The sequence below is a fragment of the Streptomyces sp. NPDC102514 genome (genome assembly GCF_055584525.1).
In genome coordinates this window covers 227090-282033 of sequence record NZ_JBVJLW010000013.1, presented here as the reverse complement: position 1 = coordinate 282033, position 54944 = coordinate 227090, and the positions used below count along the sequence as shown (strand labels likewise).

Annotated in this window: 57 protein-coding genes (2 of these 57 running past the window's edge); 35 read left to right on the top strand and 22 right to left on the bottom strand. The window is 69.7% G+C overall.

Going from position 1 to position 54944, the window contains the following annotated elements; translation table 11 throughout:
* Positions 1–1104 carry the 3' portion of an aminofutalosine synthase MqnE gene (gene mqnE, locus ACZ60E_RS30410; protein ID WP_210881900.1) on the top strand. It extends 60 nt beyond the left edge of the window, so 1104 of the gene's 1164 nt are visible here — the last part of the coding sequence; the start codon falls outside the window, past its left edge; its stop codon occupies positions 1102–1104.
* 206 nt (positions 1105–1310) lie between these two features.
* On the opposite strand, the gene ACZ60E_RS30405 is transcribed toward mqnE, so the two are convergent.
* Positions 1311–1907, bottom strand: a complete 597-nt coding sequence (locus ACZ60E_RS30405) for a TetR/AcrR family transcriptional regulator (RefSeq protein ID WP_384806138.1) — start codon at positions 1905–1907, stop codon at positions 1311–1313.
* A 152-nt stretch (positions 1908–2059) separates the two neighbouring features.
* Here ACZ60E_RS30405 and ACZ60E_RS30400 point away from each other — a divergent pair, with 152 nt between their 5' ends.
* From ACZ60E_RS30400 to ACZ60E_RS30385, 4 genes are all read left to right on the top strand, one after another.
* Positions 2060–2644 (top strand): hypothetical protein, encoded by a 585-nt coding sequence (locus ACZ60E_RS30400; RefSeq protein WP_469444566.1) that lies wholly within the window; start codon positions 2060–2062, stop codon positions 2642–2644.
* Between the two features lie 111 nt (positions 2645–2755).
* On the top strand, positions 2756–3289 hold the full coding sequence (locus tag ACZ60E_RS30395; RefSeq protein ID WP_384806134.1) for a GNAT family N-acetyltransferase: 534 nt from the start codon (positions 2756–2758) through the stop codon (positions 3287–3289).
* A gap of 109 nt (positions 3290–3398) precedes the next feature.
* On the top strand, positions 3399–3761 hold the full coding sequence (locus ACZ60E_RS30390; protein ID WP_453791432.1) for a DUF4229 domain-containing protein: 363 nt from the start codon (positions 3399–3401) through the stop codon (positions 3759–3761).
* A 92-nt stretch (positions 3762–3853) separates the two neighbouring features.
* The gene (locus tag ACZ60E_RS30385) at positions 3854–4510 is read left to right on the top strand and encodes a TetR/AcrR family transcriptional regulator (RefSeq protein WP_385836092.1); all 657 of its coding nucleotides are present in this window, start codon (positions 3854–3856) and stop codon (positions 4508–4510) included.
* Between the two features lie 38 nt (positions 4511–4548).
* Here the strand turns inward: ACZ60E_RS30385 and ACZ60E_RS30380 are convergent, their stop codons facing one another.
* Positions 4549–5442: a MaoC/PaaZ C-terminal domain-containing protein gene (locus ACZ60E_RS30380; RefSeq protein WP_469444564.1), complete on the bottom strand. Its 894-nt coding sequence runs from the start codon at positions 5440–5442 to the stop codon at positions 4549–4551.
* A gap of 424 nt (positions 5443–5866) precedes the next feature.
* On the bottom strand, positions 5867–7207 hold the full coding sequence (locus ACZ60E_RS30375; RefSeq protein WP_469444562.1) for a 3-oxoacyl-ACP reductase: 1341 nt from the start codon (positions 7205–7207) through the stop codon (positions 5867–5869).
* Positions 7208–7444: 237 nt separating this feature from the next.
* Here ACZ60E_RS30375 and ACZ60E_RS30370 point away from each other — a divergent pair, with 237 nt between their 5' ends.
* Both ACZ60E_RS30370 and ACZ60E_RS30365 read left to right on the top strand, forming a co-directional pair.
* The gene (locus ACZ60E_RS30370) at positions 7445–8716 is read left to right on the top strand and encodes an acetyl-CoA C-acetyltransferase (RefSeq protein ID WP_469444651.1); all 1272 of its coding nucleotides are present in this window, start codon (positions 7445–7447) and stop codon (positions 8714–8716) included.
* A gap of 211 nt (positions 8717–8927) precedes the next feature.
* Positions 8928–10844: an AMP-dependent synthetase/ligase gene (locus ACZ60E_RS30365; RefSeq protein WP_453791429.1), complete on the top strand. Its 1917-nt coding sequence runs from the start codon at positions 8928–8930 to the stop codon at positions 10842–10844.
* Positions 10845–11006: 162 nt separating this feature from the next.
* On the opposite strand, the gene ACZ60E_RS30360 is transcribed toward ACZ60E_RS30365, so the two are convergent.
* Entirely contained in the window at positions 11007–11210 is a 204-nt protein-coding gene (locus tag ACZ60E_RS30360) for a cold-shock protein (protein WP_016645643.1), read from the bottom strand.
* 371 nt (positions 11211–11581) lie between these two features.
* Between ACZ60E_RS30360 and ACZ60E_RS30355 the strand changes: the two genes are divergently transcribed.
* Both ACZ60E_RS30355 and ACZ60E_RS30350 read left to right on the top strand, forming a co-directional pair.
* On the top strand, positions 11582–12463 hold the full coding sequence (locus tag ACZ60E_RS30355; protein WP_384806121.1) for a menaquinone biosynthetic enzyme MqnA/MqnD family protein: 882 nt from the start codon (positions 11582–11584) through the stop codon (positions 12461–12463).
* Between the two features lie 160 nt (positions 12464–12623).
* Complete coding sequence (locus tag ACZ60E_RS30350) at positions 12624–14459, top strand: serine/threonine-protein kinase (protein WP_469444559.1); 1836 nt, start codon at positions 12624–12626, stop codon at positions 14457–14459.
* A gap of 77 nt (positions 14460–14536) precedes the next feature.
* Here the strand turns inward: ACZ60E_RS30350 and ACZ60E_RS30345 are convergent, their stop codons facing one another.
* Positions 14537–19153, bottom strand: a complete 4617-nt coding sequence (locus ACZ60E_RS30345) for an FtsK/SpoIIIE domain-containing protein (RefSeq protein WP_469444557.1) — start codon at positions 19151–19153, stop codon at positions 14537–14539.
* A 272-nt stretch (positions 19154–19425) separates the two neighbouring features.
* Between ACZ60E_RS30345 and ACZ60E_RS30340 the strand changes: the two genes are divergently transcribed.
* From ACZ60E_RS30340 to ACZ60E_RS30315, 6 genes are all read left to right on the top strand, one after another.
* Positions 19426–19731: a WXG100 family type VII secretion target gene (locus ACZ60E_RS30340; protein ID WP_210881912.1), complete on the top strand. Its 306-nt coding sequence runs from the start codon at positions 19426–19428 to the stop codon at positions 19729–19731.
* 150 nt (positions 19732–19881) lie between these two features.
* Positions 19882–20199, top strand: coding sequence for a hypothetical protein (locus tag ACZ60E_RS30335; protein ID WP_469444554.1), 318 nt, complete (start codon positions 19882–19884; stop codon positions 20197–20199).
* 53 nt (positions 20200–20252) lie between these two features.
* Positions 20253–21569, top strand: a complete 1317-nt coding sequence (locus ACZ60E_RS30330) for a hypothetical protein (protein ID WP_469444552.1) — start codon at positions 20253–20255, stop codon at positions 21567–21569.
* Positions 21570–21585: 16 nt separating this feature from the next.
* On the top strand, positions 21586–22209 hold the full coding sequence (locus tag ACZ60E_RS30325) for a hypothetical protein (RefSeq protein WP_469444550.1): 624 nt from the start codon (positions 21586–21588) through the stop codon (positions 22207–22209).
* Entirely contained in the window at positions 22202–22801 is a 600-nt protein-coding gene (locus ACZ60E_RS30320; RefSeq protein ID WP_469444548.1) for a hypothetical protein, read from the top strand. The genes ACZ60E_RS30325 and ACZ60E_RS30320 overlap by 8 nt, the downstream gene beginning before the upstream one ends.
* A gap of 180 nt (positions 22802–22981) precedes the next feature.
* Entirely contained in the window at positions 22982–23560 is a 579-nt protein-coding gene (locus ACZ60E_RS30315) for a hypothetical protein (RefSeq protein ID WP_469444546.1), read from the top strand.
* Here the strand turns inward: ACZ60E_RS30315 and ACZ60E_RS30310 are convergent.
* The 13 genes from ACZ60E_RS30310 to ACZ60E_RS30250 form a co-directional block, all read right to left on the bottom strand.
* Positions 23543–24157, bottom strand: a complete 615-nt coding sequence (locus ACZ60E_RS30310) for a hypothetical protein (protein WP_469444544.1) — start codon at positions 24155–24157, stop codon at positions 23543–23545. The genes ACZ60E_RS30315 and ACZ60E_RS30310 overlap by 18 nt on opposite strands.
* Positions 24158–24163: 6 nt before the next feature.
* Positions 24164–25552, bottom strand: coding sequence for a hypothetical protein (locus ACZ60E_RS30305; protein ID WP_469444542.1), 1389 nt, complete (start codon positions 25550–25552; stop codon positions 24164–24166).
* The gene (locus ACZ60E_RS30300; protein WP_384806101.1) at positions 25549–25851 is read right to left on the bottom strand and encodes a hypothetical protein; all 303 of its coding nucleotides are present in this window, start codon (positions 25849–25851) and stop codon (positions 25549–25551) included. Before ACZ60E_RS30300 ends, ACZ60E_RS30305 begins: the two co-directional genes overlap by 4 nt.
* Positions 25852–25886: 35 nt before the next feature.
* Complete coding sequence (locus ACZ60E_RS30295; protein WP_469444541.1) at positions 25887–26582, bottom strand: hypothetical protein; 696 nt, start codon at positions 26580–26582, stop codon at positions 25887–25889.
* Between the two features lie 72 nt (positions 26583–26654).
* On the bottom strand, positions 26655–27263 hold the full coding sequence (locus ACZ60E_RS30290; RefSeq protein WP_469444539.1) for a hypothetical protein: 609 nt from the start codon (positions 27261–27263) through the stop codon (positions 26655–26657).
* A gap of 46 nt (positions 27264–27309) precedes the next feature.
* Positions 27310–28200, bottom strand: coding sequence for a hypothetical protein (locus ACZ60E_RS30285; RefSeq protein ID WP_469444537.1), 891 nt, complete (start codon positions 28198–28200; stop codon positions 27310–27312).
* Between the two features lie 124 nt (positions 28201–28324).
* On the bottom strand, positions 28325–29065 hold the full coding sequence (locus ACZ60E_RS30280; protein ID WP_469444535.1) for a hypothetical protein: 741 nt from the start codon (positions 29063–29065) through the stop codon (positions 28325–28327).
* A gap of 39 nt (positions 29066–29104) precedes the next feature.
* The gene (locus ACZ60E_RS30275) at positions 29105–30019 is read right to left on the bottom strand and encodes a hypothetical protein (protein WP_469444533.1); all 915 of its coding nucleotides are present in this window, start codon (positions 30017–30019) and stop codon (positions 29105–29107) included.
* Between the two features lie 84 nt (positions 30020–30103).
* Entirely contained in the window at positions 30104–31384 is a 1281-nt protein-coding gene (locus tag ACZ60E_RS30270; protein WP_469444531.1) for a WXG100 family type VII secretion target, read from the bottom strand.
* Positions 31385–31386: 2 nt separating this feature from the next.
* A complete protein-coding gene (locus ACZ60E_RS30265; protein ID WP_453791415.1) occupies positions 31387–31686 on the bottom strand; it encodes a hypothetical protein in 300 nt (99 codons plus the stop codon).
* Between the two features lie 55 nt (positions 31687–31741).
* On the bottom strand, positions 31742–32824 hold the full coding sequence (locus ACZ60E_RS30260; RefSeq protein ID WP_469444529.1) for a hypothetical protein: 1083 nt from the start codon (positions 32822–32824) through the stop codon (positions 31742–31744).
* Positions 32821–33489, bottom strand: coding sequence for a hypothetical protein (locus tag ACZ60E_RS30255; RefSeq protein WP_469444528.1), 669 nt, complete (start codon positions 33487–33489; stop codon positions 32821–32823). The genes ACZ60E_RS30260 and ACZ60E_RS30255 overlap by 4 nt, the downstream gene beginning before the upstream one ends.
* A gap of 241 nt (positions 33490–33730) precedes the next feature.
* The gene (locus ACZ60E_RS30250; RefSeq protein WP_469444526.1) at positions 33731–34108 is read right to left on the bottom strand and encodes a hypothetical protein; all 378 of its coding nucleotides are present in this window, start codon (positions 34106–34108) and stop codon (positions 33731–33733) included.
* Positions 34109–34456: 348 nt separating this feature from the next.
* Here ACZ60E_RS30250 and ACZ60E_RS30245 point away from each other — a divergent pair, with 348 nt between their 5' ends.
* Complete coding sequence (locus ACZ60E_RS30245) at positions 34457–34738, top strand: winged helix-turn-helix domain-containing protein (RefSeq protein ID WP_469444524.1); 282 nt, start codon at positions 34457–34459, stop codon at positions 34736–34738.
* A 47-nt stretch (positions 34739–34785) separates the two neighbouring features.
* Complete coding sequence (locus ACZ60E_RS30240) at positions 34786–36189, top strand: purple acid phosphatase family protein (RefSeq protein ID WP_469444522.1); 1404 nt, start codon at positions 34786–34788, stop codon at positions 36187–36189.
* Between the two features lie 23 nt (positions 36190–36212).
* Here the strand turns inward: ACZ60E_RS30240 and ACZ60E_RS30235 are convergent, their stop codons facing one another.
* Positions 36213–37199: a hypothetical protein gene (locus ACZ60E_RS30235; protein WP_469444520.1), complete on the bottom strand. Its 987-nt coding sequence runs from the start codon at positions 37197–37199 to the stop codon at positions 36213–36215.
* Positions 37200–37396: 197 nt separating this feature from the next.
* Here ACZ60E_RS30235 and ACZ60E_RS30230 point away from each other — a divergent pair, with 197 nt between their 5' ends.
* From ACZ60E_RS30230 to ACZ60E_RS30215, 4 genes are all read left to right on the top strand, one after another.
* On the top strand, positions 37397–38044 hold the full coding sequence (locus ACZ60E_RS30230) for a hypothetical protein (RefSeq protein WP_469444518.1): 648 nt from the start codon (positions 37397–37399) through the stop codon (positions 38042–38044).
* A gap of 64 nt (positions 38045–38108) precedes the next feature.
* Complete coding sequence (locus ACZ60E_RS30225) at positions 38109–38429, top strand: hypothetical protein (RefSeq protein ID WP_469444516.1); 321 nt, start codon at positions 38109–38111, stop codon at positions 38427–38429.
* 4 nt (positions 38430–38433) lie between these two features.
* Positions 38434–38955, top strand: coding sequence for a hypothetical protein (locus ACZ60E_RS30220; RefSeq protein WP_469444514.1), 522 nt, complete (start codon positions 38434–38436; stop codon positions 38953–38955).
* Between the two features lie 43 nt (positions 38956–38998).
* A complete protein-coding gene (locus tag ACZ60E_RS30215) occupies positions 38999–39499 on the top strand; it encodes a hypothetical protein (protein ID WP_469444512.1) in 501 nt (166 codons plus the stop codon).
* Here the strand turns inward: ACZ60E_RS30215 and ACZ60E_RS30210 are convergent.
* Complete coding sequence (locus ACZ60E_RS30210; RefSeq protein ID WP_469444510.1) at positions 39496–40464, bottom strand: hypothetical protein; 969 nt, start codon at positions 40462–40464, stop codon at positions 39496–39498. The two genes, ACZ60E_RS30215 and ACZ60E_RS30210, sit on opposite strands and share 4 nt — an antisense overlap.
* Before the next feature lie 485 nt (positions 40465–40949).
* Between ACZ60E_RS30210 and ACZ60E_RS30205 the strand changes: the two genes are divergently transcribed.
* The 9 genes from ACZ60E_RS30205 to ACZ60E_RS30165 all read left to right on the top strand — a co-directional run bounded on the left by ACZ60E_RS30205 (position 40950) and on the right by ACZ60E_RS30165 (position 47704).
* The gene (locus ACZ60E_RS30205; RefSeq protein ID WP_453791406.1) at positions 40950–41684 is read left to right on the top strand and encodes a hypothetical protein; all 735 of its coding nucleotides are present in this window, start codon (positions 40950–40952) and stop codon (positions 41682–41684) included.
* A gap of 21 nt (positions 41685–41705) precedes the next feature.
* Positions 41706–42587 carry a hypothetical protein gene (locus tag ACZ60E_RS30200; RefSeq protein ID WP_384806061.1) on the top strand — a complete coding sequence of 294 codons (882 nt, stop codon included), beginning with the start codon at positions 41706–41708 and terminating at the stop codon, positions 42585–42587.
* A gap of 37 nt (positions 42588–42624) precedes the next feature.
* A complete protein-coding gene (locus ACZ60E_RS30195) occupies positions 42625–43935 on the top strand; it encodes a CpaF family protein (RefSeq protein WP_107020899.1) in 1311 nt (436 codons plus the stop codon).
* An 88-nt stretch (positions 43936–44023) separates the two neighbouring features.
* On the top strand, positions 44024–45007 hold the full coding sequence (locus ACZ60E_RS30190) for a type II secretion system F family protein (RefSeq protein ID WP_384806242.1): 984 nt from the start codon (positions 44024–44026) through the stop codon (positions 45005–45007).
* Complete coding sequence (locus ACZ60E_RS30185; RefSeq protein WP_469444507.1) at positions 45004–45936, top strand: type II secretion system F family protein; 933 nt, start codon at positions 45004–45006, stop codon at positions 45934–45936. The genes ACZ60E_RS30190 and ACZ60E_RS30185 overlap by 4 nt, the downstream gene beginning before the upstream one ends.
* A gap of 80 nt (positions 45937–46016) precedes the next feature.
* On the top strand, positions 46017–46268 hold the full coding sequence (locus ACZ60E_RS30180; protein ID WP_055509289.1) for a hypothetical protein: 252 nt from the start codon (positions 46017–46019) through the stop codon (positions 46266–46268).
* 150 nt (positions 46269–46418) lie between these two features.
* Complete coding sequence (locus ACZ60E_RS30175; protein WP_385834719.1) at positions 46419–46799, top strand: TadE family protein; 381 nt, start codon at positions 46419–46421, stop codon at positions 46797–46799.
* Positions 46800–47234, top strand: a complete 435-nt coding sequence (locus ACZ60E_RS30170; protein WP_384806057.1) for a TadE/TadG family type IV pilus assembly protein — start codon at positions 46800–46802, stop codon at positions 47232–47234.
* Positions 47231–47704 carry a pilus assembly protein TadG-related protein gene (locus ACZ60E_RS30165; RefSeq protein ID WP_469444504.1) on the top strand — a complete coding sequence of 158 codons (474 nt, stop codon included), beginning with the start codon at positions 47231–47233 and terminating at the stop codon, positions 47702–47704. Before ACZ60E_RS30170 ends, ACZ60E_RS30165 begins: the two co-directional genes overlap by 4 nt.
* A gap of 64 nt (positions 47705–47768) precedes the next feature.
* Here the strand turns inward: ACZ60E_RS30165 and ACZ60E_RS30160 are convergent, their stop codons facing one another.
* Entirely contained in the window at positions 47769–48110 is a 342-nt protein-coding gene (locus ACZ60E_RS30160; protein WP_469444502.1) for a hypothetical protein, read from the bottom strand.
* A 398-nt stretch (positions 48111–48508) separates the two neighbouring features.
* Here ACZ60E_RS30160 and ACZ60E_RS30155 point away from each other — a divergent pair, with 398 nt between their 5' ends.
* The 4 genes from ACZ60E_RS30155 to ACZ60E_RS30140 all read left to right on the top strand — a co-directional run bounded on the left by ACZ60E_RS30155 (position 48509) and on the right by ACZ60E_RS30140 (position 54037).
* On the top strand, positions 48509–51520 hold the full coding sequence (locus ACZ60E_RS30155; protein ID WP_469444500.1) for a BTAD domain-containing putative transcriptional regulator: 3012 nt from the start codon (positions 48509–48511) through the stop codon (positions 51518–51520).
* The gene (locus tag ACZ60E_RS30150) at positions 51517–52275 is read left to right on the top strand and encodes a prepilin peptidase (RefSeq protein ID WP_469444498.1); all 759 of its coding nucleotides are present in this window, start codon (positions 51517–51519) and stop codon (positions 52273–52275) included. Before ACZ60E_RS30155 ends, ACZ60E_RS30150 begins: the two co-directional genes overlap by 4 nt.
* A gap of 71 nt (positions 52276–52346) precedes the next feature.
* Complete coding sequence (gene mqnC, locus ACZ60E_RS30145; protein WP_384806238.1) at positions 52347–53546, top strand: cyclic dehypoxanthinyl futalosine synthase; 1200 nt, start codon at positions 52347–52349, stop codon at positions 53544–53546.
* Between the two features lie 26 nt (positions 53547–53572).
* Positions 53573–54037: an imidazolonepropionase-like domain-containing protein gene (locus ACZ60E_RS30140; RefSeq protein WP_469444496.1), complete on the top strand. Its 465-nt coding sequence runs from the start codon at positions 53573–53575 to the stop codon at positions 54035–54037.
* A gap of 119 nt (positions 54038–54156) precedes the next feature.
* Here the strand turns inward: ACZ60E_RS30140 and ACZ60E_RS30135 are convergent, their stop codons facing one another.
* Positions 54157–54537, bottom strand: a complete 381-nt coding sequence (locus ACZ60E_RS30135) for a VOC family protein (protein WP_384806045.1) — start codon at positions 54535–54537, stop codon at positions 54157–54159.
* 109 nt (positions 54538–54646) lie between these two features.
* Between ACZ60E_RS30135 and ACZ60E_RS30130 the strand changes: the two genes are divergently transcribed.
* A protein-coding gene (locus ACZ60E_RS30130; protein ID WP_469444493.1) for a helix-turn-helix transcriptional regulator crosses the window boundary here: on the top strand, positions 54647–54944 show its start. The gene runs 665 nt beyond the window's last position; the window shows 298 of its 963 coding nt (coding positions 1–298); the start codon lies at positions 54647–54649; its stop codon lies off the right edge, out of view.

The following is a 54944-nucleotide window of genomic DNA, read 5'->3' as shown; positions in this document are numbered from 1 at the left end:
CGCGAGGACGGCATCGCGCTCTACGAGTCGGACGACCTGGCCTGGCTGGGCGGGCTCGCCCACGAGGTGCGCACCCGCAAGAACGGTGACGTCGTCCACTTCAACGTCAACCGCCACCTCAACATGACGAACGTGTGCACCGCGTCGTGCGCCTACTGCTCGTTCCAGCGCAAGCCGGGCGAGAAGGACGCGTACACGATGCGCATCGAGGAGGCGGTGAAGCTCGCCAAGGCGATGGAGGGCGAGAACCTCACCGAGCTGCACATCGTCAACGGGCTCCACCCGAACCTGCCGTGGCGCTACTACCCGCGCTCGCTCAGCGAGCTGAAGAAGGCCCTCCCGAATGTCTCCCTGAAGGCCTTCACCGCCACCGAGATCCACCACTTCGAGACGATCTCCGGGCTCAGCGCCTCCGAGATCCTCGACGAGCTGATCGACGCGGGCCTCGAATCCCTCACCGGCGGCGGCGCGGAGATCTTCGACTGGGAGGTCCGGCAGCACATCGTCGACCACCGCACCCACTGGGAGGACTGGTCGCGCATCCACCGCCTCGCGCACGAGAAGGGTCTCAAGACCCCGTGCACGATGCTGTACGGGCACATCGAGGAGCCCCGCCACCGGGTCGACCACGTCCTGCGCCTGCGTGAACTGCAGGACGAGACCGGCGGCTTCCAGGTCTTCATCCCGCTGCGCTACCAGCACGACTTCGTCGACATGAAGGACGGGAAGGTACGCAACCGGCTGCAGGCCCGTACGCAGATGGCGACCGGCGCGGAGGCCCTGAAGACCTTCGCGGTCTCCCGGCTGCTCTTCGACAACGTGCCGCACGTCAAGGTCTTCTGGGTCATGCACGGCGTCCAGACCGCGCAGCTCGCGCTGCAGCACGGCGCGGACGACATGGACGGGTCGGTCGTCGAGTACAAGATCACGCACGACGCGGACAACTACGGCACGCCGAACAAGCTGACGCGGGAGGATCTGCTCGATCTGATCCGCGACGCCGGGTTCCGGCCGGTGGAGCGGAACACTCGGTACGAGATCATCCGCGAGTACGAAGGCGCGGACGCGGGGCGGCGGGAGACTCCGCAGCCCATGCGGCTTTGAGCTGTTGTTGACCCTGGGGGCTGCCGCCCCCAGGCCCCTGCCCAGCCCTCGCTCCCGCGGTCTTCTGCGGGTGCGTGGGGGCTGGGCGCGCCGTTCCCCGCGCCCCTCAGGGGCGAAAAGATTGCGCCGTTCCCCGCGCCCCTGAAAGCGACAGGATTGCGCCGTTCCCCGCGCCCCTTTGGGGGCCGCCCCTGCCTGGGGTCGGGTCAGGTGGTGCGGACTCTGATGATTCCCTCCACGCCCTGCATGAAGGTTTCCGAGATCAGGTTCGGGTCGAAGAGGCAGCCTGCCGCCATCGCGCCGTCCCGGAGCATGACGAGATGCCGGGCGCCCGCCTCCGCGGGTTCGTCGCCGGTCTCGGCCAGCAGGTCCGTCACCGTGTTCAGGAACCACTGCCGATGAGCCAGTACGGCCTGGTGGATCGGCTGGGTCGCGTCGGGATACTCGGCCGCCGCGTTGAGGAAGGCGCAGCCGCGGAACCCGGGGGACCGGATGCCGTCCGTGATGGACCTGCCCACGGCCAGGACCCGTTCGACCGGTGACTCGCTGCTCGCCCGGGCCGCGTCGACCTGGGCCCGGATGCCCCGGTCCGCCAGGTCGAGATACGCGAGGACGAGTTCCTCCTTGCCCGCGAAGTGCCGGTACAGCGTGGCCCGGGTCACCTTGGCCTCCGAGGTGATCCGGTCGATGCCGACCGAGTGGATGCCTTCCGCGTAGAAGATCCTGGTCGCCGTGTTCAGCAGCCGCGTACGCGCCTCGGATGTGCCGGCGCCGGCGCCACCGCCCTCTGGGTTCCTGCTCATGCCTTCAGCGTACCAAGACGGCGGGGTAGAACGTTCGGTCTTGACAGCGGTGCCCGGTTGCCCTTTAGCTGTGATGGGACCGAACGTTCTCCCTCATGTTCGTGTCGCGCTCGCCATCGCCCTCGTCATCGACATCGCTGAAAGGCACTCCCATGGACACCTCCGTGAACTCCCCCGTGGACCCCTTCGTCGCGACCGCCCCCATCGGCGTCCCCGCGGCCCTGCGCAAGCTGTACTTCGTGCGCTTCGCCTTCGCCGCGGTCTGGGCCGCCCTGCTGTTCACGACCGCCGACACGCTGGGCCCGGTGAGCGTGACGCTGCTGGTGCTGTACCCCCTGTTCGACGTGGCGGCGGCGGTCGTCGACCTCCGGGCCGCCCGGGCCGACGGCGGCAAGGCCCCGGCACTGCTCGTGAACATCGCGATCAGCTCGCTGACGGTGATCGGGCTCGCCGTCGCCGCCACGTCCGGCATCCCGGCTGTCCTGCGGGTCTGGGGAGCCTGGGCCGTCCTCTCGGGAATCGTCCAGCTGGTCGCGGGCGCCCTGCGCCGGAAGCTGGGCGGTCAGTGGCCGATGATCATCAGCGGTGCCATCTCCACCCTCGCCGGCTCGTCCTTCGTCGCTTCGGCCGCCGGTGACGACGCCTCGCTGTCGAACCTCGCCGGTTACGCCTTCCTCGGCGGCGTCTTCTTCCTCGCCTCCGCGCTGCGCCTGGGCCGCGCCCGCGACGGAGTGTGACCTCGTCCGTCCGCATCGGCCGTGAGGGGTGCGGCGGGTTCGTGGGGCTCGCGAGGGCTGTGCGGCACGAGCCACTTGAGTCACAGGCCGGGTAATAAGTAATCTGCCCGCATGGCCCTTACGTTCGAGCTCGACCCCTCTGTCGGCACCGCCCTGCGGGACGGCATCACCGACCTGTGGGCCGACGTGTCCAACGCGGGCGGCTCCGTCGGCTTCGTACCCCCGGTCTCGCGCGAGACCGTACGGCCGGAGCTCGTGAAGCACTTCGTCGCGATGGCCGAGGGCCGCACCCGGCTCCTGGTCGGCCGCGACGAGGACGGAACCGTCGCCGCGACCGCCTTCCTCACCCACAACACCCACCGCCTGATGAAGCACTGGCTGTGGCTGTACACGGTGATGGTGCACCCCAGGCACCAGGGCAGGGGCTACGGCCGCGACCTGCTCACGGCCGCCGCCGACGCCGCCCGCGGTCTCGACGGCATAGAGGCGATACGGCTCACCTGCCGGGGCGGCGAGGGCCTGGAGCGGTTCTACGGGTCCTGCGGCTACAAGGAGGTCGGCCGCGTACCGGACGCGATCAGGGTGTCGCCGGGCGACGACCGGGACGACATCACGATGCTGCTGTCCCTGGGCCGCGTCGACTGAGACCGGCGGGCCGCACACCCCCCGGCACCCCCCTACAAGATCGCGGCCCGCGCGTGCTTCACTGGACGGTGCCCTTTGGGAACGTTCGGAACGGGAAGAGTGGATTGAGATGCTCCGCTACACACTGATGCGCCTCGGGATCTTCGTGGGCTGCCTCGTGGTCGTCTGGGGCCTCGTCTACTCCGGCGTCGCTCCGCGCGGCCTCGGCGACTCGAACGGCATGTGGGTCGTCATGCTCGCCCTGGTCGTCTCGGCGCCCATCAGCTTCGTGGTCCTCCGCAAGGAGCGCGACCGCGCCTCGGTGCAGGTCGTCGCGCGCGTCGACCGCATGAAGTCCAACCTGGAGGCGAACCGCAACCAGGAGGACGAGGCGGCGGACGCCGCATCGGTCAAGACGTCCGGCACGACGCCCGGAGAGGTGCCGAGCGAGGTGTCCGGCGACGTGTCCGGCGCCCGGAGCCGCACGGCCTGAAAGCGGCGGGGGCCGCACCCCGGCCCCGGTACGACCGCAGGTGACCGCACCTCGCCCCGGCGCAACCGTCGGCAGAACATACTCTTTCCTGTATGGGTGCAGTGAAGAGCAAGCGGATGCCCCGTGCCGTGCGCGAACAGCAGATGCTGGACGCCGCCGTACGGACCTTCGGACAGCGGGGCTACCGGGCCGCCTCGATGGACGAGATCGCCGATCTGGCAGGCGTGTCCAAGCCGTTGGTCTACCTGTACCTGAACAGCAAGGAAGACCTCTTCACCGCGTGCATCCGGCGTGAGGCCGCCGCCCTGACCGCGGCCGTGCGCGCCGGAGTCCGCCCCGACCTGCCCGCCGACCGCCAACTCTGGGAAGGCCTGCGGGCGTTCTTCACGCACACCGCGCAGAACCCGGACGGCTGGGCGGTGCTGCACCGTCAGGCGCGTACGCACGGGGAGCCCTTCGCCGCCGAGATCACCTCGATGCGCGAGGAGATCGTGGCGTTCGTCACCCAGCTGATCGTGGTCGCCGCGCGGGAGGCCCACCGGAACCCCTCACTGCCCGAACGCGAGGTCGCGGGCCTCGCGGAAGCCCTCGTCGGCGCCGCCGAGTCCCTCGCCGCCTGGGCCAACGCCACCCCCGGGGTCTCCGCCCGGCAGGCCGCCGCGACCCTGATGAACTTCGCGTGGGCGGGCCTCGGCGACCTGATGGAGGGGCAGCCGTGGGCGGAGGCCCCGGGCCGCGACCCTGAATAAGGGGGTGCGCCGGTGGCGCCGCCCGGACCAGGTGGGTGTCAGGTGAGCGGGAGCACTTCCCCCGTCAGATGCAGCCGGCCGCCGTCGGCTCCGCGCAACTCGAAACGGCTGCTCCTCGCCCCGTACGACACCGCCCCCGGCAGCAGCACCGGTGACTTGAACTCCGCCCGGACGCGGGCCGCTTGGGGTGTCCCGCGCTCGGCGAGGCAGCGCGCCACGGTCCACATGCCGTGCGCGACGGTCCGGGGGAAGCCGAACATGCGGGCCGTGAGGGGGTGCAGATGGATCGGATTGCGGTCCCCGGACGCGGACCCGTACCGCCGCCCGACGTCCTCCGCGAGATGCCACTCGGCGAGCACGGGGAGCGGCTCGCGCTCCGCCGCGGCCCGCTCGGCAGCGCGTCCGTTTTCCGCGGGCTGCGCGACGGCGTGCCGGGCCAGATAGGTGCTGCGTGACTCCCAGACGAGTTCGCCGGCCGTCCGGACCTCGGTCACGACGACGGCCTCGGTGCCGCGCCTGTGGGGCACCAAGTCGTCGACGCACACGGTGAGTTCGTACTCGCCGGTGGCCGTGAGCGCCCTGTGCTGCGTGATCCCGATGGACGTGTGCACCAGCCCGAGCAGCGGCAGCGGGAACGTCCGCGCGCTCATCAGCCGCATGGCCGCGGGGAAGCCGAGCACATGCGGGTAGGTCGGGGGCAGCTCGTCCGCCCCCACCCCGAATCCGCAGGCCCGCTCGTACGCGGCGAGTCTGCCCAGGTCGACCCGGACCCCGGGCAGTACCAGCCGGGTACGGGGTGCGGTGACCCCGGTCCGGGGCCGCTTGAACGGGGAGAGCACCGCTCCCCGGGCCAGCAGGGGCCACAGCGCCGGCGACCGCCCGAGGGTACGCGTCCGGGTCCCACTGTTCCCGACATCCACCAGGTCACCCATCTCCAACTCTCCTCCTTCACAACGGGGTTGTGCTTGCCGACCGCTGTCGGGTGCGGGCCCGGTGGGGGCCGGCCGCGCAGTTCCCCGCGCCCCCAAAAGACAAGGGCTGCGCCCTTGAGGGGCACGGGGAACGGCGCGACCGGCCACAGCGGACCCGCACCTGGCAACGGCCTGTCTTTCAGGGGCGCGGGGAACGGCGCGATCAGCCCCCACGCACCCGCACCCGACAACGGCGCTTTCAAGGGGCGCGGGGAACGGCGCGACCGGCCACAGCGGACCCGCACCTGGCAACGGCCTGCCTTTCAGGGGCGCGGGGAACGGCGCGATCAGCCCCCACGCACCCGCACCCGACAACGGCGCATTCAAGGGGCGCGGGGAACTGCGCGACCAGCCCCCACCGGGCCCGCACCATGAAACGAACCCCTCACGCCCCCAACAGGCTCTGCCCGCACACCCGCACCACCTGTCCATTGACCGCCCCGGACCCCGGACTCGCGAGCCACGCCGTCGTCTCGGCGACATCCACCGGCAGCCCGCCCTGGGAGAGGGAGTTCATCCGCCGCCCCGCCTCGCGGATGAACAACGGCACCGCGGCCGTCATCCGCGTCTCGATGAAGCCGGGCGCGACGGCGTTCACGGTCACGCCGTACTCCGACAGCGCCCGCGGCCCGAGGGCCCGTACGAGCCCCACGATCCCCGCCTTGGACGCGGCGTAGTTCGTCTGGCCGACGTTGCCCGCGATCCCGGCGATGGACGCGGTCGCCACGACCCGCCCGCCGGGCCGGAGCGTGCCGCCGGTCAGCAGCGCGTCGGTCGTGCGCAGCACACTCGCGAGGTTGACGTCGAGCACCGAACTCCACCGTTCCGCGGGCATGTTGACCAGCCGCCGGTCCCGCGTGATCCCCGCGTTGTGGACGAGGACGTCCAGCCCTTCGGGCAGCGCGTCGGCGATGCGCGCCCCCGCGTCGTCCGCCGTGATGTCCAGCGCGAGGGCGACCCCGCCGAGCCGTCCGGCGACCGCGGCCAGGTCGGCTTCGGCGGCGGGCACGTCCAGGCACACCACCCGCGCCCCGTCCCGCGCGAGCGTCGCGGCGACGGCCTCGCCGATCCCGCGCGCGGCCCCGGTGACCAGCGCGGTCCGCCCGGCGAGCGGCTTGCCCCAGTCGGCGGGCGCGACCGCCTCGCCGTCACCGTCGCCGACCTCGACCACCTGCCCGCTGACGTACGCGGACCGGGGCGAGAGCAGGAAGCGGAACGTCGACTCGGCGGCGCGCGCGTCCGTGAGCCGTACGAGATTTACGGTCGTGCCCCGCCCGATCTCCTTGCCGAGGGACCGTACGAACCCTTCGAGGGCCTGCTGCACGGCGGCCTGGTGGTGGTCGGCGGGGTCCGGGGGAGAGCCGAGCACCACGATCCGCCCGCTCCCGGCGACGGACCGGACGACGGGGTGGAGCGCCGCGTGGACCTCGGTGAGGGTGTCGACGTCACGGACGCCGGTGGCGTCGAGGACGACGGCGACCGGGTTCTCCGTGCCCAGGTCCAGTGCCGAGCCGGCCGGTACGAGGTCCAGGTCCAGCCCCGCGAGGGCGAGGACGGGTGCCAGGTCGAGGTCGGACTTGCCCGCCGTGAGATGCAGCAACCGGCCTTGCAGGGAGGGCCGTTCGGCGCTCCACCGCCGGAGCCGCGCCGGCTGGGGCAGGCCGAGCCGCCGGGTCAGGAAGCGGCCGGGCGCGGTGCCGGTGAGGCTCAGATAGCGGTCGGCCATGGTTCAGCTCCCAGCTGGGTCGGATGCGCTCGGGCGCAGGCTCGCGCGGGCACCCACCCCATGCTTACTCTGGAGTAAGGTTACCGGAGGTAATGCTACGTCACCGTGAGGGAGCAGGTCGAGATGAGCCCCGTCGAACCCAGTCGCGCACCCCGGCCGCTCCGCGTCGTCGGACCCGTTCCCGCCGTCGGATCCGCCCCCGCGGCCGAACGCGTACCCGCCGCCGGACCCCTCCGTATGCCGGAGCCGCGCCGCGTCGCGGTCGTCGGCGGTACGCGCATCCCCTTCGCCCGCTCCGACGGCCCGTACGCCACCGCCTCGAACCAGGAGATGCTGGCCGCGGCCCTCGACGGCCTCGTGGACCGTTTCGGGCTCGAAGAGCCGGGCGCGGTGGGGGAGTTGGTGGCGGGTGCCGTCCTCAAGCACAGCCGTGACTTCAACCTCGCGCGCGAGACCGTGCTCGGTTCACGGCTCGACGCCCGCACCCCCGCGTACGACCTCCAGCAGGCCTGCGGCACCGGCCTCCAGGCCGTCGTCGCGGCGGCCAACAAGATCATGCTCGGGCAGACCGAGTCCGCCGTCGCGGGCGGCGCGGACACGGCCAGCGACGCCCCGCTCGGCGTCAACGACCAGCTGCGGCGCATCCTGCTCGAGGTCCGGCGCGCGAAGTCGGCGGGCGCCCGGCTGAAGGCGCTCGCCCGCGTCCGCCCAGGCCACCTCGTCCCGGAGATCCCGCGCAACGCGGAGCCGCGTACCGGACTGTCGATGGGTGAGCACGCGGCGGTCACCGCCCGGACGTGGGCCGTCACCCGCGAGGCGCAGGACGAACTGGCGGCGGCCAGCCACCAGCGGCTCGCCGCCGCCTACGAACGCGGCTTCTTCGACGACCTGGTCGTGCCCTTCCGGGGGCTGGCCCGGGACCAGAACCTCCGCCCCGGCTCGACGGTGGGCAAACTGGCCACGCTGAAGCCCGTGTTCGGCGTCCGGGGACCCAACCCCACGATGACGGCCGGGAATTCGACGCCCCTGACCGACGGCGCGGCCACCGTGCTCCTCGCGAGCGACGCGTGGGCGGCGGGGCGCGGCCTGACGCCCCTCGCGTACCTGACCGCGTACGAGACGGCGGCCGTCGACTTCGTGGCGGGCGACGTGGCCGGCGGGGAGGACGGGTTGCTCATGGCACCCGCCCACGCGGTCCCGCGCATGCTGGAACGGGCCGGACTCGGCCTCGACGACTTCGACTTCGTCGAGGTGCACGAGGCGTTCGCGTCCCAGGTGCTCGCCACCCTGGCGGCCTGGGAGAAGCAGGGGCTCGGCCAGGTCGACCGGGCCCGCCTCAACGTGGCGGGCTCGTCCCTGGCGACCGGCCACCCCTTCGCGGCCACCGGGGCGCGGATCGTGGCGACCCTGGCGAAGCTGCTCGCGGAGCGGGAGGGTCCCGGCCGCGGCCTGATCTCGATCTGCGCGGCGGGCGGCCAGGGCGTGACGGCGATCCTCGAACGCCCGTGACCCGGCCGGGCGCGCGACCCTCCGCGCGATTCCCCGTGCGCCCCGCCCCTGCGCGACGTCCATCCATGCCCACACCTTCGGCAAAAGATGAACAGCCGTCCGAACACGCACCAACCTCTCACTCTTGTGCACACAAGCCCCCCAGTTTCCCGGGTGAACCTGCCCCCTCACGGGTCCGTAATGGGAGAAGTACGAGAGCAAGGAGCCGCCCGTGTCCCGCGATCCCTCTTCCCGCGCCCAGCCCGCCCTGCCGGAACCCGAGGTCAGGCGGCTGGACGGTGTCGTACGAGAGGTCTCGGTCCCCCCGCTGATCCTGCCCGTGACCCACGGCTCGCTCGCGGACATCCCGTTCGACAACGCGGACCAGGTGCCGAACGACCCGGTGCTCAGCCGCAAGGGCCCCGACGGCCGCTGGCAGGACGTCACGGCGGCCGAGTTCGCCGACCAGGTGCTCGCGGTCGCCAAGGGGCTGATCGCCGAGGGCCTGATGCCCGGCGACCGGCTCGCGATCATGGCGCGTACGACGTACGAGTGGACGCTGCTGGACTTCGCCGCGTGGGCCGCGGGCCTGGTGACCGTCCCCGTCTATCCGACCTCGTCCGTCTTCCAGACGCGCTGGATCCTCCAGGACTCGGGCGCGGTGGCGATCGCCGTCGAGCATGTGTCGCAGGCCGCCGCGCTCGGCCCCGAACGCGACCGGCTGCCCGACGTCCAGCACGTGTGGATCTTCGAGAAGGGGCACACGGACCGGCTCGCCGAGCTGGGCCGGGGCGTCCCCGACCAGGAGGTCGCCGTACGCCGTGGCGTCCTCGGCCCCGACTCGCTCGCGACGGTCATGTACACCTCCGGCACGACCGGGCGCCCCAAGGGCTGCGCGCTGACCCACGGCAACTTCTTCGCCGAGGTCGACAACGCCGTCGAACTGCTCCACCCCGTCTTCAAGTCCACCTTCAAGGAGCCCGCTTCCACGCTCCTGTACCTCCCGCTCTCGCACGTCTTCGGCCGCATGGTCGCCGTCGCGTGCATGCGCGCCCGGGTGCGCCTGGGCCACGCGCCGAGCATCCGTACGGAGGAACTGCTGACGGACCTCGCGGGCTTCAGGCCGACCTTCCTGCTGGCCATCCCGTACGTGCTGGAGAAGGTCTACAACAGCGGTCGCGCGACCGCCGAGAGGATGGGCCGCGCCGCCTCCTTCGACCGTGCGGCCCGGGTGGCACGCGGCTACGGGGAGGCGCTGGAGGCCCAGCAGCACGGCACGGGCTCCGGGCCGAGCGCCAAACTCAGAGCGGCCCGCGCCGTCTACGACCCCCTCGTCTACCGCCGTATCCGCGCGGCCCTCGGCGGCAAGGTCCGCCAGGTGGTCTGCGGCGGCTCCCCGCTCGGCCGCCGCCTCGCCTCCTTCTACGCGGGCGCCGGCATCCAGGTGTACGAGGGCTACGGCCTCACCGAGACCACGGCCGCGGCGACCCTCACCTATCCGCACCGGCCGCGCCTGGGCACGGTCGGCTGGCCGCTGCCCGGCACCCGGGTGCGGATAGCCCAGGACGGCGAGGTCCTGCTGAACGGCAACCAGGTGTTCCGCGGCTACTGGGACCCGCAGGCGGGCGGAGTGGTCCCGGCCGCCCAGGACGGCTGGTTCGCCACCGGTGACATCGGCGAGCTGGACGACGACGGCTACCTCACGATCACCGGCCGCAAGCGGGACATCCTGATCACCACCAGCGGCAAGAACGTCGCCCCCGCGCCGCTGGAGGACTGGCTCCGCGCGCATCCCCTCATCAGCCAGTGCGTCGTCATCGGCGACAACCGCCCGTACGTCACCGCGCTGGTCACCCTGGACGGCGAGGGCATGGCCCACTGGTGCCGGATGACCGGGCGGGCGGAGGTCCCGACGGCCACGCTGGTCACCGACCCCGACCTGCTCACCGTCATCCAGCGGGCGATCGACGACGCCAACCGCCTGGTCTCCCGCGCGGAATCGATCCGCCGCTTCACCGTCCTGCCCCTGAACTTCACGGAGACCGCCGGCCATCTGACCCCGACGATGAAACTGCGCCGGGCGGTGGTGACCCGGGAGTTCGCGGGGGAGATCGAGACGATGTACGACGGGGCACTCGGCGGCGAGTAGCCGGCGGGCGGGCAGGCAGGGAGGGAGCGGGAGAGGAGCCGGGGGGCGCGAGGGGTAAAAAGGCAGGAGCCCCTTCACCTGACGGTGTGGGGCTCCTTGGGTCTTGCTTCTAGGTTCCGGATCAGAGTGTCGGGCTCGCGGAGCCCGGACTCAGCCGAAGGATCAGGCGGGGGTGACGTTCTCCGCCTGCGGGCCCTTCGGACCCTGGGTCACGTCGAAGGTAACCGCCTGGTTCTCTTCGAGGGAGCGGAATCCGCTCGCGTTGATCGCGGAGTAGTGGACGAAGACGTCCGGGCCGCCGCCTTCCTGGGCGATGAAACCAAAGCCCTTTTCAGCGTTGAACCACTTCACGGTTCCGGTAGCCATAAGCCCTCCTTGGGCCCAAAGGGTTGCCCTGCTCCAGAACCTGCAAGGTGTAAACAAAAGCTTGTGAACAAAACCTTGTAAACAACTGCATTCATCTGAAAACGACGAGAGCCCGCGGTCACATGCTCCGCAGGCTCTGTACTGCAAGGGAAACCAAACTGCAACTTGCGGATGAGCCTACCCAGGAGGGCAGCCGAAGGCAATAGAGGGCAAGATCACGTCACCCGGAAGTTTGACGGGCCCGCCGGAGGGGCTGACGTAGCGGTATCACTCGGTGTCACAAGGGTTGACACATGGGGCGGAAGCGGTTTCGTACTCCACTCGGGCACCCTGGATCCTGCACCGTACCGCATGGGGGTTAGCCTCGCGATGTGGACAATTCTCCTGAGTCTCCCGAGGGGCGTCCCGACGCCCGCCGCTCACGGCCGCGCGTCGGCCACATCCAGTTCCTGAACTGCCTGCCCCTGTACTGGGGACTTGCGAGAACGGGCACGCTGCTCGACTTCGAGCTCACCAAGGACACCCCGGAGAAGCTCAGCGAGAAGCTCGTACGGGGCGATCTCGACATCGGGCCCATCACCCTCGTCGAGTTCCTCAAGCACGCCGACGAGCTGGTCGCCTTCCCCGACATCGCGGTCGGCTGCGACGGCCCCGTGATGTCCTGCGTGATCGTCTCCCAGGTGCCCCTGGACCAGCTGGACGGCGCCCGGGTCGCCCTCGGCTCGACCTCGCGTACGTCCGTACGCCTCGCGCAGCTCCTCCTGTCGGAGCGGTACGGCGTCGAGCCGTCCTACTACACCTGCCCGCCCGACCTCAGCCTGATGATGCAGGAGGCCGACGCGGCGGTGCTGATCGGCGACGCCGCCCTGCGCGCCAACCTGCTGGACGGCCCGCGCTACGGCCTCCAGGTGCACGACCTCGGCGCCCTCTGGAAGGAGTGGACGGGCCTGCCCTTCGTCTTCGCGGTCTGGGCCGCCCGCCGCGACTACCTGGAACGCGAACCGGTCCTCACCCGCAAGGTGCACGAGGCGTTCCTCGCCTCCCGCGACCTGTCCCTGGAGGAGGTCGGCAAGGTCGCCGAGCAGGCGGCCCGCTGGGAGGCCTTCGACGAGAGCGTCCTGGAGCGCTACTTCACGACCCTCGACTTCCGCTTCGGCGCACCGCAACTGGAGGCGGTCACGGAGTTCGCGCGCCGGGTCGGTCCCACGACCGGTTTCCCGGCGGACGTGAAGGTCGACCTGCTGGAGCCCTGAGCCACCCGGGTCCGCGGGACGGGCGGCACTACCCTGCTGGAGTGCGTGCGGCTCGTCCGGGGGACGACACCCGGGGGACGACGGACATACGCACACGGGTCTGCGGGTCCGCGGGTCTACGGGCCTGCGGGTCCACGGGGGACGGGGGAGGTGCGGGCGCATGAGGCCGCTCGAAGTCGACGAACCCACGGTGGTGGGGCCCTACCGGCTGCTCGGCCGGCTCGGCTCCGGCGGGATGGGCCGCGTCTACCTGGGCCGCAGCGCGGGCGGCCGTACCGTCGCGGTCAAGATCGTGCACCCGCACTTCGCGCTCGACGAGGAGTTCCGCGCCCGGTTCCGCCGCGAGGTGGAGGCGGCACGGCGGGTGGGCGGCGCGTACACGGCCCCGGTCCTCGACGCCGACCCGGACGCCCGGGTCCCGTGGGTGGCGACCGGCTATGCCGCAGGCCCCACGCTGACCGCCGCGGTCACCGACACGGGCGCCCTCGCGGACCACTCCGTACGCGTCCTGGGCGCCGGGCTCGCCGAGGCGCTGACCGCCGTGTACGGCCTGGGCCTGGTCCACCGCGACGTCAAACCGTCGAACGTGCTGCTGACCCTCGACGGCCCCCTCCTCATCGACTTCGGCATCGCCCGCGCGACCGACGGCACGGCGTCCCTCACCTCGACGGGCGTCTCCATCGGCTCGCCCGGCTACATGTCGCCCGAGCAGATCCTCGGCAAGGGCGTCACCGGCGCGGCCGACGTCTTCTCGCTCGGCGCGGTACTGGCGTACGCGGCGACGGGCTCGTCCCCGTTTCCCGGCGACTCCTCGGCCGCCCTGCTCTACAAGGTCGTCCACGAGGAACCCGAACTGGGCGCGCTCACCGGCGAGTTGCGGGAGGTGGTCGCCGGCTGCCTCGCCAAGGACCCGGCCGCGCGCCCGTCCCCGGCGGACCTCGCGACCGCACTGGCCCCGGAGGGCGCGGCCCGGCTGGTGGCGGCGGGCTGGCTGCCGGGCCCCCTGGTGGAACAGGTCAGCCGCAGCGCCGTACGCCTGCTGAACCTGGAGGTCGCGGACGGGGCGGCGGAGGCGGCGCCGTCGGGGGTGGTGGACTTCAGCAGCCCTTCGGTGGACAACCCTTCGGCGGCCGGTCCTGCGGCCGGTCCTTCGGGGGCGGGTGCGGCGGGGGAGGGAGGGGCGCCCGGGGTCTTCGGCCCGCCCGACCCCTCGTACGTGTCCTACTCCCCCTCTTCCTCCCCCTCCCCGTACTCGCCCTACGCTCCGGGCGCCCACAACGGGCCGCACACGCCGTACCCGGGCGCCCCCACGTACGTACCGGAACCGCGGGACGCCGACGGTCCGCCCGCTTCTGCCGCCCCCGCCTCCGCCGCGGGGAAGGTGTCCGTCAGTGTGGCGGCGACCTCCGTGCCGGGTGCGGGCGGCCGTGGACGCAGGCTGAGCTGCACGGTCGCGCTCGCGGTGGCCGGGGCGCTGGCGGCGGTGACGTTCGGCTCGGTGTTCGTGTTCGACCTGCTGCCGGGCACCGGCTCGGACGACAGCAGCGACGCGGGGCCCGCCGGGACACCGCCCGCGGCCAGCGCCGGCCCCTCGGCCGGGAGCAGCGCCACCCCGAGCACCGGCCCCACGGGCGGTGAGGACAGCGCGATACCCGCGTCGTACCTCGGCACCTGGGAGGGCGACGGCTTCGCCCTCGGCGGCAAACTCCCCATGGGCACCTTCCGGGTGACGGTCGGCCAGGCCGAGCAGGGCGAACGGCTCGGCACGTTCCGCCAGACCGACCTCATCGGCGGCACCTGCGACACCGACCTGTACCTCAAGAAGGTGACGGCCGGACAGCTGATCGCCACGAGCGTGGCCAAGCCGTCCACCACGTCCGAGTGCACGACGGGCCGCCACGAGGTCCGCCTGATCCCGGTCGGCGACGACCTGCGCTACGAGACGGACAACGCGGACGCGGGGGATCCGGTGGCTCGGATGTCGAAGGTGGGATAGCGGGCGGCCGGTGACGGCAGTGGGCCGGAGGGACGTCCTGTGCGACACCCCTCCGGCCCACTGCCGTTCGCGGTCGTCTACAGCGGCACGGTGACCGTGATCGTCTCGCCGTTGCCCAGGTGCAGCATGCCCTTGCCGGGGGTGACCGGACCGCCGACCATGCTGCGGGTCGTACGGATGCCGATCAGTTCACCGGCGCCGGAGTCCTGCGGGGAGAGGAGCAGGCCCCGGCGGCCCTTCTTGGCCTCGACCTGCCAGCCGGAGAAGCCGCTGCACACCTCCTCCTCGTCACCGCCGATGACCAGGGCGAGGCCGCGGTCGGCGCCGCGCTGGACGAGCCGCTTCAGCTCGCGCTCGCAGTCGGCGTCCTCCAGGACCTCGCCGTCGTCGACGATGAGCACGACGGGCTCCTCCGGGCTCGCCGACTCGATCGCCTCGTTGAAGTCGTCGCTCTCGATGTCGTCGTCGGTGAAGACCTTCAACACGCCGTCCTGGCCGTCGAGTTCACGCAGCGGCGACGGGCGCGGGGCCGCGATGACGAGGCGTACGCCCTGGAGGAGGTACGAGCGGGCGAGGTTCAGCAGGGCCGTGCTGCGGCCGGACTTCGCCGGGCCCGCGACGACGAACGTCGGCACGCCCTGCGAGAGGTCCGGCCCGAACGCCATGATGTCGTCGCCGCCGATCCCCGCCAGACCCCACAGCCTGGACTGGGCGACCGCGGGATCCCGCATCTCCCAGGCCTCGGTGAAACCGATCCTGGAGGGCAGCGAGTCCACCCTGAACGGCCGTCGCGCACGCGGCACTTCGGCGTCCCGGGCGGCAGCCGCCTCACCGATCGTGGCGAGCGCCGCGGCCTGACCCTGACCGCTCACGTCGTCGGAGAGCAGCGCGAACTGCGTCTCGATCGCCGACTCGTTCTTGAAGCCGCGGCCGGGCGGGATCTCCTCCGGCACCTTGCGCGCGTTGATGCCGAGCATCGTGAAGTCGGAACGGTCGGCGAGCCGCAGGCCGTACTTCTCCTCGGTGAGCGAGGCCATCCGGCCGAGCAGCACCTGCCGGTCACCGGTGACGACGAGGTGCATGCCGACGCTCGCGCCCTCGCGCATCAGCGTCTGCAACTCGTCGGTCAGCTCACCGTGGTTGTACTCGCCGAGCGTCGGCAGCCAGCCCTCCCACCGGTCGAGCAGGACGACGACGTGCGGCAGCCGCTCCTCCTCGGTGACGGACGCCCGCTGCTCGCCGATGTCGGCGAACCCCTTGTCGGACAGCAGATCCTGACGGCGGGTCAGCTCACCCTTGAGGCGGGTGACCAGCCGTACGGCCCGTTCGGTCTGGTTACGGGCGACGACGGCCCCGCAGTGCGGCAGCCGGGTCAGGGCGTTGAGGGCGCCGTTGCCGCAGTCGATGCCGTACAGGTGCACGTCCGACGAGGAGTGCGTACGGGCGATCGAGCCGGCCAGGGTCCGCAGGATCTGCGAACGGCCGCTGCGGGGCGCGCCGCCCACGATGAGATGCCCGAAGGAGGAGAAGTCGACGACGACAGGACGGCGGGCCTGGTCGGCGGGGATGTCCTCGACGCCGTACGGAGCCGGAGGCAGCCTGCCCGGTGCGAGAGCCGCGGCGGCGGGCACCTCGACCTCGTCGAGCAGCAGCGTCTCGGAGAGCGCGGGCAGCCAGGGACTGTGCTGCGAGGGGATGCCGAGCGAGCGGTTGGCGTCCCGGACGGCGTCGACGAGGACCTTGAGGTCGGTGATCTCCTCTTCCTCCCGCGCCTCGACCCTGGGCTTGACCAGTGCGGCCCGTCCCAGGTCCGCCCACTCCAGCGGGCCCGCCCAGGGTGCGAGGAGCCGGGGGTCGGTGGCTCCGGGCCGCCGACCGCCGACGCGTCCCGACTGGAACGGCACGAGTGAGGCGTGTCCGAGCCGGACGTACGCGCGGCCGGGCGTGTTCTTGGAGATGTGCCCGGCCTCGGGGGAGTCGATGACGTCGCTCGACTCGCCGCCGTCCGTGACGCGCAGCGCGATACGGAGGTTGGTGTTGGCCCGGATCTCGGGCGACACGACACCGCTCGGCCGCTGGGTGGCGAGCAGCAGGTGGATGCCGAGCGAACGGCCCCGCTGGGCGATGTTGACGAGTCCCGTCACGAAGTCGGGCAGGTCACGGACCATCGAGGCGAACTCGTCGATGACGATGAGCAGTCGCGGCAGCGGCCGGTGGGACGGCTCACGGCGTACGAGGTCCTGGTAGTCCTCGATGTCCTTGGCGTCGGCGGCGGCCAGGATGTGCTCGCGGCGGTGCAGTTCGGCGCCCAGGGACTCCAGGGCCCGCTCGACGAGGTGGGCGTCGAGGTCGGTGACCATGCCGACGGTGTGCGGCAGGTTGACGCAGTCCTTGAAGGCCGCGCCGCCCTTGTAGTCGACGAGGACGAACGTCATGTTCTCCGGCGTGTTGGCCACGGCCAGTGCCGCCACGATGGTCTGCAGCAGCTCCGACTTTCCGGAACCGGTCGTTCCGGCGATCAGGCCGTGCGGCCCGTCCCGCCGGATGTCGATGCCGAAGGGCCCGTCGTACGACTCACCGACGACGGCCATCGTCGACTGCCCGCCCATGCGCCAGCGCGCGGCGACCGCGTCGCTCGTCGGCGGCTCCAGCTGGAGGACGTCGAGCAGCCGGCTGGAGCCGGGCAGCGCCGAGTCCTCCGTCTCGCCGCTGATGTCCCGGATGGGGGACAGCGCGCGGGAGAGACGCGCGCACCAGGCGGACGACACGAAGTCCGGCCGTACGTTCCTGACCCGGGCGGTGCCCGTCTGCTCGACGCGCAGCCGCAGTTCGAGCGGCTTCTCCTCGCCCTCCTGCCGGTCGTCGGCCTCGGCGGTGTGCCAGGCCTGGAAGGAGGGGAAGCCGTTGGAGCCGGCCTGGTAGCCGAGGCCGGGCGGGGTGGCCGGGGCCGCCCCGGGGGCGTTGCGCGCCTGCGGCTTCTCCTTCTCCCTGGGCTTCGGTTCGGCGATGACGATGGCCTGGCACTCGCCGGGCAGGAACCGCTCCTCCGCGTCCAGGCAGATCGCGTACATGCTGACGGCGGGGCCCTCGCGCAGCAGCCGTACGACGCCGGGCATGGAGCGCAGACGCCGGGAGCCGTCCCAGACGACGACGATGTCCGGGTCGGTGAAGTTGGTCTGGCGGCCGTTCTCCTTGGCCGCCTTCTGGCGGGCGTCGAGGAGCTGGGTCAGCTCGCCGATCCGGGCGCCGACGGTCTCGGCGTCCGTACCGATCAGGACGTTGGTGTCCTGGGCGCCGGAGGGCCGGGAGTGCGGCAGCCACCGGACCCAGTCCCAGCTGGCCTGGGCGCCGTTCTCGGTGAGGACGTAGAACTGGACGTCGAGGGGGCTGTGCAGCACGGCGCCCTGCGCGACGATCCACCGCCCGATCGCCTGCGCCGAGTCGCCGGGGCCCGCGATGCCGACGACGCCGCGTTCGCGCAGCGGTACGGCGACGGGGGCGTCCTCGATCTTCCAGGTGACCTCGCGCTTGTGGTCGTCCTGCTCGGGGTCGTCGAGCACGACCTCGGAGGGCAGCTGTCCCGTGCCGACCCTGAGGAGCAGATGGTCGGCGTCGGTGCGGCGCCGCTCCCACAGCCGGGTGCGCGGGCCGGTGCTCAGCGACAGTACGGAGGCCGGGTCGGGCACGGCCTGCCGCCGGTCGAGGCGCTCGTCGAGGAGGGCGTCCTGGGCGTCCTTCTCGATCCGCTCCTTGTGCTCCTTGTACTCCTTGACCTGCTTCGCATGGGACTTGCGCCCGTGCTTCTTGTCCATGAAGTAGTTGCCGAACAGGATGACCGGGCTCAGCAGCGCCATGATCAGGTAGTACCAGCGCCCGAAGATCATCACGGCCACGACGGCGCCGACCAGCGGGGTCACCGCCATCAGCCAGGGCAGCGGCCTGGCCTCGAAGTCACGTGGTTTCGCCGGCAGCTTGAACCGGGTCTGCCGCTCGGGGGGCTGGAGCCGGGGCGGCCGGTTGTAGTCGAGGCCGGTGCCGTCCTCCGACCACTTCAGGGCGGCGTTTGGCGGGGAGTAGCGGTCGAGCTCGAAGAGGGTGTTGCCGACGGCGATCTGCGCGCCGAGAGGCCACTCGGCCTTGGTCTTCCCGTCCTTCTCCTCAAGGGGCTCACCGTCGAGGGTGACGTTCCCCTTGTCCTCCCCGTGGAGGGCGACCTGGCAGGTTCCGTCCGTTGCAACTGACAACGTGAGCGCTCGCGCGGCCAGCTCGGGGTCGTCGACGCGGACGTAGGAGGCGGGGCCGCTGCCGATGTCGTAGCGCCCGATACCGAGCCGGTGCACGGCGCCCGCGGCGGGCCCGCTCGCCACGCGCAGTTCGACGAGCCCGGTCGGCTCGCCGGGCAGACAGCCGGCGGGGTCGTACAGACTGACGACGGCGCCTTCGCGCAGCGCGGAGGTCCCGACGGTGGCGCCCGGGTCGACGGGGTGGCCGTCGACGTAGACGACCGGGGAGCCGCCGCCCGGGGGCACCCCGTGCTGCTGGCCGATGGGGATGATCTGGGCCCCGCCGCTGTGGCCGACGTGTGCGGCCAGCTCCTTCGCTATGTCCCCCATGGAGGACTCAGGATCCGCGTCGAGCACCACGTCGGCGCCGGCGCCGCCGAGCGGATCGACGACGGTCAGAGTCAGGCGCACGATCGTCCTCCCGTATACCCCTGCTGTCAGCTCGGGGCTGCCGTTTACCGCCCCGTGCACTGACCCGTTCACTGACCGGAGACGATATCCGCTCCACCCTTCCCACAGGCAACGGAGTATGTGCCGGTTCCCTGCAGGCTCTTGAAGGAACCGGGGTGTGCTGCTGCAAGCGTCCTGCGTAAGCTGCATGCTCAGCGGACGATCGCATCATCCGCAACGGGAGCCACGGGGGTTGGCCCTGCGGCAAGTCGAGTTGTTTCGGAGGACGCCACATGGCCGGCGGCAAAGATGCAGATATCACATATGACGAGATGCACAAGGCGGCTACCAAGCTGACCGACGCCAAGGACAAGATCGACGAGAAGCTCGACGCCCTTGAGCGCTACATCCAGGGCCTCGTCAAGGACGGCTACACCACCCGCAAGGGCTCGCAGGCCTTCGAGGACTCCTTCACGGAGTTCAAGAAGGGCGCGAAGGACACGATCGACGGCCTGACGGGCATGTCCAAGTTCCTGACGAGCGCCGCGAAGGCGTACCAGGACCTGGATGACGAGCTGGCCAAGGGTGTCAAGGGCTGAGGCTGCCTTTTGGGTGGTTTGCTGCCTTCAGGTGGCTGGGACTGCCCGGTGATCGTGTGAACTGGTGCGGTGGGGCGCAACATTGCCCTGCTGCACCAGTTTGCGTTGGCGACGATTCGTTGACGGCAGGACGCGAAGCAGGGGGTGGCTGTGGCTGAACACACGCGGATCGAAGACCTTGAGGTAATTCGCGGCATGGGCCGAGGGCTCGGCAGCATCAAGAAGTCATTCGACGGCCTTGAGGATCTCAAGGGAAAACATGACGAAGATTTCGGGGCGAACGACCTCAAGGAAAAGTTCGAAGATTTCGTCGACAACTGGAAGCTCAGCCGAAAAGAGCTGACGGAAGAGATCGACGCACTGTCCCAGATCGCGAAGGCCGCAGCAGAAGCGTACGAGGCCATCGACCAACAGTTGGCGGATGCGATTCGCGGCGCAGGGGAACCGAAGAAGACCAAGCGGGGGTAGCGAAGATGAGTGGGCGACCGCGCGATTGGCATCCTTTGGCGGATGCCGACCCTGTGCCCGGTGACCCGGATCAGCTCGTGGGGCTCGGAAAGAAGCTGCGGAAGACGGCGGACGAGCTCGGTCGGCAGGTCAGAAACCTCAAAGCGATCTCGAAGGTCGACTCCTGGGATTCCGATGCCGGAAAGGAATTTCGCAAAAAGGCCGAGGGCAGTCAAGGGAAACTGGAGGCCGCCTACAAGAGGTACGACGCGGCGGCCGTCGCAATCGGTTCCACCATCCACGAGGTGGGTGGGGGCTATCAGGACCAGTTGCATACCCCGTCGACGAACTATGCATCCGATCTGAATCGAGCGCAGAAAATCGCCGATTCGGCGTTGAAGGAAGCGCGAGAGGCGGATGAGAGGAGGAGTGCGACCCGGAAGAGTATCGACGGTCTCTCGGGAAGCAACGTAAAAGAGGAAAAGGAAAAGCTGGAAGGCAAGCTGGATCTGGCGTCCGGAGAAATCGAGGCGGCGCGAGAGAAGGTCGAGTCTGCGAAACGAATTCGAGATGATGCGGCAAGAAAAGCTCGTGAGGCCATCGATGGCATCATCTCTCACGATTCTTTGAAGGATGGCTATTGGGACAGCTTCCTTGATGAAGTGAACAACTGGTCGGCGAAAATTGCAACGGCTTGTGGTATCGCTGCCATGCTTGTGGGCTGGATTCCGATCATCGGGCAGGCGCTTGCCGGGGTCCTGGGGACGATTGCCATGACTGCGAGCCTTATCGGGCTCGTCTGCACGGTGATTCAATTTGCCAGAGGTGACGCGGACTGGATGGACCTTGGGGTTGCCGCTCTCGGGTTTCTCGCGGCAGGTATCGGTAAGGCCTTCAGCAAGTATGCCGGAAAGTATCTCGCCAAGACGCTGCCCAGACTTCAGAGAGCCGTCAGCAGGCCAGGAGCGCGTGCAGCGGGAAATATCGCCAAGCGAGACAGGCAGAAGCTGAACCGACTTGCCGGACAGAGATCAAGCCTCACTGCCAGGGAAAAACTCAAGGCATTCGGAGAGCCTTTCAAGGATCATCTTCTCTCGCCGTCCGGACTCAAGGACTCTTGGAGCAACCTCAAGGTTGTAGGAAGGCCTGAGTCGTGGAGAGGCATGAGACAGACTTTCGGAGCGCAAGGAGGGTTCAAATCTTTCACGTTCCTGGATTCCGGAGTGGCCGCTGAGGTGAACGCGGCAAAAATTGCCGCGAAGGAGCTTCCAGAGATCTCTGCCATCAACAAAATCTCCAGTAAGGCAAGTGCTATTTCTCTGACTGGATCCGTGATCACTGTCGGTGGCCTTGCGGCCGACCCGGAAATCAACCCCCTACTGCCCGGCTGAGAGCTGAGAGGCGTACATGAGTAGCGACGACCTTGAGTACAGGTATTCACTTGACCTTGCGCCGGGCTGGGTGGACCTTACTCTGCCCGATGGATCCAAGGCGACAGCCCAGAAATTGGCTGCTGCTCGGGTTGCTCAGTTCAATCCGTTGAGTCTTGCTGTTCAGAAGACGTCGCTGGTCGACAGTATGGCTCGCGTGGCGATGAAGGCCCACGAGAGCGGCGCGGTCGTAGCGGGGACTTACTATACGGACTCGGGGATCAGTATCGCCGATCTGGAACTCGCCGTCTTCGGTGACGACGGGGTGCAGCCCACGCCCGGGGATATTCAGCCCATGCTTCTCGAATGGGAAAACATGGAGGTGGTCGGCGATTCGGACGTGCGTTACCTGGATCTGTCGGCCGGGCCCGCGGTGCGGGTGCAAGCGGCCATGAAGGAGAAAAAGCTGTTCGGGCGAGGCCGGTTGTCCGAGTTCATCAGGTACGCCGTGTGCCCTGCAGTCAATGACGACGTGGTGTTGGTGACGGTTCGATGGGCGACGGTCCAGTATTCCGAGGAACTCGCGCACATGGTGGACGGCATGATTGATTCGCTGAGCATCGCACCGGTTCAGTCCGACGGGGAAGATTTCCATGCCTGACGCAATCGAATGGGAATCCCCTCCCAAGGACTATGGTCTGATCGTCCCGGACGGCTGGTTCAAAATTCGGTTGGAGCCTGAACTCCGAGATCAGGGCATCGTTGCCCTTGCTGATCAGCAGTTCCGCGGTGTGGACAATGCTCCGCACGTCAAGGAGCGGGTGATGCGCGATCTGCAGAAGCAGGCGAAGGCCGCATTCCGGCGCGGCGGAATCGAGCTGTTCATTTCGACCTTGACGGTGGGGGACGTCCCTCTGGCCTCCTCGCTTCTGGTTTCCATTTCCCCGCCTGGTTCCTGGCCTCTCAACGCGACCGTTCATCAGCTGGCGGAATACCTGGAGGCGCCCGTCAAACACGTCACGCTGGTCGACCTGCCGGTAGCAGGGAAGGCCGCACGGGAAAGGTACCGGGAGGATCCCGACCCTGAGATGCAGATGGGTAACACCTTGCCCACCACAACCGTCGCCTTTCATATCCCCATTCCTGCCACCCGTAATGTGCTCAGCATGACCTTCTCGACGCCTGTCGATCCTTTGGCCGACCAGATGGTGGAGCTGTTCGACGTGGTGGCGGAAACCCTGCACTGGATCTGACGTCAAGAGGATGTACAGGGAGCACAGTTCTGTTGCTGCGCTGACCAAGGGGATCCAAGTCCGTCCGTCGACTGTTGGGCGGCCAATATCGGCAGCGACGTCGCTGCCGCCGACGACCCTGCCTCATGGTCGCCCCGGCCAGCTATCCTCGTCCGGACCCCGCGAGGAATGGGAGAGTCCATGTCTGTCGGATCAGGGGCCGGGAAACCCCGGGCACAGAGCCCCGGGCGTTCGGTCGCGGGGAACATCGCCTTCGGCGCCGGGCTGCTGCTCGTGCTGGCGGTCATGACGCTCGGTGGCTACGCCGGTGTCGCCGTGGCCACCGGTCTGGCGGACGACTCGTTCCTGTCGTCGGCGGTGCCGGAGGACGGACGCAACGCCCTGGTCGTCGGCGGTATCGGCGCGGGCGGGCTGGCGGGCCTGCTGGTGCCGCTGACCCTGTTCGCCGCGGTCCGGGGGACCGAGGAGAAGCCCAGGATCGGACCCGGCGAGGCCCTGCTGAAGGTCCTCGGCACCCTTGTCGTCGGTGTCTACCTGCTGCTCGTCTCCTTCGTCGTGGCGCAGCTCGGCCGGCTCCTGCCCGAGGGAGCGACCACTCTGGTGAGCGTCTTCGTCGTCGGTTTCAGCTGGATGCCGTTGGCGCTCGTGCCGTGGGAGCGGTTCGGGCTCGGCGGCGTACAGGGACTGCTGGGCACTTCGCAGGGCGCTACCCGCGGCCGGGCGCGCGGGCAGGATGACGGTTCAGACGAGTCGGACTGACTCCGCCAACTCGTCGGCCATCCTGCCCAGTTCCTCACCCAGCCCCAGGGCCCCCCAGAGCAGCCGGCACTCCAGCGCGGTGGGATGCGCCCGCGGCAGGACGTAGTGCGCCACTCCCTCCAGTACCGAGCCGCTGCCGGCGTCGGGATCCGTGGGCTCCAGACGGTGCACCCGCAGCGCGGCCCCCAGCGGCAGTTCGACCTCCGTGATCTCCGGCGGCCGGAAGAACGGCCCCTCGGCGTTCTCGGCCTCCGCGCGCAGCACGTCCAGGCGCAGCGATCCGGCGGGGATGCCCGCCAGTTCCCGTACGCAGTAGAACGCGGCCACGCCGCCGTCCTGAGGTGCGAGAAGCGCGGCGCAGAGGGCTTTCTGGCGGGCGGCGACGTCGTGGTACCAGAGCACGTCCTGAGTGAACGCCGTACGCAGGTCGTCGGGTACGTCCGCCGCGAAGTGCCCGTCGGCCGCGGACCGGGCCCACTCGCCGGGGCGTGGGGCGGCGAGGTCCAGTACGAGCCAGTTGTGCGCGGCGGGCAGCGTGACGCGGCACTGCTGCCAGTCGGCCGCCGAGGTGTCCGCGGCCGTGTCTGCGGTGGGCATCAGTGGCTACCTTCCCGCCAGTGAGGCATCGGGTCCGGTCACGTCGATGTCGTCGCCCCCGAAGAGACCGAGGAAGCTCTTGGTGTCGGAGGTCGCCCCCGTTCCGGTCGCCCCGAGCGCCCACGAGTTGTACTGCATGGCCTGCTTGAACGCGTCGGGCGTACCGATGATGCTCAGGTCAGACGGGTCGATGTTCTTGATCCGGGAGAGCTCGTCGACCATTCCCGGACCCACGTACATACTGGCCAGGCCGCGGGCGCCGCCCGCGCGCCAGGCGTCACGGACCGCGGAGACGTTGTCGCCGACCTTGAGCAGGTCCCGCCAGTTGCCCCGGATCGTGCCGAGGTCGTCGGCGAAGGAGGTGCCGAGGCCCCTGAAGGCGGCTCCCAGGCCCACGTTGGGCGCGGCGGCCGACGCGGTCGCTCCGGCGCGCGCACCGACCATCTCGACGACCAGAGCGCGCCGCGCGGCTGCGTTGAGACCTGGATTCCAGCCGCGTACGTACTGGGCCGCCGCGGTCCACACACGGCTGCGGCCGGCCGTGGCGGCGAGCTTGGCACCGGCGGAGAAGACCCGGCCGATGCCGAAGGTCGCCAGGCCCAGGACGTCCATGGCGACGTCGCCCCACGATCCGTCGCCGTTGATGGCGAGGAGCAGATGACAGACGAGGGAGATGGCGGTCGCGATCAGTGCGATGGTGCCCAGGACACCGGCGATCGCCTGCCCGATGATCGGGATCCAGCCGACCAGGAGCGCCACCAGCCCGCAGACGGCCGCGACGGCTCCCGCGATGTCGGCGACGATCTTCAGGGTGTCGCGCAGCTCGTCCAGCCAGGAGTCGTTGAGGTCGTCCCCCTCGGTGATCTGGTGGATGCGTTTGGCGGCGGTGTTGCCCGCCGTGTTGTGACGGGTCTTGAGCGGGGCGAGTTTGTCCCGCAGACCGTCGAGGTCGCCCTGCAGATCCGTCACCGCGCTGTCGAGCTTCTTCTGCCCGGCCTTGTCGGTGTCCTCGGGTGGGGTGTCGGCCTTCGATTTGGCGGTCGTGAGGTCGCCGCTCTTCGTCTCGGCCTGTCCGAGGAGTCGGTCCGCGTCCTCCTGGATCTCCTCAAGCTCTGTGTGGTACTCCTTCAGCGCGATACCGGCTTCCTCGTACCGTTTGTGCGCCTTGCTCACGGTCTTCGCGGTGTCGTCGGCCTTCTCGGCGAACTCCCGGCCCGCCTTGGAGTCCCAGCTCTTCTGGTCGCCGAGGCGGCGCAGCGCGGCGGCGGAGTCCGAGATCGTCTTCGCGGTGGCGGTGAAGCGTCTGGCGAGCGCCTTGAGGTCGTCCACGTCGCCGGGCACCGGGTCCTCGCCCTCGCCCAGTACCTCCCAGCGGTGGTCGGCGGGGCGCGTCACTTCTTGTCCTTGCCGATGAGGGCTTTGTAGAGCTGATCGTCGATCTCGGTGTACGCCTCGCCCGCCGTCTTGGCCACCTCGCCGAGCCCCTTGATCTCCTCGATCATCTTCTCGCGGTTGTCGTTCCAGCCGTCGGAGAACTCCTGCAGCCGCTCCTGCAGCAACTTGTGGCCGACCGTCCGCCGGTCGTAGGAGTCCATGAGCTTGTCGAGCCCCTCGAACTCCGTGGCCACCGTGCGCAGTCCCACGCCCGCCGTGTGCAGATCGTCCGTGGACACTCTGAGCCGCTCGTCGCCCATCCCTGTTACCCCCGTACTCCATGAGCTTTCAGTGCTTACCGTGCCGCTGGTGTTTCCTGAGCTTCCTGGGGCTTTTTCTGCCAGCGCAGGGTACCGGCGACCGCGTCGAAGAGCTCTGTCATCGCGTCCGCGATCGGCTCCAGCGGAGTGCTGAACGTCAGCATCAGGACCTCGTCCCGGTCCGGTACGGGGACGAAGTACTCCACGACGGTGTCCTCGAACTCGGAGCCGAGCCGCCGGGTCTCCCGGGTCCGTTCCGTACGCCGTCGACGGACCGCCCGTCCTGCGGCGGGCAGTTGTACGTGGGAGGTGTCGCCCTTGCCGGACAGCGCCGAGACCGTGTCGAGGGCGTCGAACCGCCGCTGCAGGCGCGAGATCAACAGGGAGGCCGAAAGCGGAATCCCCGCCGCCTCCAGGAACGACAGGTAGAGCACCACTCCGCCCTGCTCGACGCCTGCCTCGGCCGCACCCAGCAGCTGCTCCTGCGCCTGCCGGCGGAGCACCGGCTGGTCGTCCACGCCCGCGAACTGCCTCTTGACCAGGGCGCTCACGGACGCGTCCCGACGGTCCTCGGGCCGGAGCGGAATGCGATACCAGTCCTCGGGCGTGATGAGCCCGAAGACGTTCTCACTCTCGACGGCCTCGGTGCCGTCGTTGCTCCCGGGATTTTCTGCGCTCTCGGGGCTTACGGGGCTCTCGGCACTCCGGCTGGACGGCGGGGTCTGCTGCATGCCGACCGACGCTAGCCGTGGGGGGCGTGTTTTCGCCACAGCGAACTTTTCCGCGAGCAATCCCATAACTGCTCAATTCGGACTGGCGGGGCTGGATTCACCGCTTCGCGTGCGCCGCCCGTCGAGGACCATGGCCACGGTGATCCACAGCGCGGCCGTGACGACCGTCGCCACGAACCCGACCGCCCACAGCCAGGGCTGGGTACGGAAGGTCCAACTGGCCGGACCTGAGGGCCCGCGGCCCCAGTTGCCCGTGTCCTGGGCGACGAAGATCAACGAGATGAGCTGCAGCATCGCGGCCCCGCACGCGAAAGCCAGCAGCGTGCGACCGATCGAGCGGGCGGTGTGAGCCTTCCAGAACTTCCTGTTCAGCGGAGAGAGGGCCTTGACGAAGAGCATCAGCACGCAGGGCACGAGCGCCCCCATGAACACCGCGAAGCCGTACGTGCCGCCCGGCCATTCGTCGGCCGCCCACTTCCACGTGTCGTCGCCCCAGTAATCACTCGAAAGGGCGAGCAGGACGAACACGGCGATAAGGGAAAGGAGCGCGAGGCAGCCGAACAGGGTGTTGCCTTTGCCGGAGCCCTTGTCTTCGCGTGCTGGCCCCCTGCCGGGGCGGTGTTCGTAGCGAAGAGAGGGGGCGGCGGCTCTGCGTCTGCGGGGTTTGGCGGATCCTGCCATCTTGTTGCCCCTGTGCATTGAGTGTGGTGGAGAAGCATCTGGAGGCTTACAAGTCACCGGGCGCCGGTTCCGCCGACTCTCCTGCGGAATCCATCAGGATCGTAGACGTACTGAATACACCTCTTCCGGCTTTGGAAGGCGTTGGGACTTCGACGAGGACGATTCCGCTGGGCAGCCTGATGTACACGGGCGGGTGTGCGGTGCCGCGCAGGTGTGCGACGAATCGCGAGACCCGCTGGCGTTGTGCCTCTGTCAGAGCGCTTTCAGGGAGCGCTTCCATTTTTCCGCTGAGGATTCCGGCGAGTTTCTCGGCGCTTGTCGGGTTGCCGGTGAAGAGGCGGATCCAGGACTCGTCGGCGAAGGTGATGCGTACATCCGCGTTGATCTCGCTGAACGTCATCTGCCGGGCCGCGGTGACGGATTCCCGCGGAAACGCGCCCAGCGCCTCGGCTCCGTCAGAAGCGCCGCTTCGGATGCCGAGGAAGTGCAGTCGCCTGCTGGTAAGAACGAGATGTGTGCTGTAGCCGTCCGGACGGCGGCCGGGGTCCAGCTGCCACGGCACCGTACGTGCGAGGGCGCCGGGGGCTGCCCACAGCACGGGGAAGTCATGGACCTCGTTCTCAGGTTCCTCCGGTTCTCCTTGCGCGGATACGCCGCCGAAAGGAGAACCCATGGCTCCACCGATGTTGGCTACGAGGTTCGCAATGACAGGGATGACGCCGAGAAAGCCACAGCCGGTACGCCGGGCGGCTCGGGCGCCCGCCGTGCGGGGGGTGATGAGAGGGCCGGCGGGCCAGCCCGTCAGCTCATTCTGGATATCGTTGCGTTCGGTGTCCCGGAACCATCTGCTGCCGGACACCGCGGGCGCCACACCACTGGCGAACTTGACGGGGATACAGAAAAGAAGGTCTTCGTCGGGGGCGACATGCCAGTCCATCAGTGCGTCTCTCCTGCGTTGTCCCACAGTTCCGTGGACGAATTGTTGGAAATCTCGGGAAGGCGCTCGACAGAGACTGCGACGTGACTGAATCGGGTGGTGACGAGATCTACTACCTCACCGCTCAGCCTGCTTCAACCGTGCTCCCCGGCAAATCCGCGAGCGGATCCGTGAAGGATACTGTCCGAAGCACGGCCCCCATCAGGTCGCAGAACTCCGCCCAGTAGTCCGTGGACGCCGTGTGGAGTGTGAAGACCGCAGTGAAGGGACCTGTGGGGAAAGGGACATGGACCTGGATCTGTCCCGTGAGGAGGTCCACCGGATCTCCACTCTCTGTGAGTTCCGGCTTGATCTTGTACTCGCGCAGAGTTACGCAGGACACAGCAGGTCCACACGGCAGGTCGAGCCAACGGGCGTCGTTGTGCGGGTCACCGGAGAGAATCGCGAGAATGCCCTGGGCCACGACATCGGTGTCGTCACCGTCCTGGTCCGTGGGTACTGCCGCGACAGTGAGGGCACACTGGGCGACACCGGCCGAGCCCTCGTGTCGGATCACCTCGGCGCCCGGCTCTTCGCTGCCTTCCTCAACCGTGGAGAACAAGCCCATCGCCGAGTACGAGATCCCTGTGCCGGCCATGAGTTCGGCCATCGCCGCATAGTAGGGAGCGGCGGGCTCCCAGATGTTCTCGTCGCCGCGGGAATAGAGCTCCCGAACGAAGGAATGGGAGAGTTCGGCCCGTTCTTCGGGAGTGGCGGCGAGGGGGAGGGCGAAAAAACCTTCCGGTGCCAGGAACCAGATGGGAGGGGGTTCCTGGGTGACGGAAGTACTGGGAAGGGTGTCGGCGGGGCCGGTGGGATGGGTCATACGGGGCGAGGCCGTTCTGTTCAAGTACGCAGGTGAGGGTCAGAAGTCTTCCGGGTGGTATTCCTCGGGATTCAGTTTCTTGCCGTCGGAATCCATGCTGAGAGAGCGACTGCCCGCGCCGAAGAAGGAACTGAGCTCGCTGGGCACCAGAGCCTCAGCCCTGAAGTGACCACAGGGCCGACGAGTCACCACGGGCATCCCGATGTCCGGTGCATGGGCAGTTGCCAAGAACTCCTCGACAGCGCTGCGCTGAGCTGATGTCAGGGATTCCAGCGGGATCACTTCGAGCGGGTGGCGGAGATACCGAGTGAGTCTGTCCCGCTGAAAACTGCTCAGCCTGCACCACGAGGCGTCCGTGAAAGTGATCTTTACATCCACCCCGTCCTTGAAGTCCCGGTGCTCCACCCCGCTGATCGCGGACAGAGGTGTCTCCCAGAGGACTTCGTCCTCAATGATTTTTTCGTTCTTCTTCAGGCAGGGAAGGCCCACGACGACCAGTCGGCGGTCGGTGACAATCGCGTGCGTCCGGTAGTGCTTCTCGTCCGATCGGCCAGGATCCAGCTGCCAGGGCAATGTTCGGGCCGTCGTGCCGAAAGCGGCCCACATCACCGGAAAGTCCTCGACCTCGTTCTCCTGGTCGTCCGGCGTGTCCTTTCCGGCGTCGGGGCCGGAGCTGCCGCCGACGTTTCCGCCGGCGGAGCTGAGCACTGCCATGACGGCGACACCCAGAGCTGTTGCGGCGCCCTTGATGCCGATACGCCCGATCGACTCGCCCGTTGAGCGGGGCACGTACACCGGACCCTCTGGCCAACCGGGCAACTCGCCCTGGATGTCATTGCGGTCGGTGTCGCGGAACCAGCGCATGCCTTTGACGCGCGTGGCCGCACCGGAGGCAAAGGTGACCGAAGAGCGACTGAGGATTTTCTCATCCGGTTTTGGCTGCCAGACGTTCATACTCGTACGTGCCCTCTCACCTGGCTTGCTCGACGAATCTGGGTTCGCCGTCCTGTGGCCCACTCTGCCATCGACTGCGGGGGCTCATCCGCCCGAGGCCGATTTCTCGAACTGGTCACCTGGGAAGAGAGCCTCGCCGACATGCTGATGGATACTTGTGACCTTGGGCAAGATCTTCGCTCCGGCATCGATCGCGATTCCGGCGCCCAGCGGATTGATCGCTACTCCGGGCAGCAGGTTGAGTCCCTTGGAACCGAGCCACTGCCCCTCGTGATAGCCCGCGGCGGCAAGGCCTCCCATACGTGATTTCAAACCGCTGGTCGCATGTTCGACTTTCCATACGTCGCCGGACTCGCCGCCGATCTTGATCAGACCGGCTTTGCCGAGACCGTTCTCAAGGCCCCGCGAGTTCTTGCCGAAGGCCATCAGGATGCGCGAGCTGCCGATTTCAGTGTATTGAAATCCCTTGCCGAGAGCGCTGGCAGCTTCCGCGGCTTTGGCGCCACCGACCACTTTGATGCCCTTGCTGAACATGCCGATACCCGGCATCATCCCCACCGCGTCGAGCCCCATTTGCATCCAGCCCACATCTGCACCGCCCCACTTGGCCAACCCGTGGGCCGCCAGCGCGAGGCCGCTCGCGATGAGTGCCGCAGTACCGAAGATCGCCGCGAGCGGAGGGAAGGGAAGCGTGATGATGGCGAGCAGTCCCAGAACCGCGCTCAGATCGCTCAGTAGGTCGCCGATCAGTTTGATCATGTCGGCGTGGTCCTTGACCCACTGACCGGTGGCGTCCCAAGCGTCGGCGACCCCCTTGGTGAGCTTGTCCCAGAAGCCGGGCTCGTCCGGGGCGATGTCGCCCGCCTTGTCGAGTTCCTTGCTGATGGCGCCGGCGGCCCGCTTGTAGCGGTCCTCCAGGTCGTGGACCTTGCCCGTGACTTCGTCGACCGCGCCGGAGGCCTTGCCCAGTTCTTCGCTGCCCTTGCCGTCGCTCTTCGCGTCGGCCTTCTGCTGGGCCGTCTCGCGTGCTTCCAGCTTCTCGCCGGCCGACTTCTCCAGGCGGTTCGCCTCGTCCTGGAAGTCCTGGAGTTCGTTCGCCCACCGGTGCAGGGCGCGCGAGGCCTTGTCGAAGGAGTCGTGGCTCTTGCTGATGAGCGGGGTGACGTCCTGGCCGACGTACTCGGTGAAGGCGACCGCGGTCTTGCCCTTCCAGGCACCCGCCTCGATCCGCTCCAGCTCTCGGAGAGTCGTGCTCAGATCACTGGCCAGGCCCCCGAGCTTCTTCGCGAGGTCCCGGGTGTCGTCGACGTCTCCCGGCGTCGGATCCCAGCCTATGTGGGGGAAGGCGGGTCGCTTGCCGGCCACGTCTACTTGTCCTTCGTCTTCGTCTTGAGGGACTCGGCGAGGTCGTGGTCGAGCTTGCCGAACTCCTCGCCGATCTTGTTGATCATCTTCACGGCACCCTGCGTGTGCTTGCCGAGCTGCTTGATGCCGTAGCCCCAGTCGTCGGCGAACTCGTGTACGTCCTCGATGAGTCCGCCCTCGCCGACCGAGGAGCCGTCGGCCCCGCGGAGCGTGCGGCGCGCGCTGTCCATCCGGTCGCTGATCGTCGAGAAGGTCTTCTTCAGATCCTCGAAGACGGTGTCCTCAAGGCGCAGGTCACTCATGGGTACTCATAGCCCTTCACAGCCACTCATGTGGGGGACGGACGGTGGAGGAGAGTCAGCGGTTCACCGACTGGATTTCCTCCACCGTGATGTTCTGCGTGGCCTCGATCGTGCCGTCGGGCATGCCGACCGCGCCCGCCTGGCCCGTGCCCGTCCAGCTGATCTCCCAGGTGAGGGCTGCCTTGAGGGGGAGTGTCTCGCCGCCGGAGGAGCGGCGGTAGATGATCCCGCAGGGCGGCGTCTCCCCGGCCTTGCCCTTGGCGTACGGCTCGCCGATCTTGCCGTCGACTATCGGGCAACCGCCGTTCGCGGGGATCGTCGTCGCGTCCGCCGTACCCGGGCTCAGCGTCAGCGACTTCGGCTTCGCCGTCGTGGTCGCCTGGATGTTGAAGCCGGGGACGTTGATCGCGGCTGTCGCCTGGACCTCGTCGAACACGGCTTCGTCCAGCCACGCCCACGTCGGCAGGTTCACCTTGGTGATCGCCTCGGGGGCCAGCGTCACCTTGGTGCCGGGCAGTTCCATGTGCTGGTACGCGAGTGCCGCCAGCATCTGCGGAGTGATCGCCTCCTCGTACTGCGGCGGCGGGGCCTCACCGTTGTCGACCCAGAAGGGGAGGTCGCTGCACGAGGTGCGCTTGAGGTAGTCCGGTTCGTTCGGGTTCTCGACGCCCGCCCAGAACATCCCCTCGCCGTCCTTGTCGACGTTGTAGTCCTTGTAGCCGGGGGTGTCGGTCCAGCCGTAGTCGTCCTCGTAGTGGCGTTGCATCTCACCGATGGCCGAGCCCGCGGTTCCTGTGATGTCGGGGTCGTTCTGCCACTTGTCGATGTCGCCGGACATCTTCTTCTTGAAGTCCTCGGCGCCCATGTAGGGGGCGTACCAGCAGGGCGGGGGTGTCCAGTTGACGTCGGCGGAGGCGACGTTTCCGGCGCCGCCGCTTTTGGTGACGGCGCCGGAGTACTGGACGCTGGCGGCGGCGTAGATGCCTTTACCGTCGCCGCCGCCCTTCTGTTCGGTGTTGGCGCCGGTGCCATCACCCGTCCCGTCCCCCGCGTGAGCCGGTGCCGAGAGGAAGAGGGTGCCGAGGGTCAGCGTCAGGGCAACAGTGCTGATGAGCGGCACACGCGATGCTGCGTTCACTGGCACTTCGCCGCCTTCTCCTCAACGAACACCTTGGATGCCTGCCACAGGCTGTCGCTGGTAGGAAACTGCACCATGATGATCCTGAAGTGGCTGAAGTCCTCGGGCGTTGGTTCGGTCTTTAGGACCTTCCCCGTTTTGACCTCTTTGCCGTAGAACTTGCTCGCATCCGAGCAGAATGCGACCTCCACGGACTTGCCGTTTGCGCTGGACCGGGTGGATACGTCGTAGTAACGCCGGGTGCCGGTGGACGTCCGTCCGCCGTCGAGTCTGTCGTTGATCTGGACTTGCGCGTAGTGGAGTCCGTCACCGGTGGAATACGTGGTCACAGCCGCTTCCTTGGCTGTGCGCTTGTCCACACCTCGGAAGATCGCGCGGACATAGTTCGCGGCATCATCCATAGCCGCCGCCTCGTTCTCCGCCTTCGGCTTCTCCCAGTCGAAGACCAGGTTCATGTCCTTGGGCAGGGACACGTCCACCCCGTCGGGACTGTCCTCTGCCGCACCCGCCGGCTCCGCCGACTTCGTCGGCTTCTTCGATTCCTGGTCGGCGCCCGCGATCTTGTCGTTGTCGCTGGACTTGTCGTCCCCGCCGCCGCACGCCGTGAGCAGCAGGGCTGCGGTCGCGGCGAGCGCGGCAGCAACGGGCAAAGATCGGCGCTTCACAGTGAACCCCCGTGAGATTTGGACACATTCAAGAGCCATGACGGTATCCGTGGGGTGCGCGCTTTCGCTACCGCGAACTTCCCTGCGCGGACGGTCGGACCTGGAGGAATCGGGGCAAGCCGATGGCGCAAGTGACCCGATCGTGTCTGAGTGCACAGCGGACCCGGACATGCCCCCGGATATGAACCCGCATGTGCCCCGGGCCCCGGGCGCCGACATGCGTCCGGGGCCCAAGGCCGCCTTAGTTCTGTTGCGCCGCGCCACGCTCCGGCGTCCGGCAGCGCGGGCACCCGCATGGTGGGTACGCCGATGTCTGCGGCAGTGGCGGGGGCAGCGGGCCGGAGCCTCCGCCGGTCCGGATCTCGACCCTGCTCCGCTCCCCGGTCACGGCGCCGCGCGCGTCGACCGTGTAGACCCGCAGGGTGAGGCGGGTGCCTGGGCGGCGGCGGGGTTGCGTGAGTTCCAGTACGTCCGTCATGGGCGGGTACTGGTCCGCGCACTCCGGGCACGCGTAGACGTTGAAACCGGGACCCGTCGCCGCGTGTACCTCGTGGACCAGTACCGGCTGGGCGGTCACCCGGTGGCAGCGGGCGCACATCCGCACCGCGGGGCGCGTCATCGGGCGGCCACCGGGACGCCGTGAACACCGTGTTCCGCCGCGCGGCGGCTGCGGACCGAGCTGAAACGGGGCGGGGGGACCGGGATGAACCGGAGCGGCGGGAGTGACCCCAGGCGGTGACGGCCGCTCGGGCGCGGGGTGCACAGGTTCAGCACCCGGGCGAGGAGGCGGAGAGTAAGGTCCAGCACGTTGACGCTCCTTTGAAGCGTTGGCCAAAGCCCCGGGACGGTTGCCGCCGTCGCCGGGGTATTTCGTGTCGTGAGCCTACATTGCTGCGCATGTCAGTGCATAGCAGTCTGCAGCTTTATGGCCATCACTGCAGCTCAGTGCTGTTTTACGGTGGTAGGTATGGCAGGAGAAACAGGCGATTCACCGATCGACCCCAACAAGATCGCGTACGTCTATATGCAGGTGGCGGACCACATCGCCGCCCAGATCGCGTCCGGGGAGCTGCAGCCGGGAGCGCGGCTGGCCGGGGAGCGGGACCTGGGCGCGGAGTACGGGGTGGCCTACCTGACGGCCCGCCGAGCTGTCCGCGAACTCCGCGAACGCGGACTGGTGGTCACCCTCCCCGCCAAGGGCACCTTCGTCGCGTACCCCGAGACGACAGGCGACGGCCAGGAGCCGTAAGGGAGCCGGAGGAGTTCGCGTTCACCGCACGTGGGCACAAAACAGGCATGCCATGCTGCCTCGCCGCCCCGCACGCCCTCCTTCGAACCCTCCTCCACTCCGCGGCCCGTCCCCCCGACGCCGTGTCCGCCGTCAATCTGGAACTGGTGACCCTCACCGAGGACCGGGCCGTCATCACCTGGTACACCGGTGCGGAGTCGGAGGGCGAGGTCGTCTACGGCACCCATCCCGCCCATCTGAACCGGACCGCCTCCGAGGGCCGCGACACCGCACATCACTACGTGGAGCTGACGGACCTCGAACCCGGCCAGACGTACTACTACCAGGCCCGTTCCCGCGGCTCCGCGGCCACACCCACCCCACTGCACCTGGTGAGCGGCAACGCCGTCGGCACCTCCCTCCACGGCTTCGGCACCCACGCGGGCCCGTACTCCTTCACCACGCCCCAACCCCCGCCCGGCCGCCACCTGTTGTCGATCGCCCTCTGCAACGACCTCCATCTCGGCGAGACCACCGCCGGACTGGTGACGGGCGTGCCGTTGATGCGCGGCATCTCCCAGCGGTTCGGCCTCGGCCCGTACCCGGAGATCATGGGCAGGGCGCTGGTGGAGGAGGCGCACAGGCGCGGCGCCCGCCATCTGCTGGCCGCGGGGGACATATCCGCCGGCGGGGCGCCGCGGGATCTGTCGGAGGCCCGGCGGCTGCTGGACGGATTCGGCACGCACGGGCAGGACTACTTCGTCGTACGCGGAAACCACGACCGGCGCGGTCGGCAGGATCTGCAAGAAGGGCGCGGGGACAACTTCCTGGACGCCTTCGCCGCCGACGGCGGGCCCGACGGGGAGGCCGCGTACTTCTCCCGAGACCTCGGCGGCCTGCGCGTCCTCGGGCTGGACACGTACGAGAAGAGAGGGAACGGGGCCGGGTCGGGCGGGCTCTCCGACGAGCAACTCGCCTGGTTCCGGGCCGATGTGCGGGCGCACAAGGACCAGCCCACGGTGGTCTTCGGGCACCACCCGCTGACCGTACGCAACTCGCCGTTCCCCGTGACCAGCGGCCAACGCCTCAACCGCCGCCAGGCCCGCGCGATCCTCGACACGTACGCCGCCGCCCCCGGCGTCTTCCTCCACCACGCGGGCCACACCCACCGCAACAAGCGCACGGTCCTCCCGCAGGCGCGGCACGTCACCCTGCAGGAGGTGGGCGCGGTGAAGGAGTACCCCGGAGGTTTCTGCCTGCTGCGGATCCACACGGGCGGCTACGCCCTCAACTACTACAAGGCGAGCAGCGCCCCGGCACGCGAATGGAGCGAACGCAGCCGCCGCGTGGCAGCGGGCCTGTGGCCGCAGTACGCACTCGGCCGCTCGGTCCGCGACCGCAACAGCGTCACGGTCCGAGACCTGTCGGGCATCACGCCGACGGCGGAGACGATCTCTGCTGCGCAGGGCTGACCGTCCAGGCCGAGGGCGTTGGCCTACCTCGGCGAACCGCCGAGCGCGGAGGGCGGGAAGTGGCGCAAGCTCCGCAACTCCTCCTGTCCGTCGGGCGAGTAGTCCTCCCAGTGGTACTTGACGGGCTCGACCTCAGTGCCTTCGGCGTCGATGAGTATGTCCCGCTCGGAGATACCGAAGAACCCGTGAGCGGTGCTCGGCGCGACCGCGGCCACCCGGTAGCAGCCGCACAGGTTCCGGGTGATCACCGGAGCTCCGGCATCCGGTGCCCGCGCGGCCACGAAAGCTTCGGCCGTGTCGCGCTGGGCCGGCGTGAGCGAGTCCAGCGGTACGAGGTCGGGCTGGTCGACGATGTGGCGGGTGAGGCCCTCGCGCTTGAAGCTGCTGAGCCGGCACCAGGAGCCGTCGGCGAAGACGATCTTCACGTCGTGGCTGCCCTTGAAGTTCCGTCGCTCGATCGTGCCGATGGCGGACAGCGGGGTCTCCCACAGCACCTCGTCCTCGACGGTTTCCGAGTCCCGCTCCTTGAAGGGCAGGCCCACGACGACCATACGGCGGTCGGTGACGATCGCGTGGGTGCGGTAGTGCTTCTGCTTGGCGCGACCCGGGTCCAGCTGCCAGGGGAGAGTGCGGGCGACGGTGCCGGGCGCCGCCCACATCACGGGGAAGTCGTCGATCTCGTCGGCACGGTCGTCGGTACGGTTCGAGCTTGGGCTCCGGTCCACGGTCAGTCCTCCGAAGGAGCTGATGACGCCCACGACGAGGTTGCCCAAGGTAAGCGCGACAGTTCTGAGAATGCCGAGCCCCAGCGCGCCGCCACCCGAACGGGCCGCGTACACCCGACCTGCGGGCCAGCCCGGCAGCTCGCTCTGGATGTCATTGCGCTCGGTGTCGCGGAACCACCGCATGCCTCTGACACGCATGGCGGCACCCGAGGCGAAGGTGACCGGGGTACGGGTCAGCAGGACTTCTCCCGGATCGGGCTGCCAGTAGTCCATCTCCGTGCGCACGCATCCTCAGGTTCGCGATCGACAATCCGGGGCCCCGGACCTCGCCTCACTCTGACACTTCGCCCGGTACGTCGCCGGGGCCGGGTCCGGACCGGCACGCGACCTCGTAGGCTCTCCCCGGGTCACGAACGTCAGTTTGCGTCGTGGCCTTCGCAGCCTTCTTGACCGTCATGCCCGACCGGGGGAGTACAGCCGACATGGCCCGCTACATGGAAACACTCACCATCGAGCGCGGTGGTTTTCGGATCAAGGTGCCGGAGTCGTGGTGGGAGTTCGACGTGCGGCCCGAGTCGCGGGGCGACTCGATCCGGCGCATGGTCGACGAACGCGTGCGGCAGCAGCCGGAGGTGCGCAAGTACAAGGACACGTACACCGCCTTCCTGCAGAAGGCCGCGGCGGACGCCTGGAAGTCGGGCGCGCTGTACTGCGGCTGCATGGCCGAGAGCTTCGGCGGTGACGTCCCGATCACCGGGTCGATCACGGTCTCCCTCGTCGGCGGGCGTACGAAGCTCGGCGAGCCCCTCTCCACCGACCCGCAGGTCATGGCGGCCCAGCTCGCCGTGCGCGAGGCCAAGAAGGAGGGCGACGCCTGGCGCAAGGTGACCACGGTCGACATCCCGGACGTGGGTCCGGCCGCGCGGACGTACGGCATCGAGGACATCCCCGTACCCGATGACGCCCTCAAGCGCACCATCCGTGCCGTGCTGATGCAAACGTTCATCCCCGTCCCGGGCCAGGAGGGCAAGGTCGCCCTCGTCGCCGGGAGCAGCCAGGTGCTCGACCTCGCCGACTCGTTCTTCGACATCTTCGACGCGATCACGTCGACGTTCCGCTTCGCGGAGTAGGGCGACCTCCGGCCGGCCTCGTGACCTTTTCACCGAACGCCCAGATCGATGTGGATCGGGGAACATGAACTCGGAAATCTTCGGCAGCCTTGTTCGGCGCGTAACGCAGGAAGACCCGCGGTTGCGTGAAAGGGCAGCCGATGAGGTCACTGACTGGGTGAACGGCTACTCGGAAGCCGAGGCTGTGACGCTTGCGACGCTGCTTTCAGCGAGTGCGGCCCTTGAAGCAGATGCCACCGTCCTTGAGGCTCAGCTCCACGCGATCGTGGAACTCACCTCTACGGGGCATGTGAAGGTGGGGCATCTCCACTATCTGCGTGAGATCGACTGTTCCAAAATTCCCACTTCTCTTGGGAAATATGTTGCAGATCTGCTTGAAGAGTAATGGGATGACGCGTGACTTGAGTGCCGAACTGAGTCGGATGTCCGACCTCGGCCAGCTCACCGGGCAGGCCGTCGAGTCGGTTCTCGTCGGTTGTGGCTGGGTGGGGGAGCGCAGGAATCCGGTGAAGGACTGGGCGACCACCTGGAGCCGTGATGACGCCGCCGCGTGGATTCAGGGTGACGGGCCGTCCGTGGAAGTGGAGTTCACGCTCTGGTCCCGCGAGGTCGAGGAGGAGCGGCTTGACCTCGATGCGTACATGGACGAGTTGTACGACGCCGCTGCCGCCGAACTGCCGTCCGTCGTGGATCAGTTGCGAGCCGGAGCGCTCGGGGCCCGGCTCGCAGCCTCCGACGAGGATCTGACTGGTGGCGCGGACTTCATCGAGCACACGGCGTGGAGGGTCGCGGACAAGGTCGTACTGGCCGGAGTGAAGCAGGACGACACGGATACCCCGGTGCAACTGGTCGTCGTGCTGCGCGAATACGGCACGGACGAAGGAGCCGACGACGAGGGTGAATGGCTCTGAGGCCCTTGCCGCGCCTGCCGTACCTGCCACGACTGATGCCGTCGTGACTGTCACCGATGAGTGGATCAGTGGATGGGCCAGGCGCATGGACGCGCTGTGCTCGACCTTCATGGAGCGGTTCGCGTCCGAGTTCGGCTACCCGCCGGACGAGAACCGCGTGACCCGCGCCGCGAGTTCCGCCACCGTGGAGGACCTACCCGATGATCTGGTCACCTTCTACCGTCGCGTGGAGCAGGTCAGCCTTCCGGACGTGGGCACGGGCCTTTTCGTCCACCCGGGAGGGTGGACGGTGGCCGGGATGCGTGGCGGCCTTCCGACGCGGATCGCCGGCTCGCGGGAGGACTCCGTCGTCGTCTTCGGGTCCGACGGCGGAGGGGCGTTGTTCGCGCTGAGTGCCACCGACGGGTCGACCGTGTACCGGCTGCCCCCTTCGAGGGTCGAGGGAGACGTCTACACGGCAGGAGCTGTCCCGCCCGAGGTCGTTGCCCCGGATCTGGCGGGCTTTCTGTCGCTTCTCGAACGCGAACTGGCGACCATGATCTAGGTCCTGCCCGCGGTGCCCTGGTCGTCACCCCGCTCCCGCGCAGCCTCCTCCTCCAGCAATCCCCTCAGCGGCGCGGAGAGTTCCGGCACGGGTGTGCCCGTCGACTGGGCCGTGGTGAGGGCTCGTACGTACTCCAGGGCTGCATCCCGCAGGCGTTGGCGTTCGCGGCCCTGTTTCGCTCCTGCCAGCCAGGTCGTCAGTGCGAGGGCGGTGGCGAGGGCGGCGGCCAGGTAGCCGGCGGGGTTCGTCTCCGAGTACGCCCAGGCCGCGCCGCCGATCGCCGCGAGCAGCAGGAGGCAGCCCGTCTCGTCGTGCCAGCCGCCCTCGTCCGCCATCGCCTCGTACGCCGTGACCGCCGCGGGCTTCGTGGGCACGGCCGCGGGCACCGGAGGGGTACCCGGCACCGTGACCGGCGGTGTCACCCTTTCGGCTGGTTGGGCGGACGGCCCCTCGGCGGGCAACGGCTCCACCTCCCCGTACACCGGAATCGGTACCGTCTCCCGGTCCCCGCTCAGCGGGCGGCCCACCAGCCAGCGTGGGACGTGCGTCACCGGGACGCCGTGTGCTCGCGCCAGGCCCAGGACGTGGCGGTAGCCCGTCAGTCTCGGGTGCAGCAGTTCGCGCTTCCAGCGGCGTCGTACGTAGGTCAGGCATGCCACGGCCGTCACGAGCAGGGGGCCCGCCGGGGCGTACGCCAGCTCCGGGCGGCCGTCGAAGGCCGGTACCGCCGAGCCCGCGAAGGGCCATACGACAGCCGCGACCAGGGCCAGCGCGCCGAGCCACATCAGGGGGCCGTGTTCCGCGGCGGCCACCGTGCGCCGGTGGCGTTCCAGCAGGGCCGTCGTGGCCGCGTCGTCCATGTAGTCGAAGTCGATGCCCGGGCGGGTGCCGACGTCGCGTACGGAGGCGAGGAGCCTGGGGTCCGTGGACAGGGCCGCACCACTCACGGGCAGAAGTCCCGTCACCGCACACCAACTCCCCGTCACCGGCGGCCGTCCGCCGTCCGTCCGTGCCGTCCACCCATGGCTGAAGATCGTCCCACGGCCCCCGCACGCCTCCCGTGAGCATGTCGTGCAGGGACGATGGACACAGCGTGACCGGGGCCCGGCGGGGCGGGGGCGGATGATTCGCTGGTGCACAGCGGCGGTCCGGGCCGCGACCCCGTGCGCAGCACCTTCCGTGACCTGGAACCGAACGCCTCGCATTGCGCGTGGATAACGTCGTGGTGGTTGAGGTTCGCGGTCGTGGTCGTGCCTTGAGGGGCTTATGTGCTGCTGATACGGTGCGGTGACTTGACACTCGTTCCGGCCATGGCTATTCGGCAGCGTTTCGACGGTTATCCGACCAGGTCGGGCGGTACGCCCGGTGCGGGCCCAGTGCTCGAAGTGCGTCAAGTGTGCCAAGTGTCCTGAATGACGAAAACCTTCTTGGGTGTACGGGGAGCGGTTGCGTGAAGATCCAAGAGCGTACGGGGGCGGGCAACAACCGTTCCTCCGCGCCGGTTCAGCCGACGATGGGGGAGCGCCTTCCCTCGCCGCCTCGCGAGCGCAAACCGGCACTGGCCGCGCTCGCGGTGCTGCTGATCCTCGTGGGTGCGCTCGGGGCGACCATGCTCGTACTGCGCGCCGGTGAACGTATCGAGGTCGTCAAGGTGACCGGCGACATCCAGGCCGGTGAGTCCGTCGGCGACAAGGTGAAAGCGGTGCTGGTGGCCGACGACGCCGGGATCAACTACGTCAAGTGGAACCAGCTGAAGACCCTCAAGGGGCTCAAGGCCAAGTCCACGATCTACTCGGGCACCCTCGTCATCGGCCAGATGTTCGGCACCGAGGCCAGCGTCCCGGCCGGCAAGGCCGTGGTCGGTCTCTCCCTCAAGGAGGGGCAGTACCCCGAGGGCATCGAGGTCGGTGACCTCGTGGCCGCCTACCAGGTCGGCAACAACGCCTCCTCGAACTCGGGCTCGGACGACAAGACGGGGACCGGGGCCACGGGTTCCACCGGCTCCGCCGACGCTCCGATCGTCGAGGACGCCCGCGTCACCAAGGTGCCGAGCGGCAGCGGCGACAGCACCATCAGCAGCACCAACCAGCGCGTCACCGTGACCGTCGACGAGAGCGACGCCGCCGCGCTGACCCGCGCCGCCGCGGCGAACGCGGTCGCCCTCGTCAAGGTCCCCGGCAACTAGCGGCGGAGAGTCACACACACCATGGCCCTCATCGCCCTCGCCGCGGACAAAGGCTCCCCCGGCGTCACCACGACCGCCGTCGCCCTCGCGGCGGTCTGGCCGCGCCGCGTGCTGCTCGCCGAGACCGACCCGGCCGGCGGCGACCTCGTGTACCGCAGTGCCGCGGCGCACGGCGGACCGCTGAACCCCAACACCGGCATGCTGTCCATAGCCGCCACGGCCCGCCGCGGCCTCGTACCGGACCAGATCTGGGACCACGTACAGCCGTTGAGCGGTGGGCTCGACGTGCTCGTCGGGCTCGCGCACGCCGAGCAGGCGGCCGGGCTCGCCGGTCTGTGGCCCACCCTCGGCCGCGCCTTCGCGCAGCTCGCCGACTCCGAGCACGCGCCCGCCGACGTCATCGCGGACTGCGGGCGGATCAGCGGGGAGTCCCCGGCCGTCGAGATGTTCGCGCAGGCCGCACTCGTCCTGCTGGTGTCGCGCACCGAGCCGGAGGCCATCGCGCGCGTCCGCGACCGGGCCGCCGCGCTCACCACCAAGCTGCACGGCGGACCGCGTGGCGCGGGAGCGCTCGGCACGCCCCTCATCGGCGTCGTGCTGATCACCGACCCGGGCGACTCCGCGAAGATCGTCCGCCAGGTCGACGACATGCTGATGGCCTCGCAGACCGGCGCCCGCGTGGTCGGCACGATCGCCGCGGACCCCACGGGCGCCGACCAGTTGGCCGGCCGCAGGCGCGGACGGCTCGACAAGTCGCTGCTCATCCGCTCGGCGCGCAAGGTGACCTCGGACCTCTACCAGCAGTTCGGCGCGGCCTGGTCCGTACCGACGGCCGGCGGGCCCGGCGGTCCTGGTGGGCCCGGTGGCCCGGGCGGTCGGCCGACCGCCGGAGCCGGCCGATGACCGTGGCTGACACGCACAGGGCGACGGGGGACGGCCGATGACCGCTGTCGACCATCAGCTCGTCAAGCGGTTCCGGCAGGACGCCGGTGACCGGATCGCCGAGCAGCGCCGCCTCGACCAGGTCTCCGGCGTCACGCCGATGTCCAACGAGGACGAGCGGCAGTACGCCCGCGCGGTCATCGCCCAGATCCTGGAGGACTACGCCCGTACGGAGATCAACTCCGGGCGTACGCCGCTGGACGCCGAGACGGAGGAGCAGTACGCGGCCGCCGTGCACGCCGCGCTCTTCGGGGTCGGCCGCCTGCAGCCCCTGCTGGACAACCCCGACGTCGAGAACATCGACATCAATGGGTACGACCAGGTCTTCGTCGGCTACGCCAACGGCGAGGAGGTCAGGGCCGATCCGGTCGCCGAGACCGACGAGGAACTGATCGAGCTGATCCAGATCCTCGGCGCGTACTCGGGTCTGTCCTCCCGGCCCTTCGACTCCGCGAACCCGCAGCTCGACCTGCGGCTGCCGGACGGTTCGCGACTGTCCGCCGTCATGGACGTCACCCGCAGACCCGCGCTGTCCATCCGCCGTGCCCGCATGGGCAAGGTCTTCATGTCGGACCTCGTCGGCAACGGCACGCTCACCCCCGAGGTCGGGCACTTCCTCGCCTGCGCGGTCCGGGCCCGCAAGAACATCATGATCGCGGGCGCCACCAACGCCGGAAAGACGACGCTCCTGCGCGCGCTCGCCAACGAGATCCCCCCGCAGGAACGCCTCATCACCGTCGAACGCGCCCTGGAACTGGGCCTCGACACCTTCGCCGATCTGCACCCGAACGTCGTCGCGTTCGAGGAGCGGCTGCCCAACTCCGAGGGCCAGGGCATGATCTCCATGGCCGAACTGGTCCGGCGGTCGCTGCGTATGAACCCCTCGCGCGTCATCGTCGGCGAGGTCCTCGGCGACGAGATCGTGACCATGCTGAACGCGATGTCGCAGGGCAACGACGGTTCGCTGTCCACGATCCACGCCAACAGCTCCCACGAGGTGTTCAACCGCATCTCCACGTACGCGCTCCAGGCCACCGAACGCCTGCCCATCGAGGCCAGCCAGATGCTCGTCGCGGGCGCCGTGAACTTCGTCGTCTTCGTCCAGCGGCGCAACAACTTCGAGTCGGGCGGCCGGCTCCAGCGCGTGGTCACCTCCATCCGCGAGGTCAACGGCGTCGACGGCCGCGTCCTGTCCAGCGAGGTGTTCGCCGAGACACCGGACGGCCGGGTCCTGCCGCACGCGCCGATCTCCTGCCTCGAAGACCTGATCCAGTACGGCTATCGCCTGCCCGGCGGGAACTGGGGGTGACCTGATCATGCAAGAACCGACCATGACACCGGCCATGACCACGGGGCGGCCGGGCATGACGCTGGCCGCTCTCGACTCGCTCGGCTCCATGGGCGGACTGTTCTCCACGACGGTCCTGTACGCGCTCGCGTGCGGGATCGCGGTGGGCGGCGGCCTCGCCCTGCTCGCCGTCGCGGTCCGCGGCCTGCCCGCCAAGCCCGAGCACGAGAAGCAGAAGGCGAGCGAACGGGCCTCCGAGCTCGTACGGTTCGCCGGCCGGCGCGGTTCGATCGCCGCCATCGCCGGCATCGTCGTCCTGCTGCTCACCCGGTGGGCCGTCGCCGGCATCGCGACCGCCGTCCTCGTCTTCTTCTGGGACAAGCTCTTCGGCGGCGCCTCCGAGGAGAAGGCCGCCATGAAGCGCGTGGAGGCCCTCGCCTCCTGGACCGAGTCGCTGCGCGACACCATCGCGGGCGCCGTCGGCCTCGAACAGGCCATCCCCGCCTCCGCCCGCGCCTCCGCGCCGGTCCTGCGCCCGCACCTCGACGCCCTCGTCGACCGGCTGCGCTCCCGTACGCCGCTGCCCGAAGCCCTGCAGCAGCTCGCCGACGAGATCGACGACGCGTCCGCCGACATCATCGTGGCCGCGCTGATCCTCAACGCGCGGCTGCGCGGCCCGGGTCTGCGCCAGGTCCTCGGCGCGCTCGCCAAGTCGGCGCGCGAAGAGGTCGACATGCGCCAGCGCGTGATGGCCCAGCGCGCCTCGACCCGCCGCTCGGTGCAGATCGTCGTGGCCGTGTCGATCGCCTTCGTGCTCGGCCTGTCCATCTTCAACCGCGAGTTCGTCGAGCCGTACGGAACGGCCGTCGGCCAGCTCGTACTCGCGTGTGTCTGCGGTCTGTTCGCGCTCGGTTTCTGGTGGCTGCGCAAGCTGTCGACGATCGAGACGCCCGAGCGGTTCCTGGTGCGGGACGAGTCGGCGGTCCAGTTCGTCCGCCCCCGTACCGCTCCGGGGTCCCCGGCACCGGCCCACGCACCGTCCCCGCAGCAGTCGCTGCCGCTGTCGTCGCCGGAGGAGGGGGTACGCCGATGAACTCGACCCTGACCCTGCCCGTCCTGGTCGGTGCCGTCCTGGGCCTGGGCCTCTACGTCCTGGTCCGCGCCCTGATGCCCGCCAAGCGCAGCGCGGTCGCCCAGGTCGCCCGCATCGACGCGATGAGGGCACGGGGAGCGGCGTACGAGTCCGCGCACCGCACCTCGGACGTCGACGGCGGACGGCTCGGCAGCGTACGGGCCCGGGTCGGGCAGCGTGTCGCCGAGCTGTACCTGCAGCAGGGCTGGGAACAGCGCTCGCTGCGGGCCGACCTGGCCGTGCTCGATCGCAGCTGGGAGAACTTCCTCGCGACGAAGGTGCTGCTGGGGGCCGCGGGGGTGTTCTTCGGGCCGCTCATGTTCGCGGTGGTCTGGACGCTCGGCTTCGGCCGCAGCCCCGCCATCCCGGTCTGGCTGGCCCTGCTCTTCGCCATCGTCTTCTTCTTCCTGCCGGACCTCGAAGTGCGGCGGGACGCGGCCGAGAAGCGGCGCGACCTGCGGCGCGTGATCGGCGCGTACCTCGACCTGGTGTCGATGAGCCTGGCGGGCGGCCGGGGTCTGCCCGAGGCGCTCATGGCGGCGGCCGAGGTCTCCGACGGCTGGGCCACGCAGCGCATCCGCAACGCGCTCGCCGACGCCCGGATCACCGGCATCAGCCAGTGGCAGGCCCTCGGGTCGCTGGGGGAGGAGATCGGCGTCGAGGAGCTGAAGGACCTGTCGGCCTCCCTGGCGCTGGTCGCGGACGACGGCGCGAAGGTGCGCGAGTCGCTCGCCTCGCGCGCCGAGACGATGCGGCACCGCGAACTCGCCGAGATCGAGGGCAGCGCCGGCGAGAAGTCGCAGTCGATGCTCGTGGCGCAGCTGCTGCTCTGCGCCGGTTTCCTGGTCTTCCTGATCTTCCCGGCGGCGATGCGTGTGTTCCAGGTCTGAGCCCGGCAACCGCTTCCGCGACAACTGCATCCGTGAACTGCCCTGCACTGTCTTGAACTGTTTCGAGAGGACAACTCACCATGAACGGACGGAACTACAGCACCGGGATCCCGGGGGTGGACTTCCTGATCACCTTCCTCCAGGGCCGGGTGCAGCGCGCCCGCTCCGGCGAACTCGACCGCGGTGCGTCCGCGGTGGAGTGGGTCATCATCTCGGCGGTCGTCGTGGCGATCGTCGGCGTGGTCGCCGCGATCATCAACGCCGCGCTCAGCGACGGCGCCAACAAGGTCGGCGACTGCATCAAGGGCGCGGACGCGGGCAGCACCTGCTGATCGGGCCGGCCCTGGGAAAAGGGCCGGCTCCGCGGCTTCCGCAGCCGCTTTCTCCCTCTCACGTACACGGGGTTGCTGGTGAGCGCACGACGCCTGGTCCGCTGGGTACGCCGCCGGGTGGAGGCCGCCTCCGCCCGGGGCGACTCCGGCATGACCGCGATCGAGTTCGTGCTGCTCACGCCGGTCCTCTTCTTCATGATCTTCGCGACCGTGCAGTTCGCGCTGTACTTCTTCGCCGACCACGTGGCGCAGGCGGCGGCCCAGGCCGGTGCGCGCAAGGCCCGTGCCACGGCGGACGAGTCACCGGGCGCGTGGCGCGGCGAGGCGCGGGACGTCGTGGACAGCTACATCGCGCAGCTCGGACCGCAGCTGGTGCTCGGACCGGACGTGAAGACGCTCCAGCCGGACCCGGACTCGGTCGGGGTGGAGATCACGGCGAAGGTGCCGTCGGTGTTCCCCGGGCTGGATCTGACCGTGCACGCGCAGTCGGTGGGGCCGGTGGAGCGGTTCGTCGAGGATGACGGGAACTAGATGCGCGCAGTGGTGAGGCGACTGCTTTCGCGCGGCGCCGACCTCGGTGACCGGGGGCTGTCCACCGTGGAGGTGGTGATCCTCGCTCCGGTGATGATCCTCTTCATCCTGGTGCTGGTGGCCTTCGGGCAACTGGTGGACGGGCGCGGGGCACTGGACGGGGCGGCCAGGGACGCGGCCCGCTCCGGTTCGCTCCAGCGCGACCAGGGTTCCGCGATGGCGGAGGCGCAGAAGGCCGCGGACGCCGATCTGGCGGACGTCTGCGCCGGTCCGGTGACGGTGACCAAGACCAGCGCCGGTTTCGAGGACGCGGACCTCTTCACGGTGGAGGTCAGCTGCGAGGTGCGGGGGCTGGCGATGCTGGGTCTGGACGTACCGACCCGCCTTGAGGCGTCGTTCACCTCGCCGCTGGATCCCTTCAAGAGGAAGGCGTGACGGTGCGCGTGAAGGACACCTTCGCTGCGTGGGCGGCGGCGCGGCGCGAGCGCCTCGACGACCGGGGGTCGGGCGCCGGCGCGGTGATCATCTTCGCGCTCGTGTTCCTGTCCCTGTCGGCGTTCGTCATCGACGGCGGCCTGTCCATCTCCAAGCGCGAACGGGCCGCCGACATCGCGGAACAGGCCGCCCGTTACGCGGCCCAGGACGTCGACCTCGACGCGCTGTACGAGAACCAGGGCGGCGGCGCCCCGATCCTCTTCGAGAACTGCGGCGCCCGCGTGAAGGCCTTCGCCCAGGAGATGGGCATGACCGGCGCCGACATAGCCGCCACGAACTGCGTCGCCGCGAACGCCGACCAGGTGGAGGTCGAGGTCCAGCTCACCTACTCACCGGTCTTCACAGGCATGTTCTACGGCGGCGACGTGACGGTCCGGGGGCGGGCCGTGGCGGAGAACGAGGTGGGGTGACCCGACGGGGGTGACCCCCGTCGGGGGTGCCCGCCGGGTCGGCGGGCGGCGCCCCGGAGGGCGGCTACTCGCCGCCGTCCTTCTTGGCGCCCTTGCCGCCCTTGTCGTCGGACTTCACACCCTCGGAGACCTGCTTCGCCAGGTCGTCGTCGAGCTTCTTGAACTCGCGCACGATCGCCTCGGACATCTGGGCCAGGGCGTCTAGCTGCTGGTTGATGTCCTCGCGGCCGTCCTCCCAGTTGGACTCGAAGTCCTCCAGCTTGTCGTAGACGCCGCCGTCGCCGATGTCGTCCTTGTAGGACGCGAAGAGCTTCTTGGTGTGGTTCATCCGCGTCTTGATGTCACGCAGCCGGGTGCCGTAGTCCTCCAGCTCACTGAGCGGCAGCGCGAGGTCGGGCTTTCCCATGAGCGATCCCCCTGTCGTGTCCGTGCCTCGGCTGTCGTGTCCGTGCCTCGGCGACATGCGTCCGTGCACCGTCTGACGCCTGCGCACGATCCGACGCCTGTGCACGAGGTGATGCCCGTGCACGATCCGACTATACGAAGCGGAGGCGCACCGGCTCCGGGGGATTGTGTGGGGATCGTGAGGGGTGCACCCGTGGCAGGTGCGAAGCCGTACCGATTCGGGTGGTGTCGGGCAGCCGGCCGACCGGGCGAATCGGGCTTAGGCGGCAGATGGTGACGAACCCGTCGGGGTGGAGGCTCGCCCCCTCTCCTTACCCTTCGACAGGCTCAATGCGATCTAAGTAGGCTCAGCACACCCCCGTTCTCCCTCCCTTCCCACACGACATCAGGACACCCGCCATGGCGCGACGTACCACTTCCAACTCGCCGGGAAGCTCGCCGGGCTCGGCGGGCTCGCCGGGTCCGAGGAATCGGACGCCGCAGCCCCTGCCCCGGCGCAGCCGCACGGTGGGGGACTTCGTCAAGGCGTTCCTCGCCTTCGTCGCCCTGCTCGTGCTGCTCGTCGGCGTGCCCGGCGCGCTCGCCGTCCAGATCGGCTGGCCGCTGCCCTCGGGTGCGCCGACGACGGAGTGGCTCCAGCAGGAGATCACCGTCGACACGTTCATCAACGTGCTGACCGTGGTCGTCTGGCTGGCGTGGGCCCAGTTCACGGCCTGCGTGCTCGTCGAGATGAAGGCCGCGCTGTCCGGTGTCGGACTGCCCAACCGCGTGCCCGGGGCCGGCCCGAGCCAGCTCCTCGCGCGCCAGCTCGTCGCCGCGCTGCTGCTGGTCGGCGCCGCCGCGGCGAGCTTCACACCGGGTCTTTCGCAGCTGGGCCAGCAGTTGGAGGGCAACCAGCGGCCCGCCGTCGCCGCGGCGGCCCAGCAGACCCCGGGCGGGCTGCTGGCACAGCAGCAGGCGCAGACCGCCGCGAGCGCCGCCGCACTGGCCGAGCAGGCCGCCGACGCCGCCGCGCACGCGGAGGGCGCAGGCGCCCGCGCGTCCGAGGACGCCACGAAGTTCTACCGGATCCAGCCGCCCGAGGGCCGCCATCACGACTCCCTCTGGGAGGTCGCGGAACGCCACCTCGGTGACGGACGCCGGTACAAGGAGATCTACCAGCTCAACAAGGACCGTGCACAGCCCGACGGTTCGAAGCTCTCCGAGGCCAGCCTCATCCGGCCCGGCTGGATCATGGAGATGCCCGGTGACGCCCGCGGCGGCGAACTGGTCGAGATGCCCGACGAGGCCCCGAAGGTCTCGCCGGACGTCCAGCGGCAGATCTCCGACTACGCCAGGACGGGCGGCGCGCAGGAGCAGGACGGGCAGGGCGCGGGACAGGAGGGCGCCGGCCGGCAGGGCGGCGGGTCCGGTGCGCAGGACCGCGACACCGCGCACATCAGTCTTCCCGAGCAGCGTCCCGGTCAGGGGACCGCGCAGGGCGGGCAGGAGCATGCCGCGCCCGCCGCCGGTGAGGGCAGCGGGTTCGGGCTGCCGCAGGCCCTCCTCGGCGCGCCCCTCCTCGCCGCGGGTCTCCTCGGCGCCCTCGGCCGGCGCCGCCGTCAGGCGCTGTGGCAGTCCGCGCTCGGTGCCGTCGGCGGGCGCCGCGGCATGGAGCCGCCCACGCCCACCGGCGCCGCCGCCGACGCGCAGGACGCGCTGCTGGTGGGGGCCGACCCCGAGGGCGTACGCCTGCTCGACCGGTCGCTGCGCGGGCTCGCCGCGTCGCTCGCGGGGGAGTCCCGTCCGCTGCCGACCGTGTACGCGGCCTGGATGAGCGGCAACGGCGATCTGCACCTCCAGCTCGCCCAGCCGGCGGGCAAGCCGCCCACGCCGTGGCAGCTCGGACAGGACCAGACGTTCTGGATGCTGGCCCGCGCCGACGCCGAGCGGTACGAGGAGGTGGACACGGCCGCCCCGTACCCCGGGCTCGTCAGCCTCGGCTCGATGGACGACTCGCGGCTGCTGCTCAACCTGGAGTCGGTGCCCGGCATCGTCTCGCTGAGCGGCCGCGAGCAGGACCGTGCGGGCGTCTTCGCCTCCGTGGCCGCCGAGTTGGCGACCAACGGCTGGTCCGACCGCATGACCATCACCCTCGTCGGCTTCGGCGAGGACCTGACGCCGCTCGCCCCCAACCGGCTCCGCCACCTCGACGACATCGAGGCGCTCGTGGAGACCATGGAGGCCGAGACGCGGCAGCGGCGCGGCGCGCTGGGTGCGGCCGGTCACGACTCGGTGCTCACCGGGCGTACGGGCCCTGCCCAGCACACCCGTTGGGCCCCGCACCTCGTGCTGCTCGCCGCCGAACCGTCCGCCGAGGACGCCGTCACGCTCGCCGAACTCGCCGCCGACGCCAGCCGGCTGGGCATCGGCTACCTCGTCGGCACCCGGTCGGGCGACCTGCCCGGCGCCGCCTGGGAGATGGAGATCACCAGCGAGGGCAAGCTCCTCGCGCCGCTCCTCGGCCTCGAACTCGACGCACAGCTCCTGCCGGTGTCCCAACAGCGCGCCGTCGTCGAGCTGTTCACCGACGCCGACCCCGAGCGGGACGACGACCGGCCGGCCACCACCCCGCCGTTCCTCGTCGACATCAGCGAACAGGGGCGTCCGGCGGTCTACGCGCGGCTCGTCGGCCCGTACGAGATCATCGGTCTGGAGACGCCGGACGGTGAGCGCAGTCCGCTGCTCCACGAGGCGCTGGCGCTGCTGCTCCTGCACCGCGAGGGCGTGCACCCGCGGGTGCTGTCCTCCGCGCTCTGGCCGCGCGGGGTCACGGACGACGTCCGGGACGCGCTCGTCGAGCGGCTGCGCGACTGGCTCGGCAACGACCCGGACGGCACACCGCGGCTCGCCGCCGACGCGACCGGGCGGCTCAAGCTCGCCAAGTCCGTCGTGTCCGACCTGGACGTCCTGCGCTCGCTCTACCACGAGGCCACCCAGGGCCGGGGCGCCGGCAGCCGTGCGGTGCGCGGCCGGCTGCTCACCGACGCGCTGGTGCTCGTACGGGGTCCGCTGCTGGCCGAGCGGCCCGAGGGGCGGTACGGCTGGCTCACCCACGAGATCATCGACGCCCAACTGCCGCTGCTGGTCGCGGACATCGGCCTCGCCCTCTCCGCGTTCCACCTGGAGAAGGACCGCGCCGAGAAGGCCATCGAGGCACTGGACGCGGCGCTGGGCTCCGCGCCCGGCGACGAGCGGCTGTGGCACGAGCTGCTGCGGGCCACGCACGCGACCGGCGACAGCGACCGGCTGAAGCGGCGCGCGGCGGACCTCGTCGCCCGCAGTGGCGCGCGCGGGCTGCCGCCGCGGACCGAGGCGCTCCTCGACGAACTGCTGCCGACCTGGCGCAGCGGCGTCGCCGCCGCGGGATGAACAGCCTCGCGCCGGTCGACCTGATGGTGATCGTCGGCGCCGTCCTGTGGGGCGGCGCCGCCGGTCTGTTCGTGCCCCGCCCCGCGTACCGCTTCTCCGTCGACCCCGACGAGCCCTGGGCGGACCGGTGTCCGCAGGGGCACCGGATCGACGGCCGGGCCGGCGGCGGCTGGGCCGGCCCGGCACGCTGCCGGGAGTGCGGGGGGCGTGCGTACGGGCCCGGCACCCTCCCCGTCGCCCTCGCCACCGCGCTCGTGTGCGGTGCCCTCGCCGCGGCCACCGGTACCCGGCCCGAGCTGGCCGTCTGGCTGCTGCTCGCGCCCCTCGGCGTACTCCTCGCCGTCGTGGACTTCCGCGTCCAGCGCCTGCCGGACGTACTGACGCTGCCCCTCGCGGGCGCCGCCCTGGTCCTGCTCGCGGGCGCCTGGGCCGCCCCCGAGCGCGCGGGCGACTGGCCGACCGCGCTGTACGGCTCCCTCGCCCTCGGCGGCGGCTACTTCGTCCTCTTCCTGATCAGCCCCGACGGCATGGGCTTCGGCGATGTGAAACTCGCCCTCGGCCTCGGCGCCGTCCTCGGCTGGTACGGCTGGGGGACCGTGCTGCTCGGCACGTTCGCGGGGTTCCTGTTCGGCGGCCTGTACGGGATGGGGCTGGTCGTCGCGCGCCGGGCCGGACGCAGGACGTCCATCCCCTTCGGCCCCTTCCTGATAGCGGGCGCTTTCGTGGGCCTGCTCATCGGGGCCTTCGCCGCCTGACGTCGAGTGATCGTTCGGGCTGGCGTACGCTGGATCAGTCCGTCCACACCCCTATGAAAGGGACCGCTCCGGTGACCGAGAAGGCCGACCTCCAGTCCGTCCTCGACCGTGCCGCCGAGGGTGGGCGGATCACCCCGGAAGAGGCGCTCGACCTCTACCGCGACGCCCCGCTGCACGCGCTCGGCTCCGCCGCCGACGCCGTACGCCGCCGCCGGTACGCCGGTACGGAGCACATCGCGACGTACATCATCGAGCGGAACATCAACTACACGAACGTCTGCGTCACGGCGTGCAAGTTCTGCGCGTTCTACGCCCCGCCGAAGGCCAAGGACAAGGGCTGGACGCGCGACCTCGACGACATCCTGCGCCGCTGCGCGGAGACCGTCGAGCTGGGCGGCACGCAGATCATGTTCCAGGGCGGGCACCACCCGGACTTCGGTGTCGAGTACTACGAGGAGCACTTCTCCGCGATCAAGGCCGCGTACCCGCAGCTCGTCATCCACAGCCTGGGGGCGAGCGAGGTCGAGCACATGGCCCGCATCTCCAAGGTCAGCGCCGAGGAGGCGATCCGGCGCATTCACGCCGCCGGGCTCGACTCCTTCGCCGGCGCCGGTGCCGAACTGCTGCCCGCGCGGCCCCGCAAGGCCATCGCCCCGCTCAAGGAGAGCGGCGAGCGCTGGCTGGAGATCATGGAGATCGCGCACAACCTGGGCGTGGAGTCCACGTCCACCATGCTCATGGGCACCGGCGAGACCAACGCCGAGCGCATCGAGCACCTGCGGATGATCCGTGACGTACAGGACCGGACGGGCGGCTTCCGCGCCTTCATCCCGTACACGTACCAGCCCGAGAACAACCACCTCAAGGGCCGTACGCAGGCCACGCTCTTCGAGTACCTGCGGATCATCGCCATCGCGCGGCTGTTCATGGACAACGTGGCCCACATCCAGGGTTCCTGGCTCACCACCGGCAAGGAGGTCGGCCAGCTGTCGCTGCACTACGGCGCGGACGACCTCGGCTCGATCATGCTGGAGGAGAACGTCGTCTCCTCCGCCGGCGCCAAGCACCGCTCCAACCGCATGGAGATCATCGACCTGATCCGCAAGGCGGGGCGGGTGCCGGCGCAGCGGGCGACGACGTACGAGCACCTCGTCGTCCACGACGACCCGGCGAACGACCCCGTCGACGACCGGGTCCAGTCGCACATCTCGTCGACCGCGATCGAGGGCGGGACCGCCCACCCCGAGCTGAAGCTGCTCGCCTCCAACTAGGCCTGCGGCGGAGGGGGTTCGGGCCGGTGGCGCTGACCATTCACGCGGCGGACGAACTGCGGCACAGCTGGGACGACTCCGGCCCCGGCCCCGGTTCCGTCGAGGGCGGGGCCGTTGCGGTGGACGGGGACCGGGTCGCCGCGACGGGCGTCCTGGCGGAGCTGCGGGAGCGGTTTCCGGATGCCCGCGTGCGGGTGTGGCCCGGGGTGCTCGGGCCCGGCCTGATTCATCGGGGACCGATCCCGGACGCACCGACGCCTCGCGAACGCGTGCACGCCCTGCTGAAGTCGGGGGCGGTGGCCGTGCTGGCCGAGTACGCGGATGCGGCCGGGTTGCGGGCTGCGGCCGCGCGCAACGATGTCGTGGTCCTCGCCCAGGTCGGCCCCGCGGTGATCGTCGAGGCGGGGCGGGCCGATCTCGCGGTCTTCGGCGAGGACGGGACGTGTCTGGCGACGGTGTGCGCGGGGCGGCTTGTGCATCGTCGCCGTTAGCACGGCCGGTGCGGTTGGCTCCGCCGGGCTTGTGGGTTGTCGGGTGCGGGTGCGTCGTGGCTGGTCGCGCAGTTCCCCGCGCCCCTAAAGGCACAAAGACTGCGCCGTTCCCCGCGCCCCTAGGCGGCCTCTGTCGGCGGGGTGAAGAAGTTGATGAGGTTGCCGTCCGGGTCTCGGAGCAGGAGTGAGCGGTTGCCCCAGGGCATCGTCGTGGGCTCCGTCACGAAGTCGGTGACGTACCCGGTCAGGTTCTTGTGGACGGCGTCCACGTCGTCGACCAGGAACTCGGTGATCACGCTGTGGTTCTCCGCCGGGCGGGCCGAGCCCGGGGCGAACAGCGGAACCGTGCGGGTGCTCGCGATGGCGAGGGTGGCGTTCGGGGTGCCGAGTTCGGCGAAGTCGTCGTTGGCCCAGGCCGCTGTCAGCCCCGTGACCCGCTCGTAGAACGCGACGAGCCGGGCGACATCGCCGGTGATGATGCGGATCGAGACGAAGTTCATGGGGCTCTCCTCGGGTGCGCTGCACGGCTGCCGCGTTCGGCTGCCGTGTCCCGCAGGCTAGGACAGATAGAGGACACTTTCGGTCCGGTATCGGCACTAGGCTGCGAACATGCCCAAACCCGCCGGCCGCGTACTGACCCTCCTGGAACTGCTGCAGTCCGGCGGCACCCGGACCGTGGCCGAACTGGCCGAGCGGCTCGGCGTCGACGGACGGACCGTGCGGCGGTACGTGGGTCAGCTGATCGACCTCGACGTGCCCGTGGAGTCGGTGCGCGGCCGGTACGGCGGCTACCGGCTGGGCCCCGGATACCGTCTCCCGCCGCTCATGCTCAGCGACGACGAGGCGCTGGCCGTGCTGCTCGGCCTGGTCGCCGGCCGTCGGACCGGGCTGGTGACGGCGGGGCACA

What these genes read in the sequence shown, in the direction of transcription:
- ACZ60E_RS30405 (WP_384806138.1), bottom strand. Translation starts at nt 1,907, where the DNA reads ATGAGCAGGAACCCAGAGGGCGGTGGCGCCGGCGCCGGCACATCCGAG.
- ACZ60E_RS30400 (WP_469444566.1), top strand. Translation starts at nt 2,060, where the DNA reads ATGGACACCTCCGTGAACTCCCCCGTGGACCCCTTCGTCGCGACCGCC.
- ACZ60E_RS30395 (WP_384806134.1), top strand. Translation starts at nt 2,756, where the DNA reads ATGGCCCTTACGTTCGAGCTCGACCCCTCTGTCGGCACCGCCCTGCGG.
- ACZ60E_RS30390 (WP_453791432.1), top strand. Translation starts at nt 3,399, where the DNA reads ATGCTCCGCTACACACTGATGCGCCTCGGGATCTTCGTGGGCTGCCTC.
- ACZ60E_RS30385 (WP_385836092.1), top strand. Translation starts at nt 3,854, where the DNA reads ATGGGTGCAGTGAAGAGCAAGCGGATGCCCCGTGCCGTGCGCGAACAG.
- ACZ60E_RS30380 (WP_469444564.1), bottom strand. Translation starts at nt 5,442, where the DNA reads ATGGGTGACCTGGTGGATGTCGGGAACAGTGGGACCCGGACGCGTACC.
- ACZ60E_RS30375 (WP_469444562.1), bottom strand. Translation starts at nt 7,207, where the DNA reads ATGGCCGACCGCTATCTGAGCCTCACCGGCACCGCGCCCGGCCGCTTC.
- ACZ60E_RS30370 (WP_469444651.1), top strand. Translation starts at nt 7,445, where the DNA reads ATGCCGGAGCCGCGCCGCGTCGCGGTCGTCGGCGGTACGCGCATCCCC.
- ACZ60E_RS30360 (WP_016645643.1), bottom strand. Translation starts at nt 11,210, where the DNA reads ATGGCTACCGGAACCGTGAAGTGGTTCAACGCTGAAAAGGGCTTTGGT.
- ACZ60E_RS30350 (WP_469444559.1), top strand. Translation starts at nt 12,624, where the DNA reads ATGAGGCCGCTCGAAGTCGACGAACCCACGGTGGTGGGGCCCTACCGG.
- ACZ60E_RS30340 (WP_210881912.1), top strand. Translation starts at nt 19,426, where the DNA reads ATGGCCGGCGGCAAAGATGCAGATATCACATATGACGAGATGCACAAG.
- ACZ60E_RS30325 (WP_469444550.1), top strand. Translation starts at nt 21,586, where the DNA reads ATGAGTAGCGACGACCTTGAGTACAGGTATTCACTTGACCTTGCGCCG.
- ACZ60E_RS30320 (WP_469444548.1), top strand. Translation starts at nt 22,202, where the DNA reads ATGCCTGACGCAATCGAATGGGAATCCCCTCCCAAGGACTATGGTCTG.
- ACZ60E_RS30315 (WP_469444546.1), top strand. Translation starts at nt 22,982, where the DNA reads ATGTCTGTCGGATCAGGGGCCGGGAAACCCCGGGCACAGAGCCCCGGG.
- ACZ60E_RS30310 (WP_469444544.1), bottom strand. Translation starts at nt 24,157, where the DNA reads ATGCCCACCGCAGACACGGCCGCGGACACCTCGGCGGCCGACTGGCAG.
- ACZ60E_RS30300 (WP_384806101.1), bottom strand. Translation starts at nt 25,851, where the DNA reads ATGGGCGACGAGCGGCTCAGAGTGTCCACGGACGATCTGCACACGGCG.
- ACZ60E_RS30295 (WP_469444541.1), bottom strand. Translation starts at nt 26,582, where the DNA reads ATGCAGCAGACCCCGCCGTCCAGCCGGAGTGCCGAGAGCCCCGTAAGC.
- ACZ60E_RS30290 (WP_469444539.1), bottom strand. Translation starts at nt 27,263, where the DNA reads ATGGCAGGATCCGCCAAACCCCGCAGACGCAGAGCCGCCGCCCCCTCT.
- ACZ60E_RS30285 (WP_469444537.1), bottom strand. Translation starts at nt 28,200, where the DNA reads ATGGACTGGCATGTCGCCCCCGACGAAGACCTTCTTTTCTGTATCCCC.
- ACZ60E_RS30280 (WP_469444535.1), bottom strand. Translation starts at nt 29,065, where the DNA reads ATGACCCATCCCACCGGCCCCGCCGACACCCTTCCCAGTACTTCCGTC.
- ACZ60E_RS30275 (WP_469444533.1), bottom strand. Translation starts at nt 30,019, where the DNA reads ATGAACGTCTGGCAGCCAAAACCGGATGAGAAAATCCTCAGTCGCTCT.
- ACZ60E_RS30265 (WP_453791415.1), bottom strand. Translation starts at nt 31,686, where the DNA reads ATGAGTGACCTGCGCCTTGAGGACACCGTCTTCGAGGATCTGAAGAAG.
- ACZ60E_RS30250 (WP_469444526.1), bottom strand. Translation starts at nt 34,108, where the DNA reads ATGACGCGCCCCGCGGTGCGGATGTGCGCCCGCTGCCACCGGGTGACC.
- ACZ60E_RS30245 (WP_469444524.1), top strand. Translation starts at nt 34,457, where the DNA reads ATGGCAGGAGAAACAGGCGATTCACCGATCGACCCCAACAAGATCGCG.
- ACZ60E_RS30240 (WP_469444522.1), top strand. Translation starts at nt 34,786, where the DNA reads ATGCCATGCTGCCTCGCCGCCCCGCACGCCCTCCTTCGAACCCTCCTC.
- ACZ60E_RS30230 (WP_469444518.1), top strand. Translation starts at nt 37,397, where the DNA reads ATGGCCCGCTACATGGAAACACTCACCATCGAGCGCGGTGGTTTTCGG.
- ACZ60E_RS30225 (WP_469444516.1), top strand. Translation starts at nt 38,109, where the DNA reads ATGAACTCGGAAATCTTCGGCAGCCTTGTTCGGCGCGTAACGCAGGAA.
- ACZ60E_RS30220 (WP_469444514.1), top strand. Translation starts at nt 38,434, where the DNA reads ATGACGCGTGACTTGAGTGCCGAACTGAGTCGGATGTCCGACCTCGGC.
- ACZ60E_RS30200 (WP_384806061.1), top strand. Translation starts at nt 41,706, where the DNA reads ATGGCCCTCATCGCCCTCGCCGCGGACAAAGGCTCCCCCGGCGTCACC.
- ACZ60E_RS30195 (WP_107020899.1), top strand. Translation starts at nt 42,625, where the DNA reads ATGACCGCTGTCGACCATCAGCTCGTCAAGCGGTTCCGGCAGGACGCC.
- ACZ60E_RS30190 (WP_384806242.1), top strand. Translation starts at nt 44,024, where the DNA reads ATGGGCGGACTGTTCTCCACGACGGTCCTGTACGCGCTCGCGTGCGGG.
- ACZ60E_RS30185 (WP_469444507.1), top strand. Translation starts at nt 45,004, where the DNA reads ATGAACTCGACCCTGACCCTGCCCGTCCTGGTCGGTGCCGTCCTGGGC.
- ACZ60E_RS30180 (WP_055509289.1), top strand. Translation starts at nt 46,017, where the DNA reads ATGAACGGACGGAACTACAGCACCGGGATCCCGGGGGTGGACTTCCTG.
- ACZ60E_RS30175 (WP_385834719.1), top strand. Translation starts at nt 46,419, where the DNA reads ATGACCGCGATCGAGTTCGTGCTGCTCACGCCGGTCCTCTTCTTCATG.
- ACZ60E_RS30170 (WP_384806057.1), top strand. Translation starts at nt 46,800, where the DNA reads ATGCGCGCAGTGGTGAGGCGACTGCTTTCGCGCGGCGCCGACCTCGGT.
- ACZ60E_RS30160 (WP_469444502.1), bottom strand. Translation starts at nt 48,110, where the DNA reads ATGGGAAAGCCCGACCTCGCGCTGCCGCTCAGTGAGCTGGAGGACTAC.
- ACZ60E_RS30155 (WP_469444500.1), top strand. Translation starts at nt 48,509, where the DNA reads ATGGCGCGACGTACCACTTCCAACTCGCCGGGAAGCTCGCCGGGCTCG.
- ACZ60E_RS30150 (WP_469444498.1), top strand. Translation starts at nt 51,517, where the DNA reads ATGAACAGCCTCGCGCCGGTCGACCTGATGGTGATCGTCGGCGCCGTC.
- ACZ60E_RS30135 (WP_384806045.1), bottom strand. Translation starts at nt 54,537, where the DNA reads ATGAACTTCGTCTCGATCCGCATCATCACCGGCGATGTCGCCCGGCTC.